General features: G+C 66.2%; 55 protein-coding genes, 1 tRNA gene and 1 rRNA gene (1 of these 57 running past the window's edge). 19 read left to right on the top strand and 38 right to left on the bottom strand.

Annotation, left to right across the window (positions count from 1 at the left end; genetic code table 11):
* A protein-coding gene (locus VXD91_RS07130; protein WP_073695742.1) for a TIGR03086 family metal-binding protein crosses the window boundary here: on the top strand, positions 1-174 show its final stretch. 417 nt of this gene lie to the left of the window's left edge; the window shows 174 of its 591 coding nt (coding positions 418-591); its start codon lies off the left edge, out of view; it ends in the stop codon at positions 172-174.
* A 99-nt stretch (positions 175-273) separates the two neighbouring features.
* Here VXD91_RS07130 and VXD91_RS07125 read toward each other — a convergent pair whose 3' ends face one another.
* The 12 genes from VXD91_RS07125 to VXD91_RS07070 all read right to left on the bottom strand — a co-directional run bounded on the left by VXD91_RS07125 (position 274) and on the right by VXD91_RS07070 (position 14,704).
* Positions 274-1,554: a type II toxin-antitoxin system HipA family toxin gene (locus VXD91_RS07125; RefSeq protein WP_064857932.1), complete on the bottom strand. Its 1,281-nt coding sequence runs from the start codon at positions 1,552-1,554 to the stop codon at positions 274-276.
* Positions 1,554-1,847 (bottom strand): helix-turn-helix domain-containing protein, encoded by a 294-nt coding sequence (locus VXD91_RS07120; protein ID WP_073695741.1) that lies wholly within the window; start codon positions 1,845-1,847, stop codon positions 1,554-1,556. Before VXD91_RS07120 ends, VXD91_RS07125 begins: the two co-directional genes overlap by 1 nt.
* Positions 1,848-2,001: 154 nt before the next feature.
* Positions 2,002-3,171, bottom strand: coding sequence for a DUF3322 and DUF2220 domain-containing protein (locus VXD91_RS07115; protein ID WP_073695740.1), 1,170 nt, complete (start codon positions 3,169-3,171; stop codon positions 2,002-2,004).
* Positions 3,168-6,551 (bottom strand): ATP-binding protein, encoded by a 3,384-nt coding sequence (locus VXD91_RS07110; protein ID WP_073695761.1) that lies wholly within the window; start codon positions 6,549-6,551, stop codon positions 3,168-3,170. The genes VXD91_RS07115 and VXD91_RS07110 overlap by 4 nt, the downstream gene beginning before the upstream one ends.
* The gene (locus VXD91_RS07105; protein ID WP_061007254.1) at positions 6,544-7,137 is read right to left on the bottom strand and encodes a DUF4194 domain-containing protein; all 594 of its coding nucleotides are present in this window, start codon (positions 7,135-7,137) and stop codon (positions 6,544-6,546) included. The genes VXD91_RS07110 and VXD91_RS07105 overlap by 8 nt, the downstream gene beginning before the upstream one ends.
* The gene (locus VXD91_RS07100; RefSeq protein WP_061007292.1) at positions 7,134-8,567 is read right to left on the bottom strand and encodes a DUF3375 domain-containing protein; all 1,434 of its coding nucleotides are present in this window, start codon (positions 8,565-8,567) and stop codon (positions 7,134-7,136) included. The genes VXD91_RS07105 and VXD91_RS07100 overlap by 4 nt, the downstream gene beginning before the upstream one ends.
* Before the next feature lie 221 nt (positions 8,568-8,788).
* Positions 8,789-8,989: a hypothetical protein gene (locus VXD91_RS07095; RefSeq protein WP_061007255.1), complete on the bottom strand. Its 201-nt coding sequence runs from the start codon at positions 8,987-8,989 to the stop codon at positions 8,789-8,791.
* Positions 8,990-9,386: 397 nt separating this feature from the next.
* Positions 9,387-9,980 carry a serine/threonine protein kinase gene (locus VXD91_RS07090; RefSeq protein ID WP_346415056.1) on the bottom strand — a complete coding sequence of 198 codons (594 nt, stop codon included), beginning with the start codon at positions 9,978-9,980 and terminating at the stop codon, positions 9,387-9,389.
* Between the two features lie 96 nt (positions 9,981-10,076).
* A complete protein-coding gene (locus VXD91_RS07085; RefSeq protein ID WP_346415054.1) occupies positions 10,077-11,561 on the bottom strand; it encodes a SulP family inorganic anion transporter in 1,485 nt (494 codons plus the stop codon).
* Positions 11,562-11,590: 29 nt separating this feature from the next.
* Positions 11,591-12,340, bottom strand: a complete 750-nt coding sequence (locus VXD91_RS07080) for an ABC transporter ATP-binding protein (protein ID WP_226521088.1) — start codon at positions 12,338-12,340, stop codon at positions 11,591-11,593.
* Entirely contained in the window at positions 12,337-13,224 is an 888-nt protein-coding gene (locus tag VXD91_RS07075; protein ID WP_346415053.1) for an ABC transporter permease, read from the bottom strand. Before VXD91_RS07075 ends, VXD91_RS07080 begins: the two co-directional genes overlap by 4 nt.
* A gap of 28 nt (positions 13,225-13,252) precedes the next feature.
* Positions 13,253-14,704 (bottom strand): ABC transporter substrate-binding protein, encoded by a 1,452-nt coding sequence (locus VXD91_RS07070; protein ID WP_346415052.1) that lies wholly within the window; start codon positions 14,702-14,704, stop codon positions 13,253-13,255.
* A 201-nt stretch (positions 14,705-14,905) separates the two neighbouring features.
* On the opposite strand from VXD91_RS07070, the gene VXD91_RS07065 reads away from it, so the two are divergent.
* Complete coding sequence (locus VXD91_RS07065; protein ID WP_346415051.1) at positions 14,906-15,274, top strand: DUF202 domain-containing protein; 369 nt, start codon at positions 14,906-14,908, stop codon at positions 15,272-15,274.
* Positions 15,271-15,591 carry a DUF202 domain-containing protein gene (locus VXD91_RS07060; protein ID WP_346415050.1) on the top strand — a complete coding sequence of 107 codons (321 nt, stop codon included), beginning with the start codon at positions 15,271-15,273 and terminating at the stop codon, positions 15,589-15,591. The genes VXD91_RS07065 and VXD91_RS07060 overlap by 4 nt, the downstream gene beginning before the upstream one ends.
* 332 nt (positions 15,592-15,923) lie before the next feature.
* On the opposite strand, the gene gyrB is transcribed toward VXD91_RS07060, so the two are convergent.
* The 4 genes from gyrB to VXD91_RS07040 all read right to left on the bottom strand — a co-directional run bounded on the left by gyrB (position 15,924) and on the right by VXD91_RS07040 (position 21,122).
* Positions 15,924-17,864, bottom strand: a complete 1,941-nt coding sequence (gene gyrB / locus VXD91_RS07055) for a DNA topoisomerase (ATP-hydrolyzing) subunit B (RefSeq protein ID WP_346415049.1) — start codon at positions 17,862-17,864, stop codon at positions 15,924-15,926.
* A 35-nt stretch (positions 17,865-17,899) separates the two neighbouring features.
* On the bottom strand, positions 17,900-19,252 hold the full coding sequence (locus tag VXD91_RS07050) for an arylsulfatase (RefSeq protein WP_212812464.1): 1,353 nt from the start codon (positions 19,250-19,252) through the stop codon (positions 17,900-17,902).
* Positions 19,253-19,322: 70 nt separating this feature from the next.
* Positions 19,323-20,027: a GntR family transcriptional regulator gene (locus tag VXD91_RS07045; RefSeq protein ID WP_346415055.1), complete on the bottom strand. Its 705-nt coding sequence runs from the start codon at positions 20,025-20,027 to the stop codon at positions 19,323-19,325.
* A gap of 219 nt (positions 20,028-20,246) precedes the next feature.
* A complete protein-coding gene (locus VXD91_RS07040) occupies positions 20,247-21,122 on the bottom strand; it encodes a formylglycine-generating enzyme family protein (protein ID WP_346415048.1) in 876 nt (291 codons plus the stop codon).
* 82 nt (positions 21,123-21,204) lie between these two features.
* On the opposite strand from VXD91_RS07040, the gene VXD91_RS07035 reads away from it, so the two are divergent.
* Entirely contained in the window at positions 21,205-22,050 is an 846-nt protein-coding gene (locus VXD91_RS07035) for an NYN domain-containing protein (RefSeq protein WP_064857924.1), read from the top strand.
* A 13-nt stretch (positions 22,051-22,063) separates the two neighbouring features.
* Here the strand turns inward: VXD91_RS07035 and VXD91_RS07030 are convergent.
* Positions 22,064-22,147: transfer RNA gene (locus VXD91_RS07030), tRNA-Leu, on the bottom strand.
* A gap of 88 nt (positions 22,148-22,235) precedes the next feature.
* Here VXD91_RS07030 and VXD91_RS07025 point away from each other — a divergent pair.
* A complete protein-coding gene (locus VXD91_RS07025; RefSeq protein ID WP_064857923.1) occupies positions 22,236-22,700 on the top strand; it encodes a hypothetical protein in 465 nt (154 codons plus the stop codon).
* On the opposite strand, the gene VXD91_RS07020 is transcribed toward VXD91_RS07025, so the two are convergent.
* Positions 22,697-23,041, bottom strand: a complete 345-nt coding sequence (locus tag VXD91_RS07020; RefSeq protein ID WP_064857922.1) for a helix-turn-helix transcriptional regulator — start codon at positions 23,039-23,041, stop codon at positions 22,697-22,699. The genes VXD91_RS07025 and VXD91_RS07020 overlap by 4 nt on opposite strands.
* Before the next feature lie 106 nt (positions 23,042-23,147).
* Between VXD91_RS07020 and VXD91_RS07015 the strand changes: the two genes are divergently transcribed.
* Together VXD91_RS07015 and VXD91_RS07010 are read left to right on the top strand one after the other, a co-directional pair.
* Positions 23,148-23,519, top strand: coding sequence for a hypothetical protein (locus VXD91_RS07015; RefSeq protein WP_346415047.1), 372 nt, complete (start codon positions 23,148-23,150; stop codon positions 23,517-23,519).
* A complete protein-coding gene (locus VXD91_RS07010; protein WP_346415046.1) occupies positions 23,516-23,854 on the top strand; it encodes a DUF3817 domain-containing protein in 339 nt (112 codons plus the stop codon). The genes VXD91_RS07015 and VXD91_RS07010 overlap by 4 nt, the downstream gene beginning before the upstream one ends.
* A 3-nt stretch (positions 23,855-23,857) precedes the next feature.
* On the opposite strand, the gene VXD91_RS07005 is transcribed toward VXD91_RS07010, so the two are convergent.
* Positions 23,858-24,745, bottom strand: coding sequence for a haloalkane dehalogenase (locus VXD91_RS07005; protein WP_346415045.1), 888 nt, complete (start codon positions 24,743-24,745; stop codon positions 23,858-23,860).
* A gap of 55 nt (positions 24,746-24,800) precedes the next feature.
* Here VXD91_RS07005 and VXD91_RS07000 point away from each other — a divergent pair, with 55 nt between their 5' ends.
* Positions 24,801-25,421, top strand: coding sequence for a TetR/AcrR family transcriptional regulator (locus tag VXD91_RS07000; RefSeq protein ID WP_346415044.1), 621 nt, complete (start codon positions 24,801-24,803; stop codon positions 25,419-25,421).
* Positions 25,422-25,462: 41 nt separating this feature from the next.
* On the opposite strand, the gene VXD91_RS06995 is transcribed toward VXD91_RS07000, so the two are convergent.
* The 8 genes from VXD91_RS06995 to clpS all read right to left on the bottom strand — a co-directional run bounded on the left by VXD91_RS06995 (position 25,463) and on the right by clpS (position 31,458).
* Positions 25,463-26,047 (bottom strand): hypothetical protein, encoded by a 585-nt coding sequence (locus VXD91_RS06995; protein ID WP_329602607.1) that lies wholly within the window; start codon positions 26,045-26,047, stop codon positions 25,463-25,465.
* Positions 26,048-26,535: 488 nt separating this feature from the next.
* Positions 26,536-27,144 carry an RdgB/HAM1 family non-canonical purine NTP pyrophosphatase gene (rdgB, locus tag VXD91_RS06990; RefSeq protein WP_226521075.1) on the bottom strand — a complete coding sequence of 203 codons (609 nt, stop codon included), beginning with the start codon at positions 27,142-27,144 and terminating at the stop codon, positions 26,536-26,538.
* Positions 27,134-27,916, bottom strand: a complete 783-nt coding sequence (gene rph, locus VXD91_RS06985; RefSeq protein ID WP_226521074.1) for a ribonuclease PH — start codon at positions 27,914-27,916, stop codon at positions 27,134-27,136. The genes rdgB and rph overlap by 11 nt, the downstream gene beginning before the upstream one ends.
* A 39-nt stretch (positions 27,917-27,955) precedes the next feature.
* Positions 27,956-28,723, bottom strand: a complete 768-nt coding sequence (locus tag VXD91_RS06980; protein ID WP_061007274.1) for a cyclic nucleotide-degrading phosphodiesterase — start codon at positions 28,721-28,723, stop codon at positions 27,956-27,958.
* Between the two features lie 138 nt (positions 28,724-28,861).
* Positions 28,862-29,521, bottom strand: coding sequence for a rhomboid family intramembrane serine protease (locus VXD91_RS06975; protein ID WP_226521073.1), 660 nt, complete (start codon positions 29,519-29,521; stop codon positions 28,862-28,864).
* Positions 29,522-29,546: 25 nt separating this feature from the next.
* Positions 29,547-30,566, bottom strand: a complete 1,020-nt coding sequence (locus VXD91_RS06970; RefSeq protein WP_267325361.1) for a P1 family peptidase — start codon at positions 30,564-30,566, stop codon at positions 29,547-29,549.
* Positions 30,563-31,144 carry a DUF2017 domain-containing protein gene (locus tag VXD91_RS06965; RefSeq protein ID WP_267325362.1) on the bottom strand — a complete coding sequence of 194 codons (582 nt, stop codon included), beginning with the start codon at positions 31,142-31,144 and terminating at the stop codon, positions 30,563-30,565. The genes VXD91_RS06970 and VXD91_RS06965 overlap by 4 nt, the downstream gene beginning before the upstream one ends.
* 2 nt (positions 31,145-31,146) lie before the next feature.
* Positions 31,147-31,458, bottom strand: a complete 312-nt coding sequence (gene clpS / locus VXD91_RS06960; protein WP_133428166.1) for an ATP-dependent Clp protease adapter ClpS — start codon at positions 31,456-31,458, stop codon at positions 31,147-31,149.
* A gap of 44 nt (positions 31,459-31,502) precedes the next feature.
* Between clpS and VXD91_RS06955 the strand changes: the two genes are divergently transcribed.
* Entirely contained in the window at positions 31,503-32,789 is a 1,287-nt protein-coding gene (locus tag VXD91_RS06955) for a nicotinate phosphoribosyltransferase (protein WP_346415043.1), read from the top strand.
* Positions 32,786-34,780: an ATP-dependent DNA helicase gene (locus tag VXD91_RS06950; RefSeq protein WP_346415042.1), complete on the top strand. Its 1,995-nt coding sequence runs from the start codon at positions 32,786-32,788 to the stop codon at positions 34,778-34,780. Before VXD91_RS06955 ends, VXD91_RS06950 begins: the two co-directional genes overlap by 4 nt.
* A 239-nt stretch (positions 34,781-35,019) precedes the next feature.
* Here the strand turns inward: VXD91_RS06950 and VXD91_RS06945 are convergent, their stop codons facing one another.
* Complete coding sequence (locus VXD91_RS06945) at positions 35,020-35,466, bottom strand: MarR family transcriptional regulator (RefSeq protein WP_346415041.1); 447 nt, start codon at positions 35,464-35,466, stop codon at positions 35,020-35,022.
* 102 nt (positions 35,467-35,568) lie between these two features.
* On the opposite strand from VXD91_RS06945, the gene VXD91_RS06940 reads away from it, so the two are divergent.
* A complete protein-coding gene (locus VXD91_RS06940; RefSeq protein WP_346415040.1) occupies positions 35,569-36,783 on the top strand; it encodes an NAD(P)/FAD-dependent oxidoreductase in 1,215 nt (404 codons plus the stop codon).
* Here VXD91_RS06940 and VXD91_RS06935 read toward each other — a convergent pair.
* Both VXD91_RS06935 and VXD91_RS06930 read right to left on the bottom strand, forming a co-directional pair.
* On the bottom strand, positions 36,780-37,625 hold the full coding sequence (locus VXD91_RS06935) for a virginiamycin B lyase (RefSeq protein ID WP_346415038.1): 846 nt from the start codon (positions 37,623-37,625) through the stop codon (positions 36,780-36,782). The two genes, VXD91_RS06940 and VXD91_RS06935, sit on opposite strands and share 4 nt — an antisense overlap.
* Positions 37,622-40,240: a glycosyltransferase family 1 protein gene (locus tag VXD91_RS06930; protein ID WP_346415037.1), complete on the bottom strand. Its 2,619-nt coding sequence runs from the start codon at positions 40,238-40,240 to the stop codon at positions 37,622-37,624. Before VXD91_RS06930 ends, VXD91_RS06935 begins: the two co-directional genes overlap by 4 nt.
* A 182-nt stretch (positions 40,241-40,422) precedes the next feature.
* On the opposite strand from VXD91_RS06930, the gene VXD91_RS06925 reads away from it, so the two are divergent.
* On the top strand, positions 40,423-42,489 hold the full coding sequence (locus tag VXD91_RS06925; RefSeq protein WP_346415036.1) for an alpha-1,4-glucan--maltose-1-phosphate maltosyltransferase: 2,067 nt from the start codon (positions 40,423-40,425) through the stop codon (positions 42,487-42,489).
* Positions 42,486-44,669 carry a 1,4-alpha-glucan branching protein GlgB gene (glgB, locus tag VXD91_RS06920; protein ID WP_346415035.1) on the top strand — a complete coding sequence of 728 codons (2,184 nt, stop codon included), beginning with the start codon at positions 42,486-42,488 and terminating at the stop codon, positions 44,667-44,669. Before VXD91_RS06925 ends, glgB begins: the two co-directional genes overlap by 4 nt.
* Before the next feature lie 15 nt (positions 44,670-44,684).
* Here glgB and VXD91_RS06915 read toward each other — a convergent pair whose 3' ends face one another.
* Positions 44,685-45,272 (bottom strand): TetR/AcrR family transcriptional regulator, encoded by a 588-nt coding sequence (locus tag VXD91_RS06915; protein WP_346415034.1) that lies wholly within the window; start codon positions 45,270-45,272, stop codon positions 44,685-44,687.
* Between the two features lie 43 nt (positions 45,273-45,315).
* On the opposite strand from VXD91_RS06915, the gene VXD91_RS06910 reads away from it, so the two are divergent.
* Positions 45,316-46,176, top strand: coding sequence for an alpha/beta fold hydrolase (locus VXD91_RS06910; protein ID WP_346415033.1), 861 nt, complete (start codon positions 45,316-45,318; stop codon positions 46,174-46,176).
* Positions 46,177-46,237: 61 nt separating this feature from the next.
* On the opposite strand, the gene VXD91_RS06905 is transcribed toward VXD91_RS06910, so the two are convergent.
* The 3 genes from VXD91_RS06905 to VXD91_RS06895 form a co-directional block, all read right to left on the bottom strand.
* On the bottom strand, positions 46,238-47,125 hold the full coding sequence (locus VXD91_RS06905) for a tetratricopeptide repeat protein (RefSeq protein ID WP_346415032.1): 888 nt from the start codon (positions 47,123-47,125) through the stop codon (positions 46,238-46,240).
* A 13-nt stretch (positions 47,126-47,138) separates the two neighbouring features.
* Positions 47,139-47,498, bottom strand: coding sequence for a DUF3817 domain-containing protein (locus tag VXD91_RS06900; protein WP_346415031.1), 360 nt, complete (start codon positions 47,496-47,498; stop codon positions 47,139-47,141).
* 63 nt (positions 47,499-47,561) lie between these two features.
* Positions 47,562-48,743, bottom strand: coding sequence for an acetyl-CoA C-acetyltransferase (locus tag VXD91_RS06895; RefSeq protein ID WP_346415030.1), 1,182 nt, complete (start codon positions 48,741-48,743; stop codon positions 47,562-47,564).
* Between the two features lie 83 nt (positions 48,744-48,826).
* Here VXD91_RS06895 and mce point away from each other — a divergent pair, with 83 nt between their 5' ends.
* Positions 48,827-49,303, top strand: a complete 477-nt coding sequence (gene mce / locus VXD91_RS06890; protein WP_061007289.1) for a methylmalonyl-CoA epimerase — start codon at positions 48,827-48,829, stop codon at positions 49,301-49,303.
* A 6-nt stretch (positions 49,304-49,309) separates the two neighbouring features.
* On the opposite strand, the gene VXD91_RS06885 is transcribed toward mce, so the two are convergent.
* Positions 49,310-49,597: a hypothetical protein gene (locus VXD91_RS06885; protein ID WP_082761757.1), complete on the bottom strand. Its 288-nt coding sequence runs from the start codon at positions 49,595-49,597 to the stop codon at positions 49,310-49,312.
* Positions 49,597-50,277, bottom strand: a complete 681-nt coding sequence (gene nucS, locus VXD91_RS06880) for an endonuclease NucS (RefSeq protein WP_061005370.1) — start codon at positions 50,275-50,277, stop codon at positions 49,597-49,599. The genes VXD91_RS06885 and nucS overlap by 1 nt, the downstream gene beginning before the upstream one ends.
* 64 nt (positions 50,278-50,341) lie before the next feature.
* Here nucS and VXD91_RS06875 point away from each other — a divergent pair, with 64 nt between their 5' ends.
* Together VXD91_RS06875 and VXD91_RS06870 are read left to right on the top strand one after the other, a co-directional pair.
* Positions 50,342-51,943 carry an adenylate/guanylate cyclase domain-containing protein gene (locus tag VXD91_RS06875; RefSeq protein WP_346415029.1) on the top strand — a complete coding sequence of 534 codons (1,602 nt, stop codon included), beginning with the start codon at positions 50,342-50,344 and terminating at the stop codon, positions 51,941-51,943.
* Between the two features lie 43 nt (positions 51,944-51,986).
* On the top strand, positions 51,987-52,280 hold the full coding sequence (locus VXD91_RS06870) for a hypothetical protein (protein ID WP_346415028.1): 294 nt from the start codon (positions 51,987-51,989) through the stop codon (positions 52,278-52,280).
* Position 52,281: 1 nt separating this feature from the next.
* On the opposite strand, the gene VXD91_RS06865 is transcribed toward VXD91_RS06870, so the two are convergent.
* Positions 52,282-54,405, bottom strand: coding sequence for a DUF1214 domain-containing protein (locus VXD91_RS06865; protein ID WP_346415027.1), 2,124 nt, complete (start codon positions 54,403-54,405; stop codon positions 52,282-52,284).
* Positions 54,406-54,565: 160 nt separating this feature from the next.
* Between VXD91_RS06865 and VXD91_RS06860 the strand changes: the two genes are divergently transcribed.
* Together VXD91_RS06860 and VXD91_RS06855 are read left to right on the top strand one after the other, a co-directional pair.
* Entirely contained in the window at positions 54,566-56,086 is a 1,521-nt protein-coding gene (locus tag VXD91_RS06860) for a DNA-3-methyladenine glycosylase 2 family protein (RefSeq protein ID WP_346415026.1), read from the top strand.
* Positions 56,083-56,592, top strand: a complete 510-nt coding sequence (locus VXD91_RS06855) for a methylated-DNA--[protein]-cysteine S-methyltransferase (protein ID WP_212812493.1) — start codon at positions 56,083-56,085, stop codon at positions 56,590-56,592. Before VXD91_RS06860 ends, VXD91_RS06855 begins: the two co-directional genes overlap by 4 nt.
* 111 nt (positions 56,593-56,703) lie before the next feature.
* Here VXD91_RS06855 and rrf read toward each other — a convergent pair.
* Positions 56,704-56,817 (bottom strand): 5S ribosomal RNA (gene rrf, locus VXD91_RS06850).
* Positions 56,818-57,014 lie beyond the last annotated feature (197 nt).

Here is a 57,014-nt window from a genome sequence, read left to right as displayed (position 1 = left end):
ATCGAGCTGCCCGACGACCTGCTCACCCTGTCCGAGGGGCTGGTCCACTCGGTGCCGGCGCAGATGCTCCGGCGCCCGGGCGCGTTCGGTCCGGAGCAGCCCGCGCCGGCGGGCGCGTCGCGCACCACCAAGTTGCTGGCGTTCCTCGGCAGGACCGTCAGCCCCAGTGCGTAAGGGCTCACCAGAGCCCTGGCGCATGAGTCGAGCGGTACCCGCGCCACAGACTGCGTCTCGCAGGGTCCAAACTTGTCCGGCCTGTCGAGGACGTCGCACTCAACTACTCAAGCTCGGCCTCCAGGTTCCAGCAATATGCTCAACAATCCGGTCCCCCATGCGTTTTGCCTCTGCCTGCGCACTCACCGGCAGCGAAGCAACCGCCCGCTCGAACGCACCAGGAAGTTGCTTTCGAAGTTCATCAACCCAAGCCACGGCCCGGTCCCCGGAGAGCCCGAGTCGACGGCCTACCGTGCGCCAATCAGAATTCGTAACGTCAAGCATCTTCCAGTGGTCACCGATTTTCATCGATGACAGCAGCCGCTGATGCTGGTCGTACGGTGCCGCCGACGCTACGTCATACAGGGGCGATACCTGCGCCCGCGCGCCAATGAGGACCAGCGAGTAGTTCTTAGCGTGAGCGTCCGTTCCGCCGATCAGCACGTTGTATGCCAGAGCTTTGAAGAAGCGCTCGGCATTGACCTCGCGGTCCTCGATCGGGAGCCTGGCGAGTAGATCCGCGATCTTGCCCACGCCCGGCCCTCCGTCGGACTGGTACTTCAAGCTGGGGTGTACCGACAATGCCTGGCACATGTCCTCTTGATGGACCCGGCGCCACGCGGTCCCGTCATGAAGCCGGTCGTAGCGCATCGAGATCAGTACCTGAACGTCAGCGATCTCGACTACCTCGGATCCAGCCGCAAGTAGACCAGCCTCACCGGCGGCGCTCAGACACAGCGCCTCGTTGATGTGGTGACGGGCATAACCAGCGATCGCAGGCTTGACGATCACGGTCGTCGGCGTGGCGTCACGCGGGATACCGAATCGCCCTGACGCCGGGTCACGGAACAGCGCTGCTTTTGGTTGGGCGCCGGCAAGACTCCAGCGCCCCCCGAATCTCCCTGGGTCCCAGTCGGATTGATGGGTAGCGAGGTCACGCACCAGCTCGGCGAAGTCGGTATCTCTGAGCCAGTCGATGTCACCGGTTCGATCACGCGCATCGGCCGGGTCGAGATCAGACGGAAGAATCTGAACTGCGCCGGCCGCATCGCGACCGACATGCGCGAGCAACGAGAACGGATTGTTCGGCGACACGTTGTACTCGCGTCCCCATCGCTGTCGCGCTCCTTCGCTGTCAGGCAGCAGGCCCTCAAGATATGCGCGGACCGCCTTGTCCCGGTGCCGCTTTGACAGGACCGGCAACGACAACGACAACGGCGTCGGATCACCTTGTTCGAGGTACTCGTCGTCGTAGCTGAAACTCAGCGCGCCCTGCGACGATTGCGCGGCCGTTCCGATAGGAGTTCCGTCAAGGTACACGCGTAACGTTCGAGTCGCCACTACGCCTTCTTCGGGCCGAAGAGCGCGTCAAACGGGTCACGGGGAACTTGCCGTTGCGATTTCGAAGGAGCTTTCAACGGTGTCCCGGAAACAGCGGCGTGGAGGTCAATACCAACGACACGCAGAGCGTCGAGAACCCGTTGCGCTTCGAGCCGCGGGTGCCCTTTCTCCAAACGAATTACCCAATCTCGGCTCGTGTGCAGTTGCGCCGCAAGATCGGCCTGCGTCATCCCGCGGGCGGTACGCGCCGAACGAACGAGCGCACCAAGATCACCCATCGTCTTGACTTGCATTTCGACACCTCATGTAGTCGTTCGACAACATCACAGATTGTAGCCGCTCGACAACATTCGCGAAAGATGCCGTTCGACAACTCTTCGCACTTCAGAAGCGGTGCGACTCGGCCACTCACGCACCAGCGGTGCACTGTAGGTCCCAGCTTCGAGCCTACGACTCTGCAGTGCGCTCCTGCGTGAGACGCAACCGCTGCTCGACCCAAGACCAGTCCACCCGCTCTTGCTCGAGGCGCACGCCGTCCCCCAACCCCCCTTCGACCAACTCGGAGTACAGGCGGTACTCGTCAGCAGTCAGTCGAGTGAGTAGCGATTTTGCCGGACGATCCTCACTCACCCAACGATCGCGGTGCGTCAGCAGGGTCTCCCGGTCCATCAGCACCGAGCGCGCGCTTGGCAGCCAGGCCCGCAGACGATCGAGTATCGCGAATCCATGCGTGTCGATGTCACCCCAGTAAATGACGTCTGCACCGGCCAGCCACTGCAGCTTCCCGGCATTGTCGACATCGAAACCCTTGCCCCAGATCACCACACCATTTGGAGGTACCGCAGCGCTGAGATAACTGATCTCGTTCTCGATGATCAGCGCAACATGCGGTTGCACGTCCAACTGCGCCAGTTCGTCGGTCCGTGCTGCAACCTCAGTCAGCGGTACCGGAAGGCCCAACGACGACGAAAGGCGCAACCGCAGAAGACTGGGCTTGGCCCGCAGGCCCAAATCAGCCAGAAATCCGCCAGGCGATGACGAAACACCAAGCATTCCAGCCAGATCGGACCGATAACGCTCGGCGAACTTGGTATCGACCCCGGGGGCGCTGAGCTCCCGCAGATATCGCTGTGAGTGCCTGTGACCGTCCAGCCACTCGTACGCTGCGACCAAGCGCGGCATCTCCGATACCAGTGACAGAGCACGGTGCGGGTACGAAGCAATCCAGTCACGGACAGGCTTATGCTGCGCCGTCAGCGTCAGCAGTCTATCGAAACGGCGGACTGTCGCCACCACGCCAAGCAACGTCCAAGCCTGTTCGTACGAAGAAACCACCGCGCGGATAGGTACTGCATTGCGACCAATCTGTCTGCCGCCGACGGTCTTCCATTCCAGCGCGTAACGGACGTCGTTGCCGCGACCACCGTCCAAGGCCACGACCCAATCACGCGCGGCAGCGATGTCGTCACCGATCTGAGCAAGCGTGGGGCCGCGCAGCGGCACCTCGATCGGCGCGAACGGCTCGGCGTTGGCGTAGCTCCGCAGTAGCGACCCGTCATCCCACCGACGCCTGACCCGTGCGGCTACATCCTCAGCCGAGGTCCAAGCAGCGTTCATACCGAGGATCCGTCACGACGGCTGCGGTACTCCTCGATTGTCATGGTCTGTAGCCGGGAGTATGTACCGCCCGGATTATCCACGATCCCAATGGCTTTCACATACGGCTCGATCACGTGCACCTTCTGCAGCGGCGTAACAATCAACAGCTGCAGCCCCAGCGTCGCGAACAACTCCAGCGCATATCGCGTGGAGACATCCGAACCGCGTCCGAACGCCTCGTCGATCACCGCGAATCGGAAGTCACGCGACCGTGAGACTCCCCATTCGAGGCCGAATTGGTAGGCCAGTGAGGCCGCCAGAATCGTGTAGGCAAGCTTCTCTTTCTGCCCCCCGGACTTGCCGTCCGAGTCGCTGTAGTGCTCCCACTCGACGTCTGTTTCCACGTCGCGTTCGGAGGCCGAGAAGACGAACCAGTTGCGCACGTCGGTTACCCGGCGGGTCCAGTTCTTGTCCGATTCAGCGTAACCGTCCCGCCCACGGAACCGCTCGATGATCCTCTTCACATCCAGGAACCGCTGCTCCGAGTACTGGTCGCCGTCGACAGCCAGCATGTCGTTGGTCAGGCTACGCAGATCCGAACGGAACTGTGCGACATCCTGATTAGTGGTGGGTTCCTTCTCCAACCGAATGAAGCGGCCCGGGTTGTATGGCACTGCGCCGAGCGCATCGTTGATCCGGTCGACTCGCTCATCGATGGCTGACGCCTGCCGCCCCAGCCAGTTATTGAACCCGGCGAGTTCTTGGATGGCGTTCTTATTCAGCTGTTCTTTGAATTCGCTCTCGAAACGCGGCAAGTCGTCGGTAGCGACGCGGTCACGAAACGCGAGGAAGTCGCCGCGAGCAGCTACAGTTGCGTCCATATCGGCGCGCTGCTCGGGCCACCGACGCAGCACCTCGCTCATGTACTGAGTCAGGTTCAGCGCGTGGCCACTTAGTTGACCAGAAAGCCGCTCGATGCGTCGATGCAGGTCCGCTGACAGTGTCGTCTCGATTTCGGCACATTGCGCTGCCTGTTTGGGCCGGCGTTCCCCGAGGCGTTCGTCGAGTGCGTGGTACGACGCCCGGGCGGTTTCCAGTTGACGCTCCGGCTGAGCAGCGACGAAATCGTCGTCCCGCGCACGGTCTTGCTTCGCGCGCTGCACGGACGCCGCCGTGGTGGCGAGCCGCCCGGTGATCTCCCTGCTCAGTTTCGTTGCGGCAGAGGACTGCTCAGCATTGTGTTCCAGCGCCAGGGTGATCTCTTCCAACCGCGACGAACCGGACTGCAAACGGACACGTTCGGCGTCATGTGCCGCGGCACGCGACGCAGCCTCGTCGACATCAAGGTCGGCCCACGAGCGGAACCCCTCGACGCGCAGGAACGCATCGAGCCGTTGCTGCAGCGCCTCCCTCTGCTCGCCCAACTGCGTAGCAACATCGGTTGCCTCCGAATGCTCCTGTTGCAGCTCGGTCAACTCGTTGCGCAGCGCGGCAATCTTGCGTTCATTGATCCAGCCCAGCACCCAGCGCCGCGGATCGTCGACGCGGTGTCGATCGTCCTTTTCGTGCCGGTCACCCGAGCGCACTTGTCCCTCACGGGTGACGGCGCGGGGATGATTGCGGAACTCATCGAGTGTCGCCGCGCAACGAAAGTTGGCCCGCTTCATCAGCTCGTGGCGGAGGTATTCCGTGAATGGCCCTTCCCGCACATCGATGCAGTCAGCCAGCAGCAGCCCATCCTCGACCGTCGGCTGCAGCCGTACCCGGTGCGCCGGTACTCGCTCGTAGACCAACTTGGCTCCCCGCCCCGCAACTGTGAGACTGCGTCCATTCACCCATGCGGCGACAGCGTCATAATGTCGTTGCGGCACCAGCAGGGACAGCGCAAACCCCCGGAGCACGCGTTCGGCAGCGCCTCGCCATTGCGAGTGCTCGTCGTCTACGTCGAGAAGCTCCCCGGCATAAGGTAATTCCCCCGGCGTCAGATTCAGCGCGGAACACAATTCGGCCCGGATGGCCACTTGTTCATGCGGCAGGTTGTTGGTGCGCTGTTCCAGGCTGCCGATCTCCCCTGTAAGGACCTCGCACTTTCGTCGAATTTCTCGCTCCCGTCCGATCGCGTCGACAACGGCCGTGTCCATATCGCGCTTCCGATTGGTCAAGCGGGGACGTTCGGCGCCAACCAACGTTGACAGCGCGGCGAACGCCCGCTCGTCGGAGACCGAGTCCAGGCCAGCGTCAGAGACGGCGGCATCAAATAGGACCCTGGTCTGTTGGCGTGCTTCTGTTTGAGCGCGTGCCTCGGCGGCCAGTCGTTCCAGCTCTCCGATCCGATCCCCACCCGCCTTCGCGCGCTGTTCGATCAGGGATTCACGTTCGTGGTTTAGCCGTCGCTGCTCCGATTCGGCCGCATCCTGCTGCGCCCACAGGGCCGCGCCCTCTGCCTCGAGCCGCGTGATCTCCGCAAAGAGCAGACCGGACCGAAGTTCTGCGATGTACGACCTGACTGCGGACCGTTCATGATCGAGTCCGTCGCGTTCGGCAAGTGCAGCGTCGTACTTGGCCGCCGTTTCCACGATAGGTTGGAGAGCCTCGAGCTGCTCGCGGGCCCGCTTGACGGCGTCGTGAGCCTTGGATAGGTCGTCGAAGTGTCCGATGATGTCACGAACCCGGTCAGTCGAGTCACTCGGTTCCAACATGTGATCACGGACGAAATCATTGAGGTTGCCAACGGATTTCATCGACACTGTCTGATGGAACAGCTCTAGTGCCTGGTCCGATCGGATACCGAGCAGACGACGCAACGAAGTCGCGTACTTGGGAAACTCGTCGAAAATTTCCGCGCCTGCCGCCCTCAGGCGTCGGCGCAGCGCGCGCAAGTCAGTACCAAAATCAGCGAAATCACCGGCGACCGACAGCTCTTTGATCGCGGTCACGAAGAACCGATACGGCTGACCGGTACTCTCGCGTTGCTGAAACACTTGGGCCAGCGTGACCGTCTCGTCGTAGCCGTGATTGTGGAAGACACCGAGAATCACCGAGTAGGTGCGCTTGTTCTCACGCAAGCCTTTTGGGCGGGATTTGCCAGTGGTCTCGTTGCGCTCGGACTTGTAGTGACCCTCGACGTAGGAGCGCAGCGTACGTTCCTTGGCGTCTGCACCGGCGGCCTTGTTGTAGGCGGCCTTGTGCGAGGGAACAAGTAAGGTCGTGAGCGCGTCGACTATCGTTGACTTGCCTGAGCCGATGTCACCGGTCAACAGCGCCGTATCGGTACCGGGCGTGAAGCGCCATACGTGGTCGTCGAAGGTTCCCCAGTTATAGACTTCGGCGTATTGCAGCCGGTATCCGGCTCGCTGTCCATCAACGAGTTCCACTGCGTCGGAGAGAGTTTCACTCACGGTTCGCTCGCTCATCGCCGACAGGAAGCCCTGCGTACTCGCGCAGCTTGCCGGCGAAGTCGGCTAGGGTCTGTGCATCGACGTAGGCCTTGAGGATGCGCCGCACCTCCCAATGATCGCGCTGACCGCGGAGCTGTCGCAGGAACCCGAGCTCGGCAGCCTTCTTGATTGTGGCCTCTGCTTGGTCGACAACACGGGCATCGTTCGTGGATTCCGCTTGGAACAGTCGCAGCAGTTCAACGATCTGGTCAGTGCTGAGAACCAATCTTCCCTCACCACCACTGGTTTCGAATTCAACCAGGCGTTTGCGCAACAGGACTAACAGCAGGCTGACGTTGTAGGTGAGCGCCCGCCGGCGCACCAGACGCGGTAGCGCCTCCACACCTTCTTCCTCCGACCGCGAACGCAGGTATGCGTAACCCTCGGCCTCATCAGTAACGACGTCGACGCCAATGGTGGCGAAATGGTCACGCACACCGGCACCCTGACGTTCTAGGACCAGCCAGGTGTCCTCGTCGGAGGTGCGGTAGACGACACCCTGCATTAGCCGGATGATGGTGGCCGCGACATCACGGTCCGTACTCATCGCCGTCGCACCGTCACTTTAGGTAGTCTGGCGCGCTTGATGAGGTCGGAATCGGCAACGTCCACGTATTCCAGAATGGTCTCCTCGGTCTCATCCATGTCGATGCTCACATCCTCATCGTTCAGCGCAAGGTAGCCGACGATCTCGGCCGCACCCTGTTCAATCGGGTGAGCAGCGATCACATCGGATAGCAGTGCTGATGTATTGCGAGGTAGCACAGCGCGGATAGTCTCGGCCAGTCGTACCTGGTCGATGTACGTCTGGTCGAACAATAGTGCGGCGTCGACCTGCTCGGTGGCTTCGCTTATGTGACTCTCGACAGCAACCGCCACCGGCGGCTGATACAGCGGACGCTCGAAGGGCAGTGCGATTTCGATGCCCGGCTCGTCGACCTCAAGACCGAAGGACGGCGGGTTCCTGCGCACCTCAAGGGCGGCCGTCTCCACTGCCCGGACGAGGTCCAACACACGGCGGTTCTCCAGCCAGACTTGATCGTCGAGAAAACGTCGCAGCTGTTCGGAGATCTGCCGGACCGTGCGCTGCGCCCTGTCGGCGGCCTCCGACCAGTCATGGTGGATTCCCTTGACGCTGTTGTTCCGCTGATCGGGTTCGATCGCGTCGAGAGCGGTAACCTTGGCCAGCAGATCGGCCAGCTCTGTCTGGCGTTGTTCGGAGAGCAAGAAGTCATAGAACGCTTGAAAGCTGCGTCCTTGATCCGAGCCGGCGATCTCCGAGCGGCTACCAACCAACTCCGCGAGCAATTCGCCCTTAGCTCCTTCCCAAGCCGCGATCTTCTCGCGCGCGGCTCGATCCAACAACCGGAAATTGTCTTCGACTTCGCGGAAATCCGCCAGCAGTTCGCGGGCCGTTGCCGACAACTGCTGATAGCGGTCACGTACGCCGGTGGCGTCCAACATGGGAACGTTGCCCGCTTCAATCGAGGCGATCTCCGCATCGAGTTCAGCTCTGCGCCGACGCAATTCAGCCGTCCGCACTTCGGGTTGAACTTCGGTTCCGTGCACAATCTGACGCAGTAGTTCGACAACGGTGTGCAATCTCGATTCGGTGCCGACGAAGGACCGTCCCCGCAGATTGAGAACCCAGGAATAGGACTTCTCGAATGCCGGTGTCACCTCGTAGTGAACCTCGTCGTCGCCTGGCGGGTAGAACCGCCGCAGGTATCCAGCCTCCGTAGCCGCCCAATCTTCCAGATAGGCGCGCGGCTCCTTGGGGTACCGGACCTCGTCGGCATTCAGCGCATAAAGATGCTCATCGAGCGCACCGGCGACCTCGCTGGCAGAGCACGCGCCACGATTGCCCTCGACGAAGAACTCCCCTAGGAAGGACAGGATGAGCGTGGCATTGCCTGCACGCAGCAGCCGCCAGGCAGGATGCCGCTCCCGCAACGCACTGACCTCTTGATAGTCCACGCTATCGAGGGTAGGCAGGCGCACCGACAGCATCACACCGTTGCCCAAAATCTACGCTCGGTAGCCCGCACACATCAGGCCGGAATCGACCCATACCTTCCGTTGACACCGAGGTGTTCATCGCGAAGTAGCCGACCTGCACCCTGTGCACACACCACCACTCAAGCTGCGTAAGGCCGCCCCGTCGATGACAGGGGCGGCCTCAGCAGGGACAGAAAGTCTCAGCGGTGGTTGTGCTGGTGGTGGTGATGCACCGGGCTGCCAGGCTGCGGGGCGTTCTGCTGGTGCGGGAACGCGTGGTGCGTGCCGACAGGGCTGCTGGCGGTCGTGACGTCGGCGTGCGCGGTGGCGGCACCGAGAAAGATGACGGCCGGCGCGGCGGCGAGGGCGAATCCGGCGGCGATGCGGCGGGTGATGTTCATGTCGACTCCTTTGGCGGATAAGGCTTTTCAAGTTCTTTCCGGTGTGTTCCGGTGTTGAACTAAGAATGCCGCCGACAGCCGTCGACCTGTATCCGCCGACCGGCCCCTGCGCCGGGTGAAACTCCTGTCCTCCGATCGGGGGACACGGCAGGAACGACGAGGCCCCCGTACCCGACACGATCGGCTGACGTCGGGTACGTGGCGCGTGGGCCCTGCGCCGAACGTGACGCCTACTGCGCCGACACGCCGCGACGGACCACGCCAAGCGCCACGCTCGACGTAGCAAGCCAGAGCAACCACCTGCCCCAGACGAGCCAGGTGCCGCCCGTTACGTACGCCGGTACGCCCGGCACCAGCGGCCGGGCTGCCGTGACGCAGGAACGGTGACTGCCGCCAGTCAGCTCGGCAGCCGACTCAGCCACTCCTCGTCGTTGACGACCTGCCCATCGATGACGACGAGCGGCACCCCCGGCTCCGGAAACTCATGCAGAAGCTTGAGGTTGTTGGCGGCGATGACTTTGGCGTCGTAGCCGACGGGCAGGCCGAGCCGGATCAGGTCCTGCGCCGACTGCGGCGCACCCGCCCGACCAGCCAGCTCGGCCAACTGGTCGTTGCTCAGGTCCGTGTCGCCGCCTTCGCGTGGCTGGTTCTCCTTCGAGAAGATCTGCTGGATGAAGCGCCACGCGACCTCACTCGACTTCGATTCGCCGGCCGCGACGAAGGCTGCGTAGATCGCGCGCCGGTCGTATGTGCCACTGGCCGAGTACTTTTCGAGGAAGTTCACCAAGCGGACGTTCACCCGCAGCGCGCCGCTGTCGATGCGCCGCCCCAGCTCCTCGCCGTCGGACCGGATCAACTTGCCGCTGAACGGGCAGATGGGATCCAGGTAGAGGTCGATCTGCCCGAGCGCGTGCGGGTCACCGATGGAGATGACGTCCCCGGCGGGCGCGGCCGCGGCGGCGTGCGCCTGGCCGGCGATCGGTCCGCCCATGAGCAGCCCGATCAGCAGCCCGACAACGACACCGAGGACACCTCGCCAGTTCACGTTCACGCCTCCATTCTGGCGCAACGGCGCGGCCGCTGGCCGCTAAATTCCGAGACGTCCCGACAACCGATTCAGCCGGTCCGAGCTCGCGTCGTCGAGACCAACGAACTGCACCGTCTTTCCGCGCGACGCGTACTTCATCCGGATCGCATCCAGCGTCGCGACAGACGAGGCATCCCACACCGCGGTGCCCGACAAGTCCACGACGACGTCGGCGGGGTCACCCGCGTAGTCGAACTGATGAACCAGATCGTTGCTCGATACGAAGAACAGGTCGCCGCTCACCCGGTACGTCCCCGGCTCCATCAACGACACCGAGGTGAAATGCGCGACCCGGCGCGCGAAAGCGACCATCGCGGCCAGCACACCGAGCGCGACGCCGATCGCCAGGTTCCCGGTGGCGACGGTCGCGCACACCGTGATGACCATCACAAGAGTTTCGCTGCGCGGCAACACTTTCAGCGTCCGCGGCGCCACGCTGTGCCAGTCGAAGGTGGCCACCGAGACCACGATCATCACCGCGACCAGGGCCGCCATCGGGATCCGGCCGACCAGGTCCCCGAGGGCCAGCACCAGGATCAGGACGAACACCCCGGTGAGCAGCGTCGAGAGCCGCGTGCGGGCGCCGGCGATCTTGACGTTCATCATCGTCTGCCCCACCACCGCGCAACCACCCATGCCGCCGAACAGTGCGGTCACCACGTTGGCGATGCCCTGCCCGCACGCCTCGCGGGTCTTGTTGGACCCGGTGTCGGTGATGTCGTCGACGAGTTTGGCCGTCATCAGCGATTCGAGCAGCCCGACCAGCGCCGCCCCCACCGCATAGGGCGCGATGATCTGCAGCGTGTGCAGGGTGAACGGAACATCCGGAATGCCCGGCAGCGGCAGCGAATCCGGTAGGGCCCCTTGGTCTCCCACGTTGGGCACGTGCCACCCGAAGGCCACGACCGCGACGGTCAGCACCAGCACCACGACCAGGGGCGGCGGCACGGCGGTGGTCAGCTTGGGCAGCAGCACCATCAACGCGATGCCGGCCGCGGTGAGCGGGTACACCAGCCATGGCACGTCGATCAGGTGCCGCAGCTGGGCGACGAACACCAGAATCGCGAGTGCGTTGACGAAGCCGACCATGACGCTGCGCGGGATGAACCGCATCAGCTTGGCCACCCCGAGGAACGCCAGCAGCATCTGGATCACCCCGGCCAACGCGATGGTGGCGACCAGATAGCCGACACCATGCTCGTGCGCCACGGGCGCTACCACGAGGGCCACCGCCGCCGTCGCGGCCGACACCATGGCGGGGCGTCCCCCGGCGAACGCGATGGTGATGGCCATGGTCACCGATGAGAACAGCCCGACACGGGGATCGACGCCCGCGATGACGGAGAAGGCAATGGCCTCCGGGATCAGCGCCAGCCCGACGACCAGGCCGGCCAGCACCTCGGTGCGCAGCACGGCGGGTGAGCGCAGAGATGGCCGATCCGGACGGGATGCGGGCGCGCGGAACCCAGGCAGGGTGATGCTCATCGAATCTCCTTGGCGGGAAGCCAGTTTGGTCAGGCGGCCGGGCGGTGACCGAGGAAGTCCAAGATGTCGCGGCGGCGCCGCTGGTAGGACTCCTCGAATTGCGCCTCGGGGGTGCGGGGTTGCTCGATGGTGATGACGTCGGCGACGGTGGCGGGCCGGTGGCTGAGCAGGACGACCCGGTCGGCCAGCAGCAGCGCCTCGTCGACGTCATGGGTGACGAACAGCAGCGTCATCTTATGCGCCTCCCACACCGACATCAGTAACTGCTGCATCTCCAGCCGCGTCTGCGCATCCAGGGCGCCGAACGGCTCGTCCATCAGCATCACCCGCGGCTTGCAGGCCAGGGTGCGGGCCAGCTGCACCCGCTGACGCATGCCGCCCGAGAGCTGGCTCGGCAGGTGGTGCAGGTAGGCGCCGAGCCCGACCTGCTCGAGCCGGGCCGTCGCCGTCTCCTTGAGCTCCTTGCCGCGCACGCCACGGAGCTTGAGCGGGAACTCGACGTTCTTGAGCGCACTGCGCCACGGGAACAGCGCGTCCTCCTGAAACACCATGGCGCACTGGGCCGCATTGCCGGTGACCGGTGCCCCGTCGACCGTGGCGGTGCCGCCCATGGGCTTGAGCAGCCCGGCCAGCGCCCGCAAGATGGTCGACTTGCCACAGCCGGACGGACCGAGGAACACGACCACTTCGCCGCCCTCGATGGCCAGGCTGATGTTGGCCGCGACCACCCCGTTGAAGCCCAGTTGCAGCTGCTGCAGATCGACAGCGCCGGCGCTCATCGGGTGGCCCTCGGCAGCCAGCGGTTGACCCGCCGTCCGACCCGCTCCACCAACCACGCGGTGCCGAGTCCCAGCGCGCCGATGGAGATCATGCCGACCACCACACCGGCGTAGTCGAGCAATCCATAGGCCTGCCACGTGTAGTACCCGATGCCGTATTGCCCCGAGATCATCTCCGCACTGACCACGCAGATCCAGGCCACGCCCATCGCAACGGAGAGTCCGGCGAAGATACCCGGCAGCGCACCCGGGATGATCACGTGGAGCAACAACGACATTCGGCCGGCGCCCATGGTCTGCGCGGCTTCCTCCCACACCTTCGGCATGGAGTCCATGGCGTGGATGGTGCTGACCACCACCGGGAAGAACGCGGCGAAGAACGTGATGAACACGATGCCTTGCTCGCTGGAGGGGAACAGCAGGATGGTGAGCGGCACAAGCGCGATCGCCGGGATGGGCCGGATCAGTTCGATGAACGGCCGCAACGTCATTCGGGCGATCTCCGACCGGCCGATCAACACGCCCAAGCCGATGCCGACCACCGCCGCCAGACCGAAGCCCAGCAGGATGCGTTGCAGGCTTGCCAGCAGGTCGTCGTAGAAGCCGCCCGAGCTGGCCCGCGTCAGCAGCGTGTGGAACACGGCCTCGGGTGCCGGCATCCGGTTGAAGCGCAGCCAGGCGACGACGTTGTGGGCGGTCAGCAGATGCCACAGCGTCAGGAAGACGGCGATCGGGATCAGCGGCAGCAGCAGCGCCGGCACCCGGCGTGCGGCGGACGTCGACAGCAGATCAGCCATCTTGTGCCGCATCGGTTTTCCGGTCCGTTTCGCCGGTGACCACAGTCGAGGGACGGCCAACGTGGGTCTGGTCATGAGCTCGGTCATGCGTTTCCTTTCTCTCCTGATGGTGTGATCAGCCGGCGGTGCGGGACTGCCCGATGGCAGCGGCGTAGCCGACGGGGGCTGCTTGTGGGTGGGTGGTCCGGTACGTGTCCGCACCGGCAGTCGTGGCGAAGGGCTTGTACCGCTGGGTCGATGGCGCAGCCGGATCGTCAAGCCAGACAGCGTGATCGGCGAAGATGCGCAGCCCGGTCAAGGTGTCGGGCACGTAGGCGGCCCGGACGTGCGGTGTCGCGGCCAGGCGGCGCAGCAGGCAGGTCGGGGTGGCGGAGACCGCGGTCTCGGTGCCGGACACCCACACTTCGGATGCCTGCGCCGCGTCGTTGACGGGTAGTCCGCACACGTCGTCGAAGCCAGTGAGGGTCATCGGATTGGCCACGCTGGCCTGCCGCTGCGCGTAATCGGGTCCGAACAACTGCCGCAGGTATCCGTCGTTGATGAACTTGGGAACATCGAAATCCTTTGTCACCGCGCCGCGCCCGACGAGGTAGGCCTTGATCGGTTTGAAGGCGGCGAGCACCGGATCTTTGAGTGTCATGTCGAAGCTCACGAAGCCGTTGGGGCCGTTGTACAGATAGATCACTTCGGGTTCGATCCCGGTCAGCGCGCTGACCCGCAGGGCCGACTTGAGCGGGTGCGCGACGATCTCGTCGGTGGTGCTCTTCATGGCCCGCAGGAACGCCGCCATGACCTCGGGATGGCTGTCGACGAACTGCCGGCGTGCGACGACGCCGTGGAAGGTGGGCACGTTGTTGTCGCCGCCGTCGTAGAGCAGCCGCCCTTGGTTGCGGTAGATCACCAGTTGCGGCCATGGCACGAACTGCGCCAGGGCGTCGACCTGGCCGCCGTCGATGGACGACGCGCCGACCGACGGATCCTGGTTGACGATGTGCAGTGAGTCCTTGCTGATGCCAACGGTTCTCACCGCGGTGGACAGCATGCCGTCGCCGGCCGAGCCGAGGCTGGTGGACACCTTCTTACCGTTCAGGTCGGCGAGGGTGCGTGCCGATGAGTCCGACCGCACCACCACCTGGTTCAGCGAGCCGCGCAGGTTGTAGCCGGTGGTGGCGACCAATTCCGTTGCCGCGTCATCGTATTTGCGGGTCTTGGAGCCGTTGGTCAGTAGCGGGTAGTCGCCCATCGATCCGATGTCGACGTGGGTGGCGATCATCTGCGCCGTCAGCGGCGCACCGGACGCGAAGTCCTGCCACACCACCCGGTACTTCGTGTTGGTGGCCGCGCCCAGTTCTTTGAGCTGGTTCTCGAAGTCGCCGCGGTCGCGCAGCAGTGTGCCGGCGTTGACGGTGTTGATGGTCTTGGATTGGTAGCCGACGTTGACGACGACGGTCGGTTCCGACAGCAGGCCGCACCCCGTCAGCAGTTGGGCCCCACCAACCGTGAGCGCGGTCAGCAGAGCAACCGAGCGGGCCTGCCAAGGGCTGCCAGTGCGCTGTTGCTTGTCCATGTCCACAAGGGTCAACCGTTTCTGTTACCTCGCTGTCATCTGAGGTTGCGCGGTAGTTACGCCATCTTTGATGGTGGAAACCGCAGTTCAGATGCCCATTTGGACCGATTGCGCCGCGCCGCCGACACCGTGAATTAAGGCTCTGTTACGCCACCTCGGATGCCCTGGCATGACACAGAGTTTTCGGAAACCCTTGTACGCATGGACATTTCGAGCGTGACGTCCGCGCGTACCCCGATCGAGCCCGATTACCGGTTCACCCTCGCCAATGAGCGCACGTTCCTGGCGTGGCAACGCACGTCACTGGGCCTGATGGCCGCCGCGGTGGCGGTCGTCCAGTTCATGCCGGAGCTGGCCATCCCGGGCCTGCGGCATGTCCTGGGCGTCGGCGTCGGCGCCATGGCCGTGCTGACGGCGGTCGCGGGACTGCGGCGCTGGAGCCAGGTGGACCGGGCCATCCGCAACGACGAGCCGCTGCCACAGGCCTCCGCCCCCACCTTCCTGACCACCGGCCTGGCGCTGATCGGGCTGATCACCGTCGTCCTGGCGCTCAGCGCCACGGTGCGATGACGCTGGCCCCGGATCGCGGCCTGCAGTCCGAACGCACGGCGCTGGCGTGGAATCGCACGGGGCTGGCGATCGCGACCTCGGGTGTTCTGGTGTTGCTGCGCAACGCCGATACGTTCCACGGCGGTCACGACGCGACGCGCATCGTCCTCGTGGCCGCTGTCGCGGTGCTCGCCGCCGTGGTGTGCGGCTTCGGCGCGAGCCGGCGCCGGCAGTTGGCCCGCGGACACTATTCTGCGATGCGGTACCTGCTGGCGGTCGGTCTCGCAGTGATCGCCGAGGGCATGCTGGTGCTGATGTACCTCATGCCGCTTGGCTAGGGCGTCTCGATTTGGCGCCGTCGCTCCTCCTCGATGGTGTCGCCAGTCTGACGGGTCGCTGACCTGACCGATGCCGCTGCGTCCACCTGATGAGCCGGCCGGACCTCTGTGCTCATCATGTCGCATCCGGAGCTGTCAGCTGAGGCTGACAAGGTCAGCCTGTGTTGACATCGTCAGCGCACGTTGACGGGTCCAGACCGCACATGCCGCAGGGAGAGACGACGTGCGGGCCAATCAACGCGAAGTGATGTCGACCAACACAGACCGGTACCCCTTTGGCACATGTGGAACTGGACACAAGGGTTTGTCTTTGTGAGATAAACGCTGGTCCCTCACACGTCGAGGAAACGAATGTCCTTGGCGTTACGCACGATAAAGCTTCGGCGCGCTTCGACGTCCTCACCCATCAGGATCGAGAACAGTTCGTCGGCGGCCGCGGCGTCGTCGAGTGTCACCTGACGCAGGACGCGGATGGACGGATCCATGGTGGTCTCCCACAGCTCCTTGGCGTCCATCTCACCCAGACCCTTGTAGCGCTGGATACCGTCGTCGGTGTTGATGCGCTTGCCGGCCTTCTTGCCGGCCTCGAGCAGGCCGTCGCGCTCGCGGTCCGAGTAGGCGAATTCCGGTTCGCTGCGTTGCCATTTCAGCTTGTACAGCGGCGGCTGGGCCAGGAAGATGTGGCCGTTTTCCACCAGCGGCTTCATGAAGCGGAACAGCAGGGTCAGCAGCAGCGTCGAGATGTGCTGACCGTCGACGTCGGCGTCGGCCATCAGCACGATCTTGTGATACCGCAGCTTGGAGATGTCGAACTCGTCGTGAATACCGGTGCCCAGGGCCGTGATGATGGCCTGGACCTCGTTGTTCTTCAGCACGCGGTCGATGCGCGCCTTCTCGACGTTGATGATCTTGCCGCGCAGCGGCAGGATCGCCTGGAACATCGAGTCCCGGCCACTCTTGGCCGAGCCACCGGCCGAATCGCCCTCCACCACATACAGTTCCGACTTCGTCGGGTCGGTGGAGCGGCAGTCGGCCAGCTTGCCGGGCAGACCCCCGATTTCGGTCGCGCTCTTGCGCCGCACCAGCTCCCTCGCCTTTCTCGCGGCCACGCGGGCCTGCGCCGACGATGCCACCTTGGTGACGATGACCTTCGCCTCCGCCGGATTCGCCTCGAACCAGTGCGTCAGCTCCTCATGGCAGACCTTCTGCACAAACGAGCGGACCGCGGCGTTCCCGAGCTTGGTCTTGGTCTGCCCTTCGAACTGCGGCTCGGCGACCTTGACGGAGATGATGGCGGCCAGTCCCTCCCGGATGTCGTCACCGGTGAGGTTCGGGTCTTTGTCTTTCAGCAGTTTCTTGTCTTTTGCGTACTTGTTCACCACTGAGGTCAGCGCCGCGCGGAAACCTTCTTCGTGCGTACCACCCTCGTGGGTGTTGATGGTGTTCGCGAAGGTGTGCACCGACTCCGAAAAGCCCGCGTTCCACTGCATCGCGACCTCGACTTCGCAGCCGGGCCTCGCGCCGTCGAAAGCGATGATGCTCGGCTGGATGGGCTCTTTCACGCGGTTGAGGTGCTGGACGTAGTCGATCAGCCCGCCGGGGTGGTGGAAGACGCGGGTGTCGGCGTCATCGCGGCGCCGGTCGGTCAGCGACAGCACCAGCCCCTTGTTGAGGAATGCCATCTCCTGCAGGCGGCGCGCAATGGTCTCGGCGCTGTACTCGGTGGTCTCGAATATCTCTGGGTCCGACCAGAATCGGACCGTGGTGCCGGTGCGGGTCGACGGCGTGCCCTGCTGCAGGGTGCCGGGCACCGAGCGGTCGTAGTGCTGGGACCATTCGTACCCGTCCCGGTGGATGCACACCTCGAGCCGCGTCGACAACGCGTTCACCACCGAGACGCCGACGCCGTGCAGGCCACCGGACACCTGGTAGGAGTCGCCGTCGAACTTGCCGCCGGCATGCAGCTGGGTCATCACGACGTCGACGGTGGGAATCCCGGTGGCGTGCATCGCGACCGGGATACCGCGGCCGTCGTCGCTGACCTCGACGCCGCCGTCGGCGAGCAGCGTGACATCGACACGGCTCGCGTGGCCGGCCATGGCCTCATCCACGCCGTTGTCGACCACCTCCCACACCATGTGGTGCAGGCCGCGCTCGCTGGTCGACCCGATGTACATGCCCGGGCGTTTCCGGACGACGTCGAGCCCTTCGAGGATCGTGATCGATTGGGCGCCATAGCTGGACACGGCTGCACTCCTTCGACAAGCGGGCACGGCCCCCGGCGTGCGGGGGCCGTGCTGGGCTGGTGCTATTGATTGCGGGCGGGGACGAAATCGATGGGCGCCCCGGCCGGGATGAGTTGTTCGGTCTCGACGCTGGCCTCGAATTCCTGGATGAACCGGTAGGCGTGTTGCATCACCCACCACCGCACCCAGGTCTGGTTGACGGCCTCACGTTCCTTCGGGTCCTCGAGGAGGTTGGTGATACGGGCGAAGCCCAGCGGAATCTCGGGGTCGTGGAAGTGCTGCTGCCGCTTGAAGTTGATCTTGAACTGTGACCACTTCACCGCGTGCAGCTCCTCGTTGAGCCAGACCATACAACCGTCACGCTTGGATTCCTCTGCACCGCCGAAGAATTCGCGTTGGTCGATGCCGTCGATGATGCGGTCGTCGGGCACGTCGCAGCCCACCCAGCGCAGCAGGGTCGGGAACATGTCGGTGACGTGCACCATCTCGTTGCTCTCCCGCACCGGCACGTGACCGGGCCAGCGGATCAGGCACGGTGTCCGGATGCCACCCTCGGCAGAGCTGAAGTAGGAGCCGTCGAAGAAGCCCGCGGTACCCCGGCCGGCCAGATGGTCCTCGGCGCCGTTGTCACCGGCCATGATCACGATGGTGTTGTCCTCGATGCCCAGCTCGGCCAGGTAGTCCAGGATGCTGCCGAAGTCGTGGTCGAGCATCAGCAGCGAGTCGCCCCAGTTGCCGTTGGTGCTCTTGCCCTTGAACTCGGGGCGGACCTCCATCGGGAAGTGCATGAGCGAGTGGTTGTGGTACAGGTAGAAGGGCTTTCCGGCATCGACGCTGCGCTTCATGAAAGCCTTTGCCCGGCGGTCGTATTCGCCGTCCACCTCACCCTTGAGCTTGACCGTGAGCTGCTGGTCGGTGGTCTTGACGCCACCTTCCTTGGTGCCGTCGTACATGTAGGAGTAGCCGTCGCGTTCGGCCTTGTACCAGGGGTCGTCGGGCCACAGACATTCGTCGTAGGTGCGGGCCGGACCGTACCACTCGTCGAAGCCGTGATCGGTCGGCCAGCGGCCGTCCTCGGCGCCGATGTGCCACTTGCCGAAACATGCGGTGGCATAGCCCGCTTCGGACAGGATGTCGCCCATGGTGCGTTCCCACGCGACGATGCCGCCGCCGTTGCCGCCGAGCGCGATGGTGTGGTTGCCGGACCGGATGGGGTACCGGCCTGTCATCAACGCCGAACGGGTTGGCGTGCACTGCGGTTCGACGACGAAGTGCGACAGTTTCAGAGATTCGGCGGCGAAGGCGTCCATTCTGGCCGTGTCGGCGCCGCGCAGGATGCCGCCGCCGTAGCAGCCGAGCTCCCCCATGCCGAGATTGTCGACGTGAAAATAGACGATGTTGGGTTGTTCGGGCATGGCTGTACTACCTCTCTATCGATTGCGTTAATCGGTAAGGGGTTCGGGTGATTGATTGCAGAAGTGCCGACTACGGTGGCGGCGGCGCGGAATCTCTTGCGGCGGTGGTGATCAACGAACAGCGGTCGCCGCGGTACCGCACGGTCTCGAGGTCGAAGGGGGTGCCGTCTTCGAGGTGGGTCAGCCGGTGCAGCAGCAGAAGCGGTGCGCAAGGACGGATTTGCAGGAGCTTGGCGGTGTCGGCGTCGGCCGAGACCGATTTCACGGTGATCTCGGCCCACCCCAGGCGCATCCCGAGTTCAGTCTCGATCAGCGCGAAGACGTCCTGGTCGGCCAGATTGGCGTCGACGGGGATGGCCCCGATCCGCAACGACGTGGTGTCCAGGGACAGTGGCACCCCGCCCACCGACCGCAGGCGCTCGATGAAGAGAATCGGCGCGCCTTCGGGCACTTGGAGTTTCGCGGCGACGAATGGCGAGGCGACCGACTCACGCGCCGACATCACGGTGTTCTCCACCGGAAGCTGATGCCCGGCAAGCGATTCGGCGAGGCCTTCCAGCCGGTCGATCCGCTGGCTGAGCTTCGCGCCCGTGACGAACGTTCCGGCGCCCTGCACCCGGGTGATCAATCCCTCACCGCGCAGCAGTTCCAGAGCCTCACGAATTGCGTTGCGGCTCACACCCAATTCGGCGGCCAGTCTATTCTCCGGCGGCAACAGCGGACGCGCCGCGGCCAGGCCGCCGTACACGCCGTCGAGAATCTGGCCGCGCAACACATCGCGCGCCCACCGGGCCGCGTCAGCGCGGGTGCCCGCATACTCCCGGGCCGCAGGACGGGGAAAGTCCTTCGGCGGGATGTGCGGGCGGCGGGTCATGAACTCACTGTGCCACCGATGACCACAGGTGGCGATACGTAGCGTGTTACGCCACCTGATCGCAGGTAAAGCCCTAGGCCAGGGACTATGCAGCGGCGTTTAGGCGCCGATTTCGCCACCTCAATCGGCGATGCAGCGGAAGCCGATGTGCGATGTCGCGCTGTCCTGCGACTGCGACGACCGCGCCGCCGGCCGGTAGCGATGGCAATACTCCGGCGCACACAGGTGCGAGCCGCCCTTGAGGGTCTGCATCACCGACGGGTCGCCACCGGGCGGCGGACAGCAGCCGGACACCTCGGCGTGGGCCTGATGCCGTGGCGCGTAGCGGGTTCGGGTCCATTCCCACACGTTGCCGATCATGTCGAACAGGCCAAAACCGTTGGGCGGGAACGTGCCAACCGGCGACGTGCCGGCCCAACCGAGGGCCCCGTCGTTGCGGTACGGAAACTGGCCCTGCCAGGTATTGGCCATCAGCTGCCCGTTCGGGCGGACCTCGTCACCCCACGCGTACACCGTCGTCGCGCCCGCGCGAGCGGCGTACTCCCACTGCTCCTCGGTCGGCAGCCGCCGACCCGCCCAGGCGGCGTAGGCCGCGGCGTCGGGGTAGGCGACCTGCACCACCGGATGGTCGAGCCGGTCCTCGATGGTGGAGCCCGGCCCCTTCGGGTGCTTCCAGCAGGCACCGGGCACCCACGTCCACCAGGCGCGCCAGTTCCGCAGGTCCACCGGGCCCGTCGTCGGCTGGAACACCAACGCACCGGGAACGAGGTCGTCGGCCGGGACGCCGGGGAACAGCGCCGGATCGAGTTCTTGCTCGGCGACCGTCACGTGCCCCGTCTCCGCCACGAATTCCGCGAACTGGGCATTGGTTACCGGGTGCCTTTCGATCGAGAATGGCGCGACCGTCACCTCATGCACCGGCGCTTCCTCCGGGTAGAAGTCGTGCGATCCCATGCGGTAAGACCCGCCGGGGAGGACGGTCAATTCCGTGAGCATCCCGACAGGTTAAGCAGCCGATGCGCGACGCGCCCGCCGAATTCCGCGCCTCGACACTCCCCCGATGCACCAGACTGGGCTCATGACGGACACCGCCGCGACCCGCGTCGCGGTCTACCTGGACTTCGACAACATCGTCATCTCGCGTTACGACCAGGTCCACGGCCGCAACTCTTTTCAGAAGGACAAGGCCAAGGGACTCGATCCTGACCGCTTGACGACGGCCACGGTCGACGTCGGCGCGGTCCTCGATTTCGCGTCGTCCTTCGGCACATTGGTGCTCACCCGCGCGTACGCCGACTGGTCCGCCGAGGTCAACGCGGGCTACCAGCAGCAGCTCGTCGGCCGCGCCGTCGACCTCGTGCAACTCTTCCCCGCGGCCGCGTACGGCAAGAACGGCGCCGACATCCGGCTCGCGGTCGACGCCGTCGAGGACATGTTCCGGCTGCCCGACCTCACCCACGTCGTCATCGCCGCCGGCGACTCGGACTACATTCCGCTGGCCCAGCGCTGCAAGCGCCTCGGCCGGTACGTCGTGGGGATCGGGGTGGCCGGGTCGTCGAGCCGGGCACTCGCGGCGGCCTGCGACGAGTTCGTCACCTACGACGCCCTGCCCGGTGTACCCGTCCGCGAGCCTTCTCCCGAGCCGGCCAAGCGCGCCCGCCGCAGCACCAAGCCCGAGCACGACCCCCAGGCTGCCGCCACCGCCCTGCTGACCCGTGCGCTGCACATCGGGTTGGAGAAGGACGACGTCGAGTGGCTGCACAACTCCGTGGTCAAGGCGCAGATGAAGCGCATGGACCCGTCGTTCAGCGAAAAGGCTTTGGGATTCAAGTCTTTCAGTGATTTCCTGCGCTCGCGCACCGACGTGGTCGAGTTGGACGAAAGCTCAACCACGCGCATGGTGCGGCTGAAAAGCGCGCACTAACGAAGGAAAAGAGTGCGGGCGGTGGGACTCGAACCCACACGCTCTTTCGAACACGGGCACCTAAAGCCCGGGCGTCTTCCGATTCCGCCACGCCCGCATGCAGTGATGGTACCTGGCCTCTGCAGCCAGAAACTTGTCGGTGGGCAGTCGTAATTTGGCTCGACAGGTCGTGGGGAGGACACCGGATGGCTGGGACCAACAAGCCGCCAAGTCGCAGCTTGCCGTCCGATGTCCCGCATCGGGTCGAGTTCTTCCAGAGACATCCGGACGATGACCCATCCAATGCATCCCCAGGCTTCGACTTCCTCCTCGCATGTCCGACCAAAGTTCAAGCCACGATGCTGGCGGTCCTCAAAGCCGTTGCCGAGGCACCGCCGAAGCGGTTCGCCGGCGGTGGCCATTGGGAAGCGATGCATGGATCGATGACCGGCTGGCACGAAGTCCGCGTGGATGGCTCGAAACCTCGCAGACACTATCGACTGTTCTGTCGCCTCGACACCGCAGCCGAAGCTGTCGACCAGCCGATTTTGGCTGTGATCACAGGTATGAGCAAGCCAATCCGAACGACGTTCAGCAACAAGGATTACGAGAAGGTTCGCGATCTCGGCGACGAATATCTCAGCCGCAATCCGCGTTCGCTGAAGAACTAACCGACCACTACCGCCCGTATCGGGTCAGTAAGTCGTTCTCGCTCTTCTGCCGTCATCGGCGTCAACGTCACCTTCAAGCCCAGCACGGCCGCCAGCTCTGCCACCGTGGCAAGCGTCGGATTCACGGTCTGAGCTGAAAACAGCCTCCGCACGACACTGGGGTTTGCACCGATGGCGCGGGCGAGCTGAGCCTTGCTCAGATTCGATTCCTCGCGCGCGTCATCGAGGTCGTTGATCACAGCGTCGATCGCGGCAATGCGCGCCGACTCGACCGCATACTCCCGACGGAATTCTGGGTCCTGCAGCCGCTCGTCCAGCAGCCTCTCAAACACCTTCGACATGACACCTCCCATGCGTGCCATATATGTTACGCCAATGCTGTGACGTCGGGCGACGGTCGCTTCGCCGCATTCGTCGCTCCAAACCCCCGCGCGGTACCGTTGCCATATGTCCACTACACGGCGTAGGAGGCCAGCGCTCATCGTGCTGGTGACCGTCGCTGCCCTGGGCTGCATGGCCCTGGCCTGGTGGCAGTGGTCGCGCTTCCAGTCGAGCGCCGGCACGTTCCAGAACCTGGGCTACGCCCTGCAGTGGCCGATGTTCGGCGCTTTCTGCTTCTACGGCTACTACAAGTTCGTCCGCTACGAAGACGAAGGCCCCGTAGCGCCGGCCACCAATGAGCCCACCGAAATCCCCGAGGGCCTGCTGCCCGAGCGCCCCCAGGCCGCCAAAGACACCGCGGACCCCACTCTCAACGAATACAACGCCTACCTGGCCGAACTGGCCGAGAACGACAAACAGGACAGGACCACCACATGACCGAGTCGCAGCCGACCGCCCTGTCGAAAGACACCATCCGCAAGGCGCTGACCGCCTACCGTGTGATGGCCTGGGCGACCGGTCTCTGGCTCATCGCCCTCTGCTACGAGCTGGTCGCGCACTACATCTTCAACGACGCCAGCCTGAACTGGATCGGCATCGTCCACGGCTGGGTCTACTTCGCCTACCTGCTCTGCACGTTCAACCTCGCGGTCAAGGTCCGCTGGCCCCTCGGTCAGACCATCGGCGTCCTGTTCGCCGGTACCGTCCCGCTGATCGGCATCATCGTCGAGCACTTCCGCACCGAAGACGTGAAGAAGCGCTTCGACCTCTGACCGTCAGCCCAGGTGCTTGAGCACCTCGACTGCCAGCTGTTCGCCCCTGTCCTCCTGGAGGAAGTGCGACGCCCCTTCGATCCGCACCTGCTCGTCGACTGTCGGAAGCAGGTCGACGAACGCCTCGCCCGCGCGCGGATACGGGAACACCGGGTCCTGGTCGGAGAATGCCACCAACGTCGGCTTCTCCCACCGCGACAGCGCGTCGGTGACGGCCTTCATCTCCGTCGCACCCGCGGCGTCCTCGGTGATGGGCACTAGGAGCGGGAACTGTGCGGCGCCGGCCTTCGACTCCACCGTGGGGAACGGCGCGTCGTACGCCGCCACGATGTCCTCCGAGAGTTCGGTTGTCGTCGCACCCTGAATCACGAAGCCGACGGGCAAGTCGGGGTTGGCCTCCGCGAAGGCACGCCACGCCATGAAGCCCTTGGACACCCGGCCGGTGAACAGCCCGGTGTTGAAAATCGCCAGCGCCCCAACCTGATCCGCGTTCTCCGTGGCCCAGCGCAACCCGATCGGCCCGCCCCAGTCCTGCACGACCGCCGTGGCGTCGGTCAAGCCCAGTCCGCCGAGCACCTGCGTCACCAACGAAACGTGCCGGTCGTAGCTGTACCACCGTCGATCGGTCGGCTTGTCCGAGCGCCCGAAGCCCGCGTAGTCGGGCACGATCACCCGGTGCCCGGCCTCGACGAACGGGCCGATCATCTTGCGGTACAGGTACGCCCACGTCGGCTCGCCGTGGAAGCAGACGATGGGCCTGCCGTCGCGCGGCCCCTCGTCGAGGTAGTGCATGCGCAGTCCGTCGACGTCGACGTAGTTCGGGGCGAAGTCGTAGCCGGGCAGATTCGCGAAGCGTTCGTCGGGCGTACGGAAGACCTCAGCGGTAGTCATGTCGTCAACTTGCCACTTGTTGACCGACCGGTCAACTACTAAGTACGATGAGCCCGTGCCCCGCAGTTCCGACGCCCGCGACCGTCTGGTCGCCACCGCTGCACGCCTGTTCCTCGAACGCAGCTACCAGGCCGTCGGCGTCGACGAGCTGTGCCGTGCGACCGACATCAAAAAGGGCAGTTTCTATCACTACTTTCCGTCGAAATCGGAACTTGCCAAAGCCGTTATCGACTTACATGCCAAAGTATTTCAACGCCAGCTGACCGGCTCCCCCACCGCGACACCCGCCGACAAGCTGCATGCGATCCCGGACGCCATCGGCGCCATCCAGTCGGCGCTCGAAGCGCAGTTCGGCCGAGCCGTGGGCTGTCCCTTCGGCAACTTCGCCGCCGAACTGTCCACCACCGACGACGATCTGCGCGAGCACCTGGCGCACACCCTCAAGACGATGGAACACCACATGGCGGTCATCGCTACTGAGGCCGCAGCGGCCGGAGCGCTACGCCCCGGCACCGATCCGCAACAGCTCGCGCACGCCCTGCTCGCGCAGTATCAGGGCATCATCCTGCTGGCCAAGCTCAACGACTCCGGCGTCGCGCACCTCGCCCCCGCGCTGCACGACTTCATCGACGGGTACCTGACCCCAACGCAACTGGACGGCGGAAATCCAGCCTGAATGCCGCCCTGCAGTTGCGTTCGAGCAGCCCGGCATCATAGCTACGACGCCTGCATCTCCGTGGGCCACGCCCTTTCCGCCTCATCCCGCGGAAACCGCCAGGCCTCATCGTCGACCGCGCCTCGCGATGCACGCGCATTGATGAGCCGACGCAACACCACTCCCGCCGGGTCGCGCGCAGTCACCCGAATCACGAGCCAACCCGCTTCAACCATGCTCTCGATTCTCGCGATGTCCCGGCGGACCGCTTCTGGATCGGTGTGATGTCCACCCTCGTACTCGACGGCGATCTTCAACCCCGGCCACGCGAAGTCGACAACACCGATCAACGCGCCGTACTCGTTGTAAACCGAGTGCTGACTCTCCGGCTTCGGGAGACCCGACCGAATGATCAACAGCCGCAACGCCGATTCTCTCGGCGATCCAGCTTTCGGGTCGACGAGCGCAATTGTCTTCCGCGCCTGGACAATGCCCCGCTGACCGGTATGACGCGCCGCCGCCAACTCAATGTCAGCCACCGTCAGCCGTGCCGCGCGGGCCAACGCATCAATCGCCGCGACAGCGACATCCTCAGGGAGCTTTCGCGCCAGATCAACCGCAGTACGCAATGGCGTGGTCAGCAACATCTCGCCGATGCGGCATACCTCGTCGTCAGCCGGAGAGTCTCGCCACACCACCACACCCCGCTCGCGGCGGCAGTAGCGGTCACAGATGTAGGCGGGAATCTCCGGCCCGATGAACCCGGCGCCATGCAACGCGGCCGCCGAGAATCCCGCGAGCACACCCCGACGTTTCGATCGCAGCCACGCCGCTTTCGCGCGCATGATCGCGGTCGGCCTCGTACCTCTCGGCACATAGACGTCCTTGTGTACGGCCACGAAGTTCGTCCGTAACTGATGCCGCGTCAACCGCCCCGCTGCCAGCGCCTCACTCCCAATGAATGGCTCCCCCACCAGCGCAGTGTGCCCAGCAGTTCGTGGATAGCGCCAGCGCGGACGAGCAGAGCCTGTGGATAACGCCCGAACGCAACTGGACGGCGGAAATCTAGCCTGAATGCCGCCCTGCAGTTGCGTTGGGCAGCCGACCAAGCGCGACCACGCGCGGCCGCAGCGACCTAACCCGCCGCCAACTCCCGCAGCGCCGGTACCAACTGCGCCAGCGCCCTACCGCGGTGCGACGCCGCGTCTTTCTCCGCCGGGGTCAGCTCTGCCGCCGACACCGAACCACCGGCAGGGATGAAGATCGGGTCATAGCCGAACCCACCTGAACCCCGCGGCTCCCGTGCGATGGTGCCCGGCCACTCGCCCCGCACCACCACGGAACCCGACGAGGAGACCAACGCGCAGCACGACACGAAGGCCGCACCGCGCCGCTCGTCCGGCACGTCCTGAATCTGGCCCAACAACAACGAGAGGTTCGCCGCATCATCCCCATGCCGACCGGCCCACCGGGCCGACAGCACCCCGGGCATGCCGTTCAACGCATCGACCGAAACCCCGGAATCGTCTGCGACACAAGGAATTCCGGTCGCATTGAATCCGTCAACTGCCTTGGCCAACGCGTTCTCCTCGAATGTCGCCCCAGTCTCAGGCGCCTCGGGAAACGCCGGCACATCGTCCAACGACAACAACGTCAGACCCGTGATGCCGGCGGCGTCCAACACCCGCCGCAACTCCACGAGCTTCTTCGCATTCCGCGAAGCAACCAAAAGCTCAGGCACCAAATGCCTTCTTGGCCGGCGCGGAGGATTCCGGCAGCACGCCCGGGTACGGCAGCTCCAGTGCCTCGCGCTGCAGCGCGAACAACTGATCGCAGGCAGCCAATGCGGCATCGAGAAGCTTGTCGAGCGTCGAGCGCGGGAACGTCGCACCTTCGCCGGTGCCCTGCACCTCGACCAGGGTCCCGGTGTCGGTGGCGACGACGTTCATGTCGACCTCGGCGCGCGAATCCTCGGTGTAGGGCAGATCCGTGCGGACCCGGCCGTCGACCACACCGACCGACACGGCGGCGATGGCACACGACAGCGGACGCGGGTCCTTCAGTCGTCCGGCCGCCGCCAGGTAGGTGACGGCGTCGGCCAGCGCCACGTAGGCGCCGGTGATCGCCGCGGTGCGGGTACCGCCGTCGGCTTGCAGCACGTCGCAGTCGATGGCGATGGTGTTCTCGCCCAAGGCGCTCAGGTCGATGCAAGCGCGCAGCGAGCGGCCGATCAACCGGCTGATCTCCTGGGTGCGTCCACCGACGCGGCCCTTCACCGACTCGCGGTCGGAACGGTCATGCGTGGCGGCCGGCAGCATCGCGTATTCGGCGGTCAGCCAGCCCAGTCCGGAACCCTTGCGCCAGCGCGGCACCCCTTCGGATACCGAGGCGGTGCACATGACCCGCGTCTCGCCGAACTCCACCAATACCGACCCTGCCGGGTGCTTGGTGAATCCTCGGGTGATCTTTACCGGGCGGAGTTCGTCGTCAAGGCGACCGTCTTCTCGTCGGGACACCGCACAACCCTAGCGGGCGACGAACAGCTGGGCGGGACCTTACCTACGAGTGATGTCGAACGACTCGTTGCAGACGACGCCGTGCACGGGTCCGTCGAACTCGGCCTTGGCCTCACTGATGACGTCCTCGCGGGACGTCCACGGCGGGATGTGCGTCAGCAGCAGCTCTTTGACGCCGGCCTCGCGGGCCGCGCGTCCGGCCTCGGTGCCGGACAGGTGCAGCTTCGGCGGACGGTCCGGCGAATCGGTCCACGACGCCTCGCACAGGAACACGTCGGCGCCACGGGCCAGATCGATCAACGCGTCGCAGTAGCCGGTGTCGGCCGAGTAGACGAGCGTCGCGCCAGACGGATCAGTGAACCGCATGCCGTAGGACTCTGTCGGGTGACACACCAGCCGGGGCGTAACCGTCAGCGCGCCGATCTCGACGTCCTGACCGTCAACCCAGACCTGGATATCGAAGATGTCGGTGATGTCGTCGATCTCGCCACCCTCGGGCGACGACGCCGCACCGAGCCGGTGCCAGGTGGCCGCCGGGCCGAACATCAACGCGCGGCCAACCGGAGGATTCGGGTGATACCGCCGCCAAACAAAGAGCCCGGGCAAGTCCAGACAATGGTCGGCATGCAGATGTGACAGCAATATATTTACGGCGCCCGGATCAGCATGACGCTGCAGCGCGCCGAGCACCCCGCCACCGAAGTCGATGACCATCGGTGTGGTGTCCGGCGCGGTCAGCAGATAGCCCGAGGCCGGAGAATCCGGCCCACCCACGCTGCCGGAGCAACCGAGAATGGTGAGGCGCACACCCCTAGCTTGCCACGTCAACACGTCCTGCGACGAAAAGACGCCACCATTGGGCGGCCAGTTTCTCGATTGGTCCCGAAAGCGATACCGATCACGCTTCCGGCAACACCGCGTGCGGCGAATTCCGAATTCAGCAAATTACGTCGGAAGTGACGGCAGGGCTGAACCCTTACGCCGTTCGCGCGCTTCCCTTTCCGGACTGCTCAGCAAATACGCGGCGAGCACGCCGGCGATGCCGCCGCACAGATGGCCCTGCCACGACACGCCGAACGTTCCCGGCAGCGCGCCCCACAGCACACCGCCGTAGACGAACAACACGATGATCCCGACGACGATCTGCCACGCATGCCGCGTGAAGAACCCGAACACGATGAGGAACGTCAGCCAGCCGAAGATCAGCCCGGACGCCCCGATGTGGACGGACTCCACGCCGCGCGGCGCACCGATGTTGCCGATCAGCCAGGTCCCGAAGCCACCGAGAATCCAGATGATCAACGTCGCCCCGAGGAAGCGACCCATGCCGGCGAGCGTCACCAGGAACCCGAGCACCAGGGCCGGGCCGGTGTTGGCGATCAGGTGCGCCCAGTCGGCGTGCAGCAGCGGCGCCCACAAGATGCCCCAGAGCCCGTCGGACTCGAGTGGGCGGATGCCGTCCTGATTGAGCCGCTGCTGATGCAGTGCATCCCAGCCTTCGATGAGCCACAGCAGCGCGACGAAGCTGACGATCGTGACGCCGCCGACCTTCCACGTCGCGGGCGGCTTCGGCTTCGACGACGTGGGAGACAAGTCGTAGCTCATAGGGCCAGGTTACCGGCGCAACGCCCTATCCGAAGGCTCCCGGCAACAGGTCGCGGTAGGTCGGGATATCGGCGATCGATTCGGCGGCCAGCACGCCGACCATGACGGCGGTCGCGAGGGCGTCGGCGGCGGCCGCCCCGATCTCGGAGATGAGTCGCGTCTCGGGATTCATCTGCTCCGGCGTCGCGGGGTCGGGCTCGATGTGTACCTGCCCGGTCGCCAGCGCGAAGACGGTATCGCCGTCGACGGCGGTGTGCGCCGGACGGATGGTGTGCGCCAGCCCGTTGTGCGCGGCGACGGCGACCTTCTTGCAGCCGGCCGGGCTGAGCGCGGCGTCGGTCGCGACGACGGCAATGGTCGTGTTGAGCGGCTTCGGGTTCTTCACCCGGTTCGCGTACGCCTCGATCTGGTCGGGCGGCGGCGGCCGCAGCCCGAACCGGGCGATCTGGTCGGCCGACCACGGCAGACCGGTCTGCGGGTCGACGACATGGCCCGCCGCGTTGACGATGACGAGCGCGCCGACCGTCACGCCATTGTCGAGCGTCACCGACGCCGTGCCCAGGCCGCCCTTGAGCGCTCCGGCACGCGCGCCCGCGCCCGCGCCGACGTTGCCGGTAGCCACGTCGGTGCCGGCCTGCTCCGCGGCCTGATAACCCCACTGCGCCGTCGGCCGGTTCGCCCACGCGCCGACGGGCAGGTCGAAGATCACCGCGCCCGGCACGATGGGCACCCGTCCGCCGGGCATCTTCACCCCGCGGTCGTGTTCCTCCAGCCAGGTCATGACGCCGTCAGCGGCGGCGAGCCCGAAGGCGCTGCCGCCGGTGAGCACGATCGCGTCGACGTGCTGCACGCTGTTGGACGGGTCGAGCAGGTCGGTCTCGCGGGTGCCGGGCGCTCCCCCGCGGACGTCGACCGCGCCGATGGTTCCCGGCGGGGCGACGACGACGGTGGTGCCGGTGGCCCAGCCGCCGCCCAGGGTGGCGTCTTCGATGCGGTGGTGATTGCCGACCAGGATGCCGGCGACGTCGGTGATGGAGCCCGTCACCGCTCGTCCAGCAGGCTCAGCACCAGATACTCCTGCAGATACGTCAGCCACTGATACACCTCCAGATGCCCCGCCATCGGATGGTCCGGTGAAAGCCGTTGCGGCCCATCGGGTCCGATGTCCAGCATGGCGCCGAGCGCCAACCGGACGTCGTTGATCGCGGATGCCCAGGCCTCGGCCTGTTCCTCGGTCAGCTCGAATTTACCGGCCGGGTTCGGCAGTGAATCCAGAAGCCGTTGCGCGGCTTGCCGTTTGGCGTCGACGATGGTGGGCTCATGCAGGCTGCGCAGGGCACCGTTGAGGCTCTCCCCGGCGGCGCGGCCGTCCGGGTGCTTGGCCGGGTCGTGGTAGAAGTCCGGCAGCAGCCGGCGCATGGTGTCGTCGTCAGGGGCCTGCGACGGTCCGATCTTCATGCCGGTCAGTTCGGCGAGTTCGTCACGCGGTGAGGAGGATTCGCGCTCGTCGAGCATCTCGATGAGCGAGCCGACCAGATTGCGCAGCATCTGGACCTCGTGCGCTTCCAGGCCGGACTTGATACGCACGCCCGACGACGTGTTGACGCGCTTCCACTTGCGCACGCTCAGCGGTCCTGCTGCATGGTTGCCCACAGTCCGGCTGCGTGCAGTTTGGTGACGTCGACCTCCATCGACTCCCGGCTGCCGGCCGAGACGACGGCCTTGCCCTCGGTGTGCACCTGCATCATCAGCTCGGTGGCGCGCACCTCGCTGTAACCGAACAGCTTCTGGAAGACGTACGTCACATAGGTCATGAGATTCACCGGGTCGTCCCAGACGATGGTCACCCACGGACTGTCCAGGCCGGCCACCTCTTCGACATCAGTCGCCGGGCTTGTCCGCGCGACTACCGTCGACGAGCTGGCACCGAGAACCATGAGCCCAGAATAGCCGGGTGGTCGCGGCTCGCAGAACCAGTACGGTGAGGTCTGTGACCGCCGCGTTGCTGACCGACAAATACGAGCTCACCATGCTCGCTGCCGCCCTGCGCGACGGCACCGCACATCGCCGCGCGTCGTTCGAAGTGTTTGCCAGGAGACTGCCCTTCGGGCGCCGATACGGTGTGGTCGCCGGGACCGCGCGGTTCCTTTCCGCACTCGCCGAGTTCCGGTTCGACGACGCGGCGCTGGCGTCGCTGGACTTCCTGGACGCCGAGACGCTGCGCTGGCTGGCCGACTACGAGTTCCGCGGCGACATCGACGGCTACCCCGAAGGTGAGCTCTACTTTCCGGATTCTCCCGTGCTGTCGATCCACGGCACGTTCGCCGAGTGCGTGATCCTCGAGACCCTGGTGCTGTCAATCTTCAATCACGACACCGCGATCGCCTCGGCCGCCGCCCGCATGGTCAGCGCCTCGACCGGCCGGCCACTCATCGAGATGGGCTCGCGGCGCACGCACGAGCAGGCGGCCGTCGCGGCCGCGCGGGCGGCGTACATCGCCGGGTTCTTCGCTTCGTCGAACCTGGAGGCACAGCGGACCTACGGCGTCCCCGCGCGGGGCACCAGTGCGCACGCCTTCACCCTCGTGCACACCGCGGCGAGCGGCCCCGACGAGGTTGCCGCGTTTCGCGCCCAGGTCGACGCGTTGGGCGTCGGGACGACGCTGCTCGTGGACACCTACGACATCACCCAGGGCGTGGCCAACGCCGTCGCCGTGGCCGGACCTGAGCTCGGTGCGGTGCGTATCGACTCCGGCGACCTCGGCGTCATGGCCCGCCAGGTGCGCGACCAGCTCGACGGGTTGGGCGCGACCAAGACCCGCATCGTGGTGTCCGGCGATCTCGACGAGTACTCGATCGCCGGCCTCGCCGCCGCGCCGGTCGACGTCTACGGCGTGGGTACGTCGGTGGTGACGGGCTCCGGTGCGCCGACCGCGTCGATGGTCTACAAACTGGTCGAGGTCGACGGCATGCCAGTGGCAAAACGCAGCAGCCACAAGGAATCTCACGGTGGCCGCAAAGCCGCGATGCGGCTGGCCAAGGATTCGGGAACCATCGTCGAAGAGGTGGTGCACCCCGCCGATGCAGTGCCCACCGACGACGGGCGGGTGCTGACGGTGCCGCTGGTCCGTTCGGGTGCGGTCGTGTACGACTCGTCGCTGGACGACGCCCGCGCCCGCGTCGCGGCCGGGCTGCACAGCTTGCCGTGGGATGGTCTCAAGCTCTCCGCGGGCGAACCGGCCATCCCGACCCGACTGGTGGGCGCGTGAGCCGCAAGACCGATCCGACGGTTTCGGGGCTGTTGTCCATCGCGGTATCCGCCCTCGGTGGCGCCGAACGCAGCGGCCAGATCGAGATGGCCGAAGCCGTCGGCAACGCCTTCGACAAGGGTGAGCACCTGGCCGTCCAGGCCGGCACCGGCACCGGAAAGTCGTTGGCGTACCTCGTCCCGTCGATCGCGCATGCGATCGCGTCGAATCAGCCGGTTGTGGTGTCGACGGCGACCATTGCACTGCAACGCCAGTTGGTCGACCGCGACCTGCCCCGCCTGGCCGATGCCCTGGCTCCGCACCTGCCCCGCCGCCCCGAGTTCGCGTTGCTCAAAGGCCGCGGAAATTACCTGTGCCTGAACAAGGTTCACAGCGGCGCAACCGTCGAAGAGGATCTCCCGCAGGAGGAACTGTTCAACCCCGTCGCCGCGTCGGCATTGGGCCGCGACGTCAAGCGGCTCATCGAGTGGTCGTCGGACACCGAGAGCGGCGACCGCGACGAGGTGGTGCCGGGCGTGCTGGACCGGGCCTGGTCACAGGTCAGCGTCGGCGCCCGCGAATGCATCGGCGCCACCCGGTGCCCTTACGGCACAGACTGTTTCGCCGAGAAGGCCCGCGCCAAGGCCGGCGCGGTCGACGTCATCGTCACCAACCACGCACTGCTGGCCATCGATGCGATCTCCGAGGTCAACGTCCTGCCCGAACACCAGCTGCTGGTGGTCGACGAGGCCCACGAGCTGGTCGACCGCGTGACCAGTGTGGCCACCGGCGAGCTGTCCGCCACGTCCATGGCGGTGGCGCACCGCCGGGCCGCCCGGTTGGTGGAACCTGAACTGGCAGAACGTCTCGAGGCTGCCATCGCCACGCTCGGGTCGGCCATCCACGACATGGAGCCCGGCCGCATCGACGTGCTCGACGACGAACTGGCCACGTACCTGACGGTGGTCCGGGACTCGACGGACAAGGTCAAGATGGCGATCGATACGGCGCCGTCGGATCCCACCGCGGCCGCGGCGCGCAGCGAGGCCGTCACCGCGCTGACCGACCTGAGTGACACCGCATCGCGCATCATCGACTCGTTCGTGCCGGCCATCCCCGACCGCTACGACGTGGTGTGGCTCGATCGTGAAGAGTCCAGAGGCTCAGTGCGATACATCCTGCGCGTCGCGCCGTTGTCGGTGGCCGGGCTGCTCCGTGGCCGGTTGTTCGGTGAGGTGACCGCGGTGCTGACGTCCGCGACGCTGACCATCGGCGGGCGCTTCGAATCGATGGCCCGGGCGTGGGGTTTGTCGGTGCCCGAGGACTCGACCGCGACACCGCCGAAGTGGAAGGGCATGGACGTGGGATCGCCCTTCTCCCATGCCAAGTCGGGCATCCTCTATGTAGCCAAGCACCTGCCGCCGCCGGGCCGCGACGCCGCTCCGGCCGAACAGCTCGACGAGATCTACGAGCTGATCACCGCCGCGGGCGGACGCACCCTCGGACTGTTCTCGTCGATGCGGGCCGCGAAGGCCGCGGCCGAGATCATGCGCGAGCGCCTGGACACCCCGGTGCTCTGCCAGGGCGACGATTCGACATCAACCCTGGTGCGCCGCTTCACCGAAGACGCCGAGACCTCGTTGTTCGGCACGCTGTCGCTGTGGCAGGGCGTCGACGTGCCCGGGCCGTCGTTGTCGCTGGTGATCATCGACCGAATTCCGTTCCCCCGCCCCGATGATCCGCTGTTGACGGCGCGACAGCGGGCCATCGCGGCGCGCGGCGGCAACGGGTTCATGGCGGTGGCGGCATCGCACGCGGCACTGTTGTTGGCGCAGGGCGCCGGGCGGCTGCTGCGCAGTGTCAACGACCGCGGTGTCATCGCCATCCTGGATTCGCGGATGGCGACGGCCCGTTACGGCGGGTTCCTGCAGTCGTCGCTGCCGCCGTACTGGTCGACCACCGATCCGGTCCGGGTGCGCAGTGCGCTGGAGCGGCTGGCCGCGTCGAGCTGACGGGGCTCTCGAGCGAGAACCCGTGCGGCGTTCGCGTCGAGCCGCCGGCGGGACGCGGCCAGGGTCAGCGCGCCTACAGCTCACGCTCGAGCCGCAAGGCACCGAGGTCTCTCCCCACCATGTCGCCCCCGGACCTGTCAGCAATGGCTGACATCGTCAGCATGTGGTGACACTGTCAGCACATGCTGACGGGTCCAGGCGCGACATGTCCCAGACAGAGCCGACACGCCGAAAGTCGGTCACACCCCACGCAACCGCGCGACGTGCTGGCGCTGCAATTCAGCTGCCCGCGTAAGGAATTCAGTGATCAGCTCCAGTTGTTCGGCGCTGTAGCGACCGAGCAGGGTGCGCTCCCCCTCAGCGACCAGCGGGCCGATCAGTGCGAACGCACGCTCGCGCGCAGTCGCGGTGGCGTGGACCAGGAGTTTGCGCCGGTCGGTGGGGTGCGCTGAGCGCGTCACGTAACCGACCTTCTCCAGGCGGTCGAGCATCGTCGTGGCGCTGCCGGTGGTCAGACCCAACCGGTCGGCCAGCTCTCGCGGCGTGAGGCCGGATGTCTCCTGGATCAGGATCTCGAGGCATCGCGCATCCGTCGTGTTGATGCCGAGCAGGCGCGCGACCTCGCGGTCGAAGTCATCGACCGCCGCTTGGTAGTCCTGCACCGCCGCACCCAAACGGTCGGCCACCGGATTTTCGCTTGACAATCGAGCAATCCACCTTTCATTCTATTGCTTGATGATCAAGCTATCTGATCGTCAAGCCATCCGGGTACGAACCGAGGAACGCGTATGACCGAAGCACTCATCATCGGCGCCGGAGTCGCCGGCCCGGTGCTGGCCATCGCGCTGCAGCGCGTGGGTATCGACGCGCACCTCTACGAGCGTTCCCCGTCGGGTGCCGATCTGCGTGGGGCCTGGCTGAACTTCCAGGCCAACGGCATGGACGCGCTGCGGGCCGTCGACGCGGCCGGCCCACTCGAGAACCTGGGCTATCCCAACGACACCATCCGTTTCATCACCGGCAGCGGTAAGGAGCTGGGCCGCATCCCGATGGCCGCAGAACGCCCCGACGGGCAACTGTCGGTCATGATGCGTCGCGCGGATCTCTACCGGGAACTCAATACGCTGGCCGCGGCACGTGGCGCGCGATACGACTACGGCAAGGAATTCGTCTCCGCAACAACGGCTTCCGACGGCCGGGTCCGGGCTCAGTTCGCCGACGGCAGCAGCGCGACCGGCGATCTGCTCATCGGCTGCGACGGTATTCACTCCACGGTGCGCCGCACGATCGATCCGGCGGCACGCGCGCCCCGCTACGTGCCGGTACTCAACGTCGGCGGCTACATCCCCGACTTCACCGTCGACGTGCCTCCGCGGGAATTCCGGATGCAGTTCGGCACCCGCTGTTTCTTCGCCTGGTTTCCCACCCCGGACGGCGGCACCGTCTGGTTCGCCAACCCGCTGCTGGCGCGCGAGCCTGCACGCGGCGCCTTGTCCGACATGACCGATGCCGACTGGCGAAACTGGCTGCATCAGTTGATGTCCGGCGACGTCGGGCCGGCGCACGACATCATCGACGCCGCGCCCGGCCCGATGGTCGGGTGGGCCACCTACGACCTGCCCGTGGTGAAACGCTGGCACAACAACCGCAACCAGATCATCATCGGCGACGCCGCCCATGCCACCGCGCCCTCGGCCGGCCAGGGCGCGTCGATGTCCGTCGAGGACGCCGTGGTTCTCGCGCAGTGCCTGCGCGATTGCCCTGATATCCCAACGGCATTCACGACGTTCGAGTCGCTGCGCCGAAGCCGCGTGGAGAAGATCGTCCAGCACGGGCACCGGTCGGCCAACAGTAAGGCCGCGGGACCGGTGGGCCGGCTCCTTCGTGACCTGGTCCTGCCGGTGGTGTTCCGGCAGGCGGCGAAAGACGGTGGCCGCTCGATGATGTGGTTGCAGGGCCACCACATCGACTTCGACCAGACCATCCAGCCGGCGGCGCGCTAGACGGGCAGCCGCACCACGAACCCGGATTCCAGCGCCACCCACAGCGCGCCATCGCGATCGACAGCCAACCCGTGCGGCTCGCTGCCGGGCGGCAGGTCGAAGGTCGAGACCTCCCCATCAGCGGTGACCCGCCCGATCGCGTCGGCGCCCCACAGGCTCACCCAAACGCCGTCGGCCTCATCGGCGACCACCGCGTGCGGCTTGCCCGGCAGGTCCAGTTCCTGGATGGCGTCGTTCAGCGGGATACGGCCCAACTTATCGGCGCCAATTGCGGTGAACCACACCGCATCATCGTGGGTCGCGCAGATGCCGACCGGCCCCGCCGAAGGTGTCGGCGTCGGCCGGGTCGAGAGCTTGCCGGCGACCGTCACGCGGCCGATCGCGGACTTCTGATTCAGCGTGAACCACAACGCGCCGTCACCACCGGCGGTGATCATCGACGGCATCCCGCGCGGCACGGCGACCACCTCCGCGACGCCGTCGGCACCGACGCGGCCGACGGTCCCGGCGTCCATGGCGGTGAACCACACCGCATCGTCGGGCCCGACGGTGATGCCGAACGGCGCACTGCCCGTATCCAATTCGACGAATGACAGGGCGCCGTCACCGGTGATCCGGCCCAGCCGGTCGGTGCCGGCGCAGGTGAACCACACGGCACCGTCGGGACCCGCGCAGATCTGCATCGGGCGGCTGTCGGCGCCGACGTCGAACCGCCGCACGTCACCCCGGGCGTCGATGCGGGCCACCGAGCCCGCCGTCACCAACGTCACCCACATCGCGCCATCCGGGCCGGCCGCCAGCGCGTACGGTCCACCATCGACCGCAACAGTCAGTGCACTCACGCCAGCGTGACCAGCCCGAGCTCGTTGTCGGCGGCCAGTAGCGCGTTGTGCGGCAACACCCGAACGGTGTACCCGACGGGTCCGGCCACCGGCAGCGGCGTGGTCGCCGAGAACACCTCGACGCCACCCTCACCGGAACCGGTGTGTGCCATCGGCACCGTCACCGGGTCGACCAACTGGTCGCCGGCATCGACCCGGCCCAGAACCGCTTGCACCACAACTTCATCGGCGCGCAGACCGGCCAGCTGCACCGTGGCGGTCAGCGACAACTCCGAACCCAGCAGCGGCGTGTCGGGCAGGCCGTAGCTGTCCACGTCGGTGATCTGAATCTTCGGCCACGCTTCGGTCACCCGTTGGCGATAGGCCGCCAGCGAGCGGGCCGCACCGAACGGCACACCGTCGATCGGCTCCACCGTGCGCCGGAACGACCGTGCCGCAGGGGCGTAGTACTTCTCGGTGTAGTCGCGCACCATGCGCGACGCCAGCACCTTGGGTCCGAGCGACTGCAGCGTGTGCCGCACCATCTCGACCCACCGCATCGGCACGCCGTGCTCGTTGCGCTCGTAGAACTTCGGCGCCACCGAGTGCTCCATCAGGTCGTACAGCGCCGCGGCCTCGAGGTCGTCGCGACGCGTCTCATCGGTGACGCCGTCGGCAGTCGGGATTTCCCAACCGTTTTCGCCGTCGTACCACTCGTCCCACCAGCCGTCGCGGATCGAGAGGTTCAGCCCGCCGTTGAGCGCGCTCTTCATGCCCGAGGTGCCACATGCCTCCAGCGGACGCAGCGGGTTGTTGAGCCACACATCGCAGCCCCAGTACAGCAGGCGGGCCATCGACATGTCGTAGTCCGGCAGGAAGGCGATCCGGTGCCGCACCTCGGGCCGGTCGGCGAACTTCACCACCTGCTGGATCAACGCCTTGCCGCCGTCGTCGGCCGGATGCGACTTGCCTGCGACGATCAGCTGCACCGGCCGCGACTCGTCGAGCAGCAGCTTTTCCAGCCGTTCCGGGTCGCGCAGCATCAACGTCAACCGCTTGTACGTCGGCACTCGGCGCGCGAAGCCGATGGTCAGCACCGAGGGGTCGAAAGCGTTTACGATCCATCCCAATTCGGCTTCTGTGGCGCCCCGCTCGAGCCACGAACGGCGCAGCCGGGCGCGCACATCGGCGATCAGCATCTCGCGCAGCTGGGACCGGATCCACCAGAGGTGACCGGGATCGACGTCGTGCAACCGCTGCCACAGCTGCGGCTCTCCGGCCGCCTGATCGACGGCCTCCATCCCCTCGACGCCGACCAGCTCGCGCCCCAACTCCAGCCATTGCGGCGCGGCCCAGGTAGGCGCGTGCACGCCGTTGGTGATGGACCCGATCGGCACCTCGGACTGATCGAAGCCCGGCCACAGTTCGTTGAACATGCCGCGGCTGACCCGGCCGTGCAGCAGCGACACCCCGTTGGCGCGCTGTGCGAGCCGTAAACCCATGTGCGCCATGTTGAATTTGTCCGGGTCGTCCTCGGCACCGAACGCGACCACCCGGTACAGCGGCACCTCGGGCAGCAGCGGCGAGGCCACGGTGTCGTCGAAGTAGCGGCGGACCATCTCCACCGGGAACCGGTCGATGCCCGCGGGCACCGGGGTGTGGGTGGTGAACACCGTCGACGACCGGACGATCGTCAGCGCTGTTTCGAAGTCCAGTCCCGACCCGCTGATGTACTCCCGAATGCGTTCCACGCCAAGGAAACCCGCGTGGCCTTCGTTCATGTGGTAGACCTCGGGCGCCTGGATGCCCTCGATCTCGGTGAATGCCCGGATCGCGCGGATGCCACCGATACCGGCGAGCAGCTCCTGCTTGATCCGGTGCTCCTGGTCGCCGCCGTACAGCCGGTCGGTGACCGAACGCAGCTCGTGATCGTTCTCCGGAATGTCAGAGTCGAGCAGCAGCAACGGAACTCGCCCGACCTGCGCCACCCACACCCGGGCCCGCAGCACCTGCGATTCCGGCAGATTCAGCGACACCAACGCCGGCTGGCCGTCGGCGCCGGTCAGCAGCCGCAGTGGCAGGCCCTGCGGATCGAACGACGGATAGTTCTCGTTCTGCCAGCCGTCGGCCGTCAGCGACTGCTTGAAGTAGCCGGACCGGTAGTACAGCCCCACCGCGATCAGCGGCAGGCCGAGATCCGACGCCGACTTGAGGTGATCGCCCGCGAGGATGCCCAGACCACCCGAGTAGTTGGGCAGCACCTCGGCGACGCCGAACTCCATGGAGAAGTACGCGATGCCCTTCGGCATGGCGGGGCCGCCGTCCTCGGCGAGGTCGGCCTGCTCCTGGTACCAGAGCGGGCGGCTCAGATAGCTGTCCAGCTCGGCGGCCCGGTGGTTCACCCGGCAGACGAAGTCGTCGTCCGCCGCCAGTTCGTCCAGCCGCGCCGGGCTGACGGCCCCCAGCAACGCCACCGGGTCGGCGCCGACCTGTTCCCACAGCACCGGATCGATCTCCGCGAACAGCTCCTGGGTCGGTGTATGCCAGGACCAGCGCAGGTTGATGGACAGCCGCTCCAGGGCGGCGAGGCGTTCGGGCAGGTGGGCACGGACGGTGAACCGGCGGAGGGCTTTCACACGAGCCAACCTTACTGACATTTTTTTCACGTGCAGGGTCAGTTCAGCGACTGTGCACAACGCATCCAGCCGCTCACTGCCCCTGTGGTGTCATCGGCCACTACGGTGGGTATCAGAGCACGGGCGGGCCTTTGAGCCACTACGGCGCGTGGTGGCGTGTGCCCGGGTAAGGAGTGGTTTGGGTGGCCGGTCGGATCGAGATCGACGACGTCGCACCAGTGGTGTCCGCAGGCCGATATCCCGCCAAGGCCGTGGTCGGCGAAGTGGTTCCGATCAGCGCGACCGTCTGGCGCGAAGGTCACGACGCCGTCGCCGCGACGCTGGTGGTGCGCTATCACGGCCCCGTCTACCCGCAGCTCGCCGAGACCCCGCCGGGTGCGACGCCGACGCCCGCCCCGCCGCGCGCCAAGGTCAAGCCGACCCGGCTGCCCATGGCCCCGGGTTTCACTCCCGACGTGTTCCACGGCCAGTTCACCCCGGACAGCGTCGGTCTGTGGACGTTCCGGGTCGACGGCTGGGGCGACCCCATCGCGACGTGGCGGCACGCCATCACCACCAAGCTCGAGGCCGGCCAGAGCGAGGCCGAGCTGTCCAATGACCTCCTGGTCGGCGCGGGTCTGCTCGAGCGCGCCGCCACCGCAGTCCCCCAGGGCGACCGCGCCCCGCTGCTCGCCGCCGCCCGGCGGCTTCGGGATCCCGGCGACCCGTACGTCCGCGCCGCGGCGGCACTGGCGCCGGACGTGACGGACTTGCTGCGCAAATACCCGCTGCGTGAATTGGTCACGCGCGGAGAGCAATACGGTGTCTGGGTCGACAGGCCACGGGCCCGGTTCAGTTCCTGGTACGAACTCTTCCCCCGGTCCACGGGCGGCTGGGACGCCGACGGGAAGCCGGTGCACGGCACGTTCGCCACGACCGCAAAGGCGATTCCACGCGTCGCCGCAATGGGTTTCGACGTGCTGTACCTGCCGCCGGTACACCCGATCGGCAAGGTGCACCGCAAGGGCCCGAACAACAACGTGACCGCCGCGCCCGGTGACGTCGGCTCCCCCTGGGCCATCGGCAGCGACGAAGGCGGGCACGACGCGGTGCACCCGGATCTGGGCACCATCGCCGAGTTCGACGACATGGTCGCCGCAGCCCGCGACAACGGCCTGGAGGTGGCGCTCGACCTGGCGCTGCAGTGCGCACCCGACCACCCGTGGGCCAAGGACCACCCCGAGTGGTTCACGGTGTTGCCCGACGGCACCATCGCCTACGCCGAGAACCCACCGAAGAAGTACCAGGACATCTACCCGCTGAACTTCGACAACGCCCCGGCAAGCCTCTACGACGAGGTACTGCGCGTGGTCAAGTACTGGATGTCGCACGGCGTCAAGATCTTCCGCGTCGACAACCCGCACACCAAGCCGGCGAATTTCTGGGCCTGGCTCATCGGCCAGGCCAAGAACATCGATCCCGACGTGCTGTTCCTGTCGGAGGCGTTCACCCGCCCGGCCCGCCTGTACGGCCTCGCGAAACTCGGCTTCACGCAGTCGTACACATATTTCACCTGGCGCAACTACAAGTGGGAGATCACCGAATTCGGCCAGGAGATCGCCGCGTACGCCGACTTCTACCGGCCCAACCTGTTCGTCAACACCCCCGACATCCTGCACGCCAGCCTGCAGCATGGCGGCCCGGGAACGTTCGCGATCCGGGCGGTGCTGGCGGCCACGCTGAGCTCGTCGTGGGGCGTCTACTCGGGTTACGAGTTGTTCGAGCACCTGGCAGTCCGCGAGGGCAGCGAGGAATACCTGGACTCCGAGAAGTACCAGTTGCGGCCACGGGATTTCGAGGCGGCGCTGGCCGGCGGCCGGTCTCTCGAGCCGCTGCTGACCCGGCTCAATGAAATCCGCCGAGTCCATCCGGCGCTCAGCCAATTACGGACCATCAAGTTCCATCACGTCGACAACGATGCAATGTTGGCGTACAGCAAGTTCGACCCCGTTACCGGTGACACCGTCCTGGTGGTGTTGACGCTCAACGCATTCGGCCCCGAGCAGGCAACGCTGTGGCTGGACATGGGCGCCCTCGGCATGGAGGACCACGACCGGTTCTGGGTGCGAGACGAGATAACCGGTGAGGAATACCAATGGGGCGCAGCAAATTACGTGCGACTGGACCCGGGCAAAGCCATAGCCCACATACTGAACATGCCGCAAATCCCGTACGACAAGCGGCTGACTCTCCTGCGGAGGCAACCGTGACGAGCCACCTCCGGCCGCCCGTCGCAGATCTGGCCCGGCTGCTGGCCGGCGAGCACCACGACCCGCATTCCATCCTGGGTGCGCACGAGTACGGCAAGAACACGGTGATCCGGGCGCTGCGCCCGCACGCCACCGGGGTCACGGCGCTGATCGGCAAGAAGCGCTACCCGATGGAAGCCATCGAGGACGGCGTGTTCGCCGTCGAGGTGCCGTTCACCAATCTGGCCGACTACCGATTCGAAGTCGAATACCCGGGCGACGTCCTGCACACCACGGCCGACCCTTACCGCTTCCTGCCGACCCTCGGTGACATGGATCTGCACCTGCTGGCCGAGGGCCGGCATGAGCGGCTGTGGGAAATCCTTGGTGCGCAACCCCGTTCGTTCACGACCCCCGACGGGGTGGTCGAGGGCTTCTCGTTCGCGGTGTGGGCGCCGAACGCCAAGGGCGTCAACCTGATCGGCGACTTCAACCACTGGGACGGCAGCGAGGCTCCGATGCGGGCCCTGGGCTCGTCCGGGGTGTGGGAACTATTCTGGCCCGGATTCGAAGTCGGCAGTCTGTACAAGTTCCGGATCCACGGCGGCAACGGCACCAACGGAGCCGTCACCGATCGCGCCGACCCGATGGCCTTCAACACCGAGGTGCCGCCACTGACGGCGTCGAAAACGTTTGTCAGTTCCCATGTCTGGCAGGACGACGCGTGGATGGCCGCGCGCGCCGAGCTCAACCCGATCTTCGAGCCCATGAGCACCTACGAGGTGCACCTCATGTCCTGGCGCCCGGGGCTGAGCTACCGCGAGCTGGCCGTCGAGCTCACCGAGTACGTGGTGGCGCAGGGTTTCACGCACGTCGAGCTGCTCCCCGTGGCCGAGCACCCCTTCGGCGGCTCCTGGGGATACCAGGTGACGTCGTACTACGCCCCGACGTCACGGCTCGGCACCCCCGACGACTTCCGCTATCTGGTCGACACGCTGCACCAGGCCGGCATCGGCGTGATCGTCGACTGGGTACCCGCGCACTTCCCCAAGGACTCGTGGGCGCTGGGCCGGTTCGACGGCACGCCCCTGTACGAGCACGCCGACCCCCGGCGCGGCGAGCAACTCGACTGGGGCACCTACGTTTTCGACTTCGGTCGCAACGAAGTCCGCAACTTCCTCGTGGCCAACGCACTGTACTGGCTGCAGGAGTTCCACATCGACGGTCTCCGCGTCGATGCCGTCGCCTCGATGCTGTACCTGGACTACTCGCGTCCCGAAGGCGGTTGGACGCCCAACATCTACGGCGGCCGGGAGAACCTGGAGGCGGTGCAGTTCCTGCAGGAGATGAATGCCACCGTCCACAAGCTGGTCCCGGGCATCGTCACCGTCGCCGAGGAATCGACCTCCTGGCCCGGCGTCACCCGCCCGACAAACCTTGGCGGCCTTGGCTTCTCGATGAAGTGGAACATGGGGTGGATGAACGACACCCTCGACTACATCAGCCACGACCCGGTGCACCGCAGCTACCACCACCACGAGATGACGTTCTCGATGCTGTACGCCTACAGCGAGCACTACGTCCTGCCGATCAGCCACGACGAAGTCGTGCACGGCAAGGGCACGCTGTGGACCCGGATGCCCGGCGACGACCACGCCAAGGCGGCCGGCCTGCGTCAGCTGCTGGCCTACCAGTGGGCGCACCCGGGCAAGCAATTGCTGTTCATGGGACAGGAATTCGGCCAGCGCGCCGAATGGTCGGAAGAACGCGGGCTCGACTGGTTCCAGCTCGGCGAGCACAGCTTCTCAACCGGTGTGCAGCAACTGGTCCGCGACATCAACGGCATCTACCGGGACAACCGCGCGCTGTGGTCCCGCGACAGCAGCCCCGAGGGCTACTCGTGGATCGACGCCAACGACTCCAACAACAACGTGCTGAGCTTCCTGCGGTTCGGCGACGACGGGTCGTCCGTCGCGTGCGTCTTCAACTTCTCCGGCAGTGAGCACTCGCAGTACCGGCTGGGCCTACCGCACGCCGGGACCTGGCAGGAGCTGCTGAACACCGACGCCACGGTCTACAACGGCGCGGGCGCCGGCAACATGGGCGCCGTCGAGGCCACCGACGACCCCTGGCACGGCCGTCCCGCCTCCGCCGTCCTGGTCCTCCCGCCGCTGTCGGCGCTCTGGCTCAAACCCGCCTAGCGAGTTCACGCAAGGTCAGGCGCGCAGCCCGTCGAGGAGGCGGCGCACCGCTGCACCGATGTCGCGGCGCGCACGAACGGGATCGGAGGCGCCGGCGATCGCGGCCACGGCTTGATTGCTGAGTCCCATCAGCAGCACCGCCAGCGGTGAAATCGGTTGCGGCGCAAGCACCCCCTGTTCCAGCAGGGTGACAAGGCCGGCTTCGATATTGGCCAGGGTGTACCGCGCGTTGCGTTCCTGCCATTTCTGCCAGCCGAGCACCGCGGGCGCGTCGACCACACGGATGCGCTGCAGTGGTGCGTCGACCGCGGTGTCGAGCACGGCATCCCAGCCGGCGAGGAACACCGACCAGGCATCGTCACCGCCTTCGGCGGCCGCCGCGGCAGCGGCCCGAACCCGGGCGCTCACCACCTGGTCGGCGCGGTCGAAGACCTCCTCGAAGAGCGCTTCCTTGTCCGCGAAGTGGTGATAGAGCGAGCCCCGGGTCACGCCGCTGCGGCGAACGATCTCCTCGGTACCGGTCTGGTGGTAGCCCTGCGCGCCGAACAACTCGGTCGCGACTGCGACGAGCCGCTCCCGCGAATCCCCCTTGACCGTACCCATACAAGTTGTATCGTATCAGCATACAGACTGTATGGAGGTCGCCATGACGACAGTCGACACCCACGTCCCCACGAGCCTCGGCGATCTGCGGGTACGCCGCACGGGGACCGGGCCTCCCGCCGTCTTGTGGCACAGCCTCTGGGTGGACTCGCGCAGTTGGGGCCCGCTCGTCGACATCCTGGCGACCCAGCGTCAGGTGGTGACCATCGACGGACCGGGATACGGCACGAGCAGCCCCATCCACCGGGATTTCAGTCTCGGCGAATGCGCAAGTGCCGCAGGCGAAGTGCTCGACGCGCTCGGCCTCGGTGCGGCCGACTGGGTCGGCAACGCCTGGGGCGGCCACGTCGGCATCATGCTCGCGGCCACCGAACCGCACCGGCTGCGCAGCCTGACCACCATCGCCGCGCCGGTCCTACCCGTCAGCCGACGACAGCGCTGGACCCAGACGTATCCGCTTGCCGCGGCCTACCGACTGCTCGGACCCAATCCCCTGCTCACCAAAATCCTGTTCGACGTGCTTCTCGGCGGCGCCGATATCGCGCGGACGCAGCACGCGGCTGAACTCAAAGCCGCTTTCCGCGCCATGGACCACGAATCCGCCAGGCGCACAATCCGATACATGCACAGCTGGCAGTCACTCGCCGGCCAGCTCGCCACCGTCACCGTCCCGACGCTGCTGATGACCGGCGATCTCGGCGATCAGCACTGGAGTCCCGCCGACGCCCGCGCCGCGGCCGACACCATGCCGCACGCGCGCGTCGTGCCCCTCACCGGCTCCGGACATGTCGGCCCGCTGCTCGTCGACACCGACGCGATCGCTGCGGCCGTCACGGACTTCTGGCAGTCACCGCCGGTGGTGCCGCGCGACCCGGGGGCGCTTCCTACCCGCGAGCAGACGTAAAACTGTCAATTTCAGCGGGAAATCGACAGTTTTACGTCTGTTCGCGAAGAAAGGGCGACCCCTAGTACAGGGCGTTGGCGAGGTTGCGCCGGCCCGCGATGACCTCGGGGTCGGCCGGGTCGAACAGGTCGAACAACTCGATGAGCCGGGTGCGCACGCGGGTCCGGTCGTCGCCGGCGGTCTTCTTGACGAGCGCGATGAGCCGGTTGAACGCGCCGTCGACGTCGCGCTGGAAGAGCTGCACGTCGGCGGCGGCGAAGGCCAGGTCGATGTCGTCGGGTGAGGCGTCGGCGAGACGCACGGCCTCCGGTCGCTGCGCGGACGCGCGCTGCAGGAACGCGATCTGCTGCACGGCGCCCTTCGCCTCGACGTGCGCCGGGTCGGCCTCGAGGATCGCCTGGTACGCCGCCAATGCGCCGTCGAAGTCTCCGTTGTCCAGGAAGTCCCGGGCTTGCGCGAGAGCGGGGTCGACCTGTTCCTCTTCACCCTCGGCGCCGCCACCGAGCTTGCCGGCCGTCGCCTGCAACAGCGAGTCCACCCAGCGCCGCAGCTGATCGGCCGGCTGACCGCCCTCGAACGACGTGATCGGCTGCCCGCCGGCGAGCGCGACGACCGTCGGGACGCCCTGGATACCGAACATCTGGGCGATGCGCGGTGAGGTGTCGACGTTGACCGTGCCGAACGACCACTTGCCACCGTCCTCGGCGGCCAGCGCGGACAGCGTCTGCCCGAGCTGGACACTCGAGTCACTGCGCGGCGACCACAGCAGCACGACGACCGGCACCTCACCGGAGCGGATCAGCACCTCGGCTTCGAGATTGGCCTCGGTGATCTCGATGCCACCAGGCGCGCCACCGGCAGCGGCAGCACCTTCAGCGGGACGGTTTTTGAGCGCGGAGAGGTCCACCGCGCCAGCCAGCGCGGGACCGATAGGACGCGGACGAGTCACGCTGTCCAGTCTGTCACGCGACGGCCGACGGCTCCGGTTCGCCCTCGGCGGCACGGGCCCCGACTGCCAGCGCGCCGCTTCGTTCGGCCCAGCGCAGGAACGCCACGCTGGCCAGCGGCACGATGCTGGACACCGCCGCCAGCACCCAGGTGACCAGCGACCACCGCGCGGCCCAACCGACGATCAGTCCGGTGGCCACGAAACCCAGGAACACCACGCCGTGGAGCATGCCGAAGATCTGCACACCGACCTCGGTGCGAGGCGTGCCGAGGTACTTGAAGTACATGCCGGTCAACAGTCCGACCCAGCTGACGGCCTCGGCCAGAGCGATCAAACGAAACCAGCCCGCCACCCGGGGCACAACAGCGTTCATGGCGCCATTGTGCCCGAGTGACGGGCTGACTACTACGAGGTGTAGTTCACACCTCGCGGAAAACTACGGACGACGCAGGATCAGGGCGTCGCCCTGACCGCCGGCGCCACACAGTGCCGCGACGGCGTAACCCGAACCCTTGCGGGCCAGCTCCAGCGCCGCGTGCAGCGTGATGCGCGCGCCGGACATGCCGATCGGGTGACCGATGGCGATGGCGCCACCGTTGACGTTCACCTTGTCGCCGTCGACGCCCAGCTCCTTGGTCGAGGCCAGCGACACCGCCGCGAAGGCCTCGTTGATCTCGATGACGTCCAGCTGGTCGACCGTGATGCCCTCACGCTCGACGGCCTTCTTGATGGCGTTGGCCGGCTGGCTCTGCAGCGTCGAGTCCGGGCCCGCGACGACGCCGTGAGCGCCGATCTCGCACAGCCAGGTCAAGCCCAGCGACTCGGCCTTCTCCTTGCTCATCACCACGACGGCACACGCGCCGTCGGAGATCTGCGACGACGAACCGGCGGTGATGGTGCCGTCCTTGCGGAATGCCGGCCGCAGGCCACCGAGCGACTCGGCGGTGGTGTTGCCGCGGATGCCCTCGTCCTCGGAGAACTCGATCGGGTCGCCCTTGCGCTGCGGGATGGACACCGGAACCACCTCGTCGGCAAAGACGCCGTCCTTCCACGCCGCCGCGGCCTTCTGGTGCGACTTCGCGGCGAACTCGTCCTGCTCGGCGCGGGTGAAGTTGTCCTGGTCGTTGCGCTGCTCGGTCAGGGCGCCCATCGGCTGGTCGGTGAAGACGTCGTGCAGACCGTCGTACGCGAGGTGATCCAGCGCGGTGACGTTGCCGTACTTGTAGCCCTCACGGCTCTTGGGCAGCAGGTGCGGGGCCTGGCTCATGGACTCCTGGCCGCCGGCCACCACGACCTCGAACTCGCCGGCGCGAATCAGCTGGTCAGCCAGGGCGATGGCGTCGATGCCCGACAGGCACATCTTGTTGATGGTCAGCGACGCGACGTCCCACGGGATGCCCGCAGCGACGGCTGCCTGGCGGGCCGGCATCTGCCCGGCGCCGGCGGTCAGCACCTGGCCCATGATCACGTAGTCGACCTGCGAGGGCTCGACGCCGGCCTTCTCCAGCGCACCCTTGATGGCGACGGCACCCAGGTCGCTACCCGAGAAGTCCTTCAGCGAACCCATCAACTTGCCCACCGGCGTACGGGCTCCAGCAACAATTACCGAGGTCGTCATTTCCATCCTCCAACAAATCTGTAACGGCTAATGTGGCCGATCACACAGGCGCAAATTCGGTCGTATCAGGTTACCTTTACGTTATGACCACCGAACACGTCGATGCCCGTCCGGCGCTGGCCAGCGCCCTCGTGACCGCTATTGATCACGTCGGTATCGCCGTGCCGGATCTGGACGCCGCGATTCGCTGGTACCACGACCACCTCGGCATGATCGTCCTGCACGAAGAGGTCAACGAGGACCAGGGCGTCCGCGAGGCCATGCTCTCCGTCCGTGGCGCGCCCGTCGGCAGCGCCCAGATCCAGCTGCTGGCCCCGCTCGACGAGAAGTCGACCATCGCCAAGTTCATCGACACCCGCGGCCCCGGCCTGCAGCAGCTGGCCTACCGCACCAGCGACATCGAGGCCCTGTCCGAGCGCCTGCGCGCCGACGGCGTCCGCCTGCTGTACGAAGCCCCGCGCCGCGGCACCGCCGACTCGCGCATCAACTTCATCCACCCGAAGGATGCCGGCGGCGTGCTGATCGAGCTCGTCGAGCCCGCCAAGGATGCGGCCCACTAAAGCGGTCTAGGACCACCGCCGGGTCGGTCCTCTGTTCCCCCGATTCGCCCAGCACGGTGTGTGCCAATGCCGGCGGTCTTCGGCGTCATCGACCCGCAGCACCACCACATGCGCTGTGCCCGGGCGGATTTCGTGATCGCATCCAGGGCACCGATAGGTCTTGACGGCGCGGGATCCGGCCACGGGCCGCACCTCGTAGTCGTATCCGTCGGGTCCGGTCTCCACCCGGCGCGACGACAGCCCGAGCAGTGGCGGCGGATCGCGCCGAGGCCGCTCCGGACGTCGCCGAGGCATCAGAACAACCGGAACTCGTCGTTGTCCATGCCGCGCATCTTGTCGTAGTCCAAAGTCACGCAACGGATTCCACGGTCTGTGGCCAGCGTGCGCGCCTGCGGCTTGATCTGCTGGGCGGCGAACACCCCGGCGACCGGCGCCAGGACGCTGTCCCGGTTGAGCAGATCGAGGTACCGCGTCAGCTGCTCGACGCCGTCGATCTCCCCGCGCCGCTTGATCTCCACCGCGACCGACGCCCCGGTCTCGTCACGGCACAACAGGTCCACCGGACCGATCGGCGTCGGGTACTCGCGTCGCACCAACGTGTAACCGACGCCCAGCAACTCGACGTGCTCGGCAAGCAGTTCCTGCAGGTGGGCCTCCACGCCGTCCTTCACCAGACCGGGATCGACCCCGAGCTCATGACTGGAGTCGTGCTCGATGTCCTCGACGGTGATCCGCAGTTGCTCACCGGCCTTGTTCTCGACGACCCAGACCAGAGCCGAAACGCCGTCCACTGCCGCCTCCTCGACGGTCCAGCACGGCGGCGTCATCCAGTTCAGCGGCTTGTAGGCGCGGTCGTCGGCATGCACACTCACCGATCCGTCCGCCTTGAACAGCAACAGGCGACGGGCCGACGGCAGATGTGCGGTCAGACGTCCGACGTAGTCAACGGTGCACTGGGCGATCACGAGACGCACCCGAACCACCTTAGGGGTATTGAATCCCGCTCCGGACTCGCCCCACGAACTAGGCTGACGGCCAATGACTGCGGACCAGAGCGGGACCACGCGCCTGGCGCGGATGCGGGAAGCCATCACCCCGCGTGCCAGCTTGCAGGCCACACCCGAATACGGATCGTGGATTCTCGGACGGGTTTCCGAGACCCAGCGCCGACGACGTATCCGCATTCAGTTGATCCTGACCACGTTCGTCGTCGTCGCGAACATGATCGGCGTCGGCGTCTCGATCCTCATCGAGACGGTCTTGTTCCCGACCCCCAACGTCTTCCGGGCCGACGTCTGGTGGATCACCACGATCGTGGCACCCGCGTACATCGTGTTCGCGTTCCTCGTCGGCACGGTGTGGGCGACCAACAGGGTGATCCAGAGCGTGCGCTGGGCCATCGAAGAACGCACCCCGACAGTCGAGGACCAGCGCAACACGTTCCGCGCACCTGGCCAGCTCACGCGGGTACTGCTGTCCCTGTGGGGCCTCGGCGCCGTACTGCTGACGACGCTCTACGCATTGCACGACACCCAGTTCATTCCCAAACTGCTACTGGGCGTCACGTTCCCCGGCATCGTCGTGTCCACCAGCTGCAACCTGTACACCGAGTTCGCGCTGCGGCCTGTCGCCGCCGACGCGCTCCAGGCCGGACGACCGCCGTCCCGGCTGGCACCGGGAATCATGGGCCGAACCATGGTGGTGTGGGCGTTCGGCTCGGGCGTGCCGATGCTGGGCGTGCTGTTGGCCGCGGTGTTCGCACTGACCCAAAGCACGCTCACCCCAACCCAATTCGCGTTCGCGGTGCTGGTGCTCGCGGTGTTCGCGTTGGTCTTCGGCGCGTTGCTGATGTGGATCGTGGCGTGGCTGACGGCCAGCCCGATCCGCATCGTGCGGCAGGCGCTCAGCCGAGTCGAGCAGGGCGACCTGACCACTGATCTGGTGGTCTTCGACGGCACCGAGTTGGGCCAGCTGCAGCGCGGATTCAACTCCATGGTGCACGGGCTGCGGGAACGCGAACGGGTCCGCGACCTGTTCGGCCGGCACGTCGGACGTGAGGTCGCGGCGCTCGCCGAACAGGAGAAGCCGCAACTGGGCGGCGAAGAACGGCACGCGGCGGTGATCTTCGTCGACGTCATCGGCTCCACCCAACTGGTGACCAGCCGCCCGGCCGTCGAGGTCGTCGACCTCCTGAACCGCTTCTTCGCCGTCATCGTCGACGAGGTGGACCGGCACCACGGGTTCGTCAACAAGTTCGAGGGCGACGCGGTGCTGGCGGTGTTCGGGGCGCCGGTGTCATTGCAGTGCACCGAAGGTGACGCCCTGGCCGCCGCCCGGGCCATCGCGTCGCGACTACGCGACGAAGTGCCCGAACTGCAGGCCGGCCTCGGCGTCGCGGCCGGCACCGTGGTGGCCGGCAACGTCGGAGCCAAGGAGCGATTCGAATACACGGTGATCGGCGAGCCCGTCAACGAGGCGGCTCGACTGTGCGAGCTCGCCAAGTCCGTGCCGGGCCATCTGGCAGCCGCCGCGTACATGCTCGACGCCGTCAGCGAATCGGAAAGGGCGCACTGGGCCCTGGGTGACACCGTGACGCTGCGTGGGCTGTCCGAGCCGACGCAACTGGCCATCCTCGCCTGAGATTCACATCCGCTTCACACAGATCCGGAGGATCATGGTGACCATGAAGCGACATCTCGCCATGGCTGGTGCCGCCGGCACGCTTGCCATGTCGTTGGCGCTCGCTCCGGCCGCCACTGCCGACGTCTACGACACCGGCGGTTCGGCGGCCGACGTCATCAACAATCTCCAGTCCGAGGGCTACCTCGTCCACATCAACTGGACCAACGGTTTCGACGTCAAACCGCTCGAAGTCTGCTGGGTCACGGGCGTGAACAACCCGGGCAATTTCAAGCCCGGCGGGACGGTGGCGGCGACCGTCTACGTCGACGTCCAGTGCCCCAATCACGAGTACTGAGTCACACCTGCGGGTACGGCGCGAAGCGCTTGTCGAATCCGGCCTTCCGCGCATCGAGTGCCGCTTGCCGTTGTGCCGCAGTGACATACACCGTTCCGGCGGGCAGCACCGTGCCGAGGTCGCTGAGCGCCACCACCTGTGAACTCACCTTCGGCAGGTTGGTGTCGGTGGTGTCGAGGGCCTGGAAGCGGATCGAGATGGTCCCCTGGTTGAGGCCGCCGGTGGACACCCAGTTCGCCACACCGGGATCGGTCGGCGACACCACGATTGTGTAGCTGCCGTCCGCGTTGGCCACCGACTGTGCGATGTTCAGGCTGGTCTGCTGATCCCAGTAGTTCTTGGTGATGGTCCAGTCGTTGGTCACCGGTACGACGAAATAGCCGGCGTCACCGGGCTTGATCGTCAGCACCAGCGCCTGGTCGTCAGCCAGCTGGAAATACCCCGGGCTCTGCACCTGCGTCGAAAGGAACGTCGCGTTGCTCTCGGGATCGGTGAAGACGTTGGGGGGCTTCGTCTTTCCCGACGAATCCTTGGTCGCCACGTCCATGTACTGCGGTTCCATCCGCAGCCCGAGCGCGAGAATCACCGACGCTTCCAAGCCCTGCAGGAACCGCGGCATCACCGGCAGCGGTGGAACCAGCGACACCAGATTGGTCAGGAACGGGTTGCCCGAGACGGCCGGTCCCAGACCGGGGATGTCGAAGCCGCCGATCTGCGCGAACAAGCTGTTTCGGGGGCCGCTGACCCGCTCGATGGACAGGCTCATCGGATCCTGAGTGTTCCAGTCCGACAGCGTGTTCCGCGCGACGATCAACGTGGTGTCGGTCGGGATCTGCAGATGGTTGGTCTGGCCCGGTTCGGCGGGGCGCGAACTCACCGTGACCGTGAAAGTGCCGTCCGGGTTGATCTGCATGTCCTTGGCATTCTGCACCGCGGCCGTCTTGCCGCCGAGGCCCGTCAGCACGCTGAAGGTCGTCTCCGCGGGCCTCTCCCCCGGACCGAACTTCCCGCTGATCACGTACGTCGACGTCGAGTTGACCGCCATCATCCGGTAGATGGTGTCCGGGTTGTCGTACAGGATGCGCGTGCCGGTGATCGACTGGCCGAACCAATCATGCGGCGGCATGACCATTTCCAGCACCGTCGGCCGCATCGGGTTCAGCAGCTGGTACTCCATGGCGGCCTGCTGGGCGTACTCGTCGACCGCCTGGTTCAGCTGGTCCAGGTTCTCCTGGTCGGGTCCGCCGACCTGGGAGTACTGCTGCTTGGCATTCAGCTGGAACGCGAACTTGAGGATCGCCTTCATGATCTGCATCGGCAGCGTGTTCACGATGGCGTTGGCTTTCCGCTCACCGGCCAGCTGCTGCGACGTGCCGAGCACCGTGGTGGCGCTCTGCAGCGACGTCGGCGCGGCCGCCAATGACGTTGTCGCCGAGGTGGATGCGGTTTCGCGGCGGGTGACGCCGAGCAGCGCGGACAGCGCGGCGTTCTGCAGCGGCGCGACGGGGTTCCCGGACGCATTCGCCGCCCCATTCAGGCCCACCGCCGAGAGCGCATGCGACACCGCCGCGGTAGCCGCGGCAACCGGTGCACCGAGCGCCGCGACCGGCACGACCACATGTGCCCGTGGCGCGCTGCTCACGGGTGCGTCTTCCGTCACCACCGCCGCCTGCACCTTCGAGGGTTTCTGCGCGGCTATCCCAGCCGGCGTGGCGGCGACCTTCGCCGTCGCGACCTTCTTGGTCGGCTTCGCGTCGGACTCGGACGCTGTGCCGGCGTCGGCCGCATCCTTCGCAGCCGACGGCTTCCCCACGTCCGCCTTACCAGCGGGCCGCTTGCCCGATTTCTTCCCCGGATTCACGACGCCGGCGCGCTTGACGCCCTTGTCCTTCTTCGGCTTCTCGGCATCGGCCTTGTCGCCGTCGCCCTTGGCCGCAGTCTCACCCTTCGCACCCTTCGCATGACTGTCCGAGGACGCGCCCGCGGCATCACTCGGTGCGGCGAAAGCGATGCCCGGGCTACTCGCCACCGCCGCGCCGATCCCCAGGGCGACCGCCAACGCACCGACCCGGCCGACGAATCTGGCTGCGCCAGTTGGCAACTGCTCACGACTGTTGATCGGCATGCGACTCCCCTATACCCCGACTAGAACGCGTTCCAGTTATAACAGGGCCGCACGCGCGCGTCAGCCATTTACGAGACAAATGATTAAATATGTCTCGCCCGCCACGTTGATGTCGATTTTCCGCTAGTACTCGGGTCTACCGCATGCCATTGTCGAAGACATGTACGACGACTTCGACCGCTGCTATCGGGCAGTCCAATCCAAGGACGCCCGGTTCGACGGTTGGTTCGTCACGGCCGTCCTCACCACCGGCATCTACTGCCGCCCCAGTTGCCCTGTCCGGCCTCCGTTCGCGCGCAACGTCCGCTTCTACCCAACCGCCGCGGCAGCGCAGCGGGCCGGCTTCCGGGCCTGCAAGCGCTGCCGGCCCGACGCATCGCCGGGGTCACCGGAATGGAACATCCGCACCGACGTCGTGGCCCGCGCCATGCGCCTGATCGCCGACGGCACCGTCGACCGCGAGGGAGTGACGGGGCTGGCGGCCAGGCTCGGCTACACCACCCGGCAACTCGAGCGGCTGCTCCAGGCCGAGGTGGGCGCGAACCCCTTGGCGCTGGCCCGAGCCCAGCGGAGCCAGACCGCGCGGGTACTCATCGAGACCACGAAACTGCCATTCGGTGATGTCGCGTTCGCCGCCGGATTTTCCAGCATCCGCCAGTTCAACGACACCATTCGCGAAGTGTGCGCACTGACGCCGACCGAACTCCGGCTACGGGCGCAGGCGCGCTTCGAACCCAACGAAAACCCGGGCACGGGAACACTTTCCGTCCGGCTGCCGGTACGTACGCCCTTCGCCTATGAGGGGGTGTTCGGCCACCTGGCGGCCGGCGCGGTGCCCGGCGTCGAAGAGGTACGCGACGGCACGTTCCGACGCACCCTGCGGCTGCCCAACGGCACCGGCATAGTCGGGTTGTCGCCACGCGTGGACCACGTGCAGTGCACGCTGATCCTCGACGACTTCCGGGATCTGGCCACCGCCATCGCCCGCTGCCGGCGACTCCTGGACCTCGACGCCGATCCTGAGGCCGTCATCGATGTCCTCAATGCCGACCGGCACCTTGCCCCTATCGTCGCCAAGGCGCCCGGGCAGCGCATCCCCCGCACGGTCGACGAGAACGAGTTGGCACTACGGGTGGTGATCGGTCAGCAGGTGTCCATGAAGGCCGCTGCGACACACACGCGTCGGCTGGCACTGGCGTACGGCACGACGATCAACGACCCGGTGGGCACCCTGACCCATGTCTTCCCGTCCGTCACGCAACTGGCCGAGATCGATCCGAGCCACCTGGCCTTCCCCGAATCCCGCCGGCGCACGCTCGTGGCGCTGATCGATGCACTCGCGGCCGGCACCCTCGAGCTCGACGCCGGATCGGACTGGCTGCAGGCGAGAACTCAGTTGGCCGAACTGCCCGGTATCGGACCATGGACCGCCGAGGTGATCGCAATGCGGGGACTCGGCGATCCGGATGCGTTTCCGGCCAGTGACCTCGGCGTTCAGGCTGCAGCCAAACAAGCTGGGCTGCCGGACAATTCACGCCGGCTGATCGAGCACAGTGCGCACTGGCGCCCATGGCGCGCCTACGCCACCCAATACCTGTGGACCTCCCTGGATCACGCGGTCAACCAGTGGCCGCCCCTGACCGCCAACCCACCGCAATCACCACAACAGGAGCAGGCATGACCGCCACGTTGCAGACCAGGACGATGCAGAGCCCGGTCGGAACCATCACGATCGCCGGTCGCGACGGACGCATCCGGCACCTGCGGATGGACGATCAGACATATGAGCCCAGCCATGAGGGCTGGGAGCCCGATGAGTCGGCATTTCCAGAGGCCGTCGAGCAACTCACCGCGTACTTCGCCGGCGAACTCCAGGAGTTCGATCTGGAACTCGACCTCGTCGGCACGGAATTCCAGCGACGGGTCTGGGGTGCATTGTTGACCATCCCGTACGGCGAAACGCGTTCATATGGCGAAATCGCTTTACAGGTCGGATCACCGGGTGCTTCACGAGCCGTCGGATTGGCGAATGGACACAATCCCGTCGGCATCATCGTGCCCTGCCATCGCGTTATCGGGGCAAATGGCAGCCTGACCGGATATGGCGGCGGACTGGACCGTAAGAGGCTGCTGCTCGATCTGGAAAAGAGCCGATCAGGAGCAGAAGAGCCGACGCTGTTCGACTGACGGAATGGCATTTCGGCGCCGCATATTGCCACGGCGCCGAAAAGCAAAAACGTCCTGAACGCAAAAATGCCTCAGCCCCCCGATTTTCATCGGGGGGCTGAGGTAATTTGTGTTCGGCGGTGTCCTACTTTTCCGCCCGTGCAGGGCAGTATCATCGGCGCTGGCAGGCTTAGCTTCCGGGTTCGGGATGGGACCGGGCGTTTCCCTGCCGCTGTTGCCGCCGTAACTCTATTCATTTTACGCCCCGGTGCCGGTTCAACCCTGGGGGTTGTTTGGTGGTGGGGTGTGGTCTGTGTGATTCTTCGGTGTGGTGTGGTTGCGAGGCACGGTTGATGTGCAATGTTCTTGTTTACACACGTTGGTTTTTTGGGTGTGTGTAAGTTTTCGGCCGGTTAGTGCCAGTTCCCTAAACCCATTGCTGG

Source organism: Mycobacterium sp. SM3041, from assembly GCF_039668335.1.
Classification (GTDB): Bacteria; Actinomycetota; Actinomycetes; order Mycobacteriales; family Mycobacteriaceae; genus Mycobacterium.
Note: the sequence above shows the minus strand (reverse complement) of the source record. Positions and strands in the feature narration are given on the sequence as shown.

Bases quoted from the DNA above. Each gene is read 5' to 3' on its own strand.
- VXD91_RS07105 (WP_061007254.1), bottom strand. From the start codon at position 7,137: ATGAGTACGGACCGTGATGTCGCGGCCACCATCATCCGGCTAATGCAG.
- VXD91_RS07015 (WP_346415047.1), top strand. From the start codon at position 23,148: ATGTCCACTACACGGCGTAGGAGGCCAGCGCTCATCGTGCTGGTGACC.
- VXD91_RS06870 (WP_346415028.1), top strand. From the start codon at position 51,987: ATGAAGCGACATCTCGCCATGGCTGGTGCCGCCGGCACGCTTGCCATG.
- VXD91_RS07005 (WP_346415045.1), bottom strand. From the start codon at position 24,745: ATGACTACCGCTGAGGTCTTCCGTACGCCCGACGAACGCTTCGCGAAT.
- VXD91_RS06875 (WP_346415029.1), top strand. From the start codon at position 50,342: ATGACTGCGGACCAGAGCGGGACCACGCGCCTGGCGCGGATGCGGGAA.
- VXD91_RS07020 (WP_064857922.1), bottom strand. From the start codon at position 23,041: ATGTCGAAGGTGTTTGAGAGGCTGCTGGACGAGCGGCTGCAGGACCCA.
- VXD91_RS07040 (WP_346415048.1), bottom strand. From the start codon at position 21,122: ATGCTCACGGAATTGACCGTCCTCCCCGGCGGGTCTTACCGCATGGGA.
- VXD91_RS06975 (WP_226521073.1), bottom strand. From the start codon at position 29,521: ATGAGCTACGACTTGTCTCCCACGTCGTCGAAGCCGAAGCCGCCCGCG.
- VXD91_RS06865 (WP_346415027.1), bottom strand. From the start codon at position 54,405: ATGCCGATCAACAGTCGTGAGCAGTTGCCAACTGGCGCAGCCAGATTC.
- VXD91_RS07080 (WP_226521088.1), bottom strand. From the start codon at position 12,340: ATGAGCGCCGGCGCTGTCGATCTGCAGCAGCTGCAACTGGGCTTCAAC.
- VXD91_RS06995 (WP_329602607.1), bottom strand. From the start codon at position 26,047: ATGTTGCTGACCACGCCATTGCGTACTGCGGTTGATCTGGCGCGAAAG.
- VXD91_RS07010 (WP_346415046.1), top strand. From the start codon at position 23,516: ATGACCGAGTCGCAGCCGACCGCCCTGTCGAAAGACACCATCCGCAAG.
- VXD91_RS07070 (WP_346415052.1), bottom strand. From the start codon at position 14,704: ATGGACAAGCAACAGCGCACTGGCAGCCCTTGGCAGGCCCGCTCGGTT.
- VXD91_RS07035 (WP_064857924.1), top strand. From the start codon at position 21,205: ATGACGGACACCGCCGCGACCCGCGTCGCGGTCTACCTGGACTTCGAC.
- VXD91_RS07050 (WP_212812464.1), bottom strand. From the start codon at position 19,252: ATGCCCGAACAACCCAACATCGTCTATTTTCACGTCGACAATCTCGGC.
- VXD91_RS07120 (WP_073695741.1), bottom strand. From the start codon at position 1,847: ATGCAAGTCAAGACGATGGGTGATCTTGGTGCGCTCGTTCGTTCGGCG.
- VXD91_RS06895 (WP_346415030.1), bottom strand. From the start codon at position 48,743: ATGACGACCTCGGTAATTGTTGCTGGAGCCCGTACGCCGGTGGGCAAG.
- VXD91_RS06855 (WP_212812493.1), top strand. From the start codon at position 56,083: ATGACCGCCACGTTGCAGACCAGGACGATGCAGAGCCCGGTCGGAACC.
- VXD91_RS06885 (WP_082761757.1), bottom strand. From the start codon at position 49,597: ATGCCTCGGCGACGTCCGGAGCGGCCTCGGCGCGATCCGCCGCCACTG.
- mce (WP_061007289.1), top strand. From the start codon at position 48,827: ATGACCACCGAACACGTCGATGCCCGTCCGGCGCTGGCCAGCGCCCTC.
- VXD91_RS07115 (WP_073695740.1), bottom strand. From the start codon at position 3,171: ATGAACGCTGCTTGGACCTCGGCTGAGGATGTAGCCGCACGGGTCAGG.
- VXD91_RS06915 (WP_346415034.1), bottom strand. From the start codon at position 45,272: ATGGGTACGGTCAAGGGGGATTCGCGGGAGCGGCTCGTCGCAGTCGCG.
- clpS (WP_133428166.1), bottom strand. From the start codon at position 31,458: ATGGTTCTCGGTGCCAGCTCGTCGACGGTAGTCGCGCGGACAAGCCCG.
- VXD91_RS07095 (WP_061007255.1), bottom strand. From the start codon at position 8,989: ATGAACATCACCCGCCGCATCGCCGCCGGATTCGCCCTCGCCGCCGCG.
- VXD91_RS07065 (WP_346415051.1), top strand. From the start codon at position 14,906: ATGGACATTTCGAGCGTGACGTCCGCGCGTACCCCGATCGAGCCCGAT.
- VXD91_RS07085 (WP_346415054.1), bottom strand. From the start codon at position 11,561: ATGAGCATCACCCTGCCTGGGTTCCGCGCGCCCGCATCCCGTCCGGAT.
- VXD91_RS07060 (WP_346415050.1), top strand. From the start codon at position 15,271: ATGACGCTGGCCCCGGATCGCGGCCTGCAGTCCGAACGCACGGCGCTG.
- VXD91_RS06910 (WP_346415033.1), top strand. From the start codon at position 45,316: ATGACGACAGTCGACACCCACGTCCCCACGAGCCTCGGCGATCTGCGG.
- VXD91_RS07075 (WP_346415053.1), bottom strand. From the start codon at position 13,224: ATGACCGAGCTCATGACCAGACCCACGTTGGCCGTCCCTCGACTGTGG.
- VXD91_RS07025 (WP_064857923.1), top strand. From the start codon at position 22,236: ATGGCTGGGACCAACAAGCCGCCAAGTCGCAGCTTGCCGTCCGATGTC.
- VXD91_RS06940 (WP_346415040.1), top strand. From the start codon at position 35,569: ATGACCGAAGCACTCATCATCGGCGCCGGAGTCGCCGGCCCGGTGCTG.
- VXD91_RS06900 (WP_346415031.1), bottom strand. From the start codon at position 47,498: ATGAACGCTGTTGTGCCCCGGGTGGCGGGCTGGTTTCGTTTGATCGCT.
- VXD91_RS06860 (WP_346415026.1), top strand. From the start codon at position 54,566: ATGTACGACGACTTCGACCGCTGCTATCGGGCAGTCCAATCCAAGGAC.
- VXD91_RS07090 (WP_346415056.1), bottom strand. From the start codon at position 9,980: ATGGGCGGACCGATCGCCGGCCAGGCGCACGCCGCCGCGGCCGCGCCC.